54 protein-coding genes (2 of these 54 running past the window's edge) are annotated in these 56,213 nt (G+C 60.3%); 34 read left to right on the top strand and 20 right to left on the bottom strand.

Annotation, left to right across the window (positions count from 1 at the left end; genetic code table 11):
- Positions 1–417: the 3' end of a hypothetical protein gene (locus tag UIA24_RS12760; protein WP_330522999.1), read on the top strand. 2,355 nt of this gene lie to the left of the window's left edge; the window shows 417 of its 2,772 coding nt (coding positions 2,356–2,772); its start codon lies beyond the left edge, outside the window; its stop codon occupies positions 415–417.
- Here UIA24_RS12760 and UIA24_RS12765 read toward each other — a convergent pair.
- Entirely contained in the window at positions 389–1,168 is a 780-nt protein-coding gene (locus UIA24_RS12765; protein ID WP_065758794.1) for an IclR family transcriptional regulator, read from the bottom strand. The genes UIA24_RS12760 and UIA24_RS12765 overlap by 29 nt on opposite strands.
- 172 nt (positions 1,169–1,340) lie before the next feature.
- On the opposite strand from UIA24_RS12765, the gene hmgA reads away from it, so the two are divergent.
- The 3 genes from hmgA to maiA are packed head-to-tail and all read left to right on the top strand — an operon-like array spanning position 1,341 to position 4,580.
- On the top strand, positions 1,341–2,642 hold the full coding sequence (gene hmgA, locus UIA24_RS12770; RefSeq protein WP_102052775.1) for a homogentisate 1,2-dioxygenase: 1,302 nt from the start codon (positions 1,341–1,343) through the stop codon (positions 2,640–2,642).
- Between the two features lie 3 nt (positions 2,643–2,645).
- Positions 2,646–3,938: a fumarylacetoacetase gene (gene fahA, locus UIA24_RS12775; protein WP_330523000.1), complete on the top strand. Its 1,293-nt coding sequence runs from the start codon at positions 2,646–2,648 to the stop codon at positions 3,936–3,938.
- 15 nt (positions 3,939–3,953) lie between these two features.
- Positions 3,954–4,580: a maleylacetoacetate isomerase gene (gene maiA, locus UIA24_RS12780; protein ID WP_065758791.1), complete on the top strand. Its 627-nt coding sequence runs from the start codon at positions 3,954–3,956 to the stop codon at positions 4,578–4,580.
- An 18-nt stretch (positions 4,581–4,598) separates the two neighbouring features.
- Here maiA and UIA24_RS12785 read toward each other — a convergent pair whose 3' ends face one another.
- Entirely contained in the window at positions 4,599–5,405 is an 807-nt protein-coding gene (locus UIA24_RS12785) for a SirB1 family protein (protein ID WP_099775755.1), read from the bottom strand.
- 119 nt (positions 5,406–5,524) lie between these two features.
- On the opposite strand from UIA24_RS12785, the gene UIA24_RS12790 reads away from it, so the two are divergent.
- Positions 5,525–6,544, top strand: a complete 1,020-nt coding sequence (locus UIA24_RS12790; protein ID WP_099775754.1) for a Leu/Phe/Val dehydrogenase — start codon at positions 5,525–5,527, stop codon at positions 6,542–6,544.
- A 6-nt stretch (positions 6,545–6,550) separates the two neighbouring features.
- Here the strand turns inward: UIA24_RS12790 and UIA24_RS12795 are convergent, their stop codons facing one another.
- A complete protein-coding gene (locus tag UIA24_RS12795) occupies positions 6,551–6,817 on the bottom strand; it encodes a YebG family protein (protein ID WP_065758788.1) in 267 nt (88 codons plus the stop codon).
- Between the two features lie 276 nt (positions 6,818–7,093).
- On the opposite strand from UIA24_RS12795, the gene UIA24_RS12800 reads away from it, so the two are divergent.
- Positions 7,094–7,564, top strand: coding sequence for a phosphate-starvation-inducible protein PsiE (locus UIA24_RS12800; RefSeq protein WP_330523001.1), 471 nt, complete (start codon positions 7,094–7,096; stop codon positions 7,562–7,564).
- A gap of 577 nt (positions 7,565–8,141) precedes the next feature.
- On the opposite strand, the gene UIA24_RS12805 is transcribed toward UIA24_RS12800, so the two are convergent.
- Positions 8,142–8,546 (bottom strand): HPF/RaiA family ribosome-associated protein, encoded by a 405-nt coding sequence (locus tag UIA24_RS12805; RefSeq protein WP_099775753.1) that lies wholly within the window; start codon positions 8,544–8,546, stop codon positions 8,142–8,144.
- Between the two features lie 325 nt (positions 8,547–8,871).
- Here UIA24_RS12805 and UIA24_RS12810 point away from each other — a divergent pair, with 325 nt between their 5' ends.
- The gene (locus UIA24_RS12810; protein ID WP_330523002.1) at positions 8,872–10,839 is read left to right on the top strand and encodes a ligand-gated channel protein; all 1,968 of its coding nucleotides are present in this window, start codon (positions 8,872–8,874) and stop codon (positions 10,837–10,839) included.
- A 21-nt stretch (positions 10,840–10,860) separates the two neighbouring features.
- On the opposite strand, the gene UIA24_RS12815 is transcribed toward UIA24_RS12810, so the two are convergent.
- The gene (locus UIA24_RS12815; protein ID WP_065758834.1) at positions 10,861–11,736 is read right to left on the bottom strand and encodes a helix-turn-helix domain-containing protein; all 876 of its coding nucleotides are present in this window, start codon (positions 11,734–11,736) and stop codon (positions 10,861–10,863) included.
- Positions 11,737–11,871: 135 nt separating this feature from the next.
- Here UIA24_RS12815 and UIA24_RS12820 point away from each other — a divergent pair, with 135 nt between their 5' ends.
- Positions 11,872–12,777 (top strand): DMT family transporter, encoded by a 906-nt coding sequence (locus tag UIA24_RS12820; protein WP_330523003.1) that lies wholly within the window; start codon positions 11,872–11,874, stop codon positions 12,775–12,777.
- A 4-nt stretch (positions 12,778–12,781) separates the two neighbouring features.
- Here the strand turns inward: UIA24_RS12820 and UIA24_RS12825 are convergent, their stop codons facing one another.
- On the bottom strand, positions 12,782–13,753 hold the full coding sequence (locus UIA24_RS12825; protein WP_330523004.1) for a 2-hydroxyacid dehydrogenase: 972 nt from the start codon (positions 13,751–13,753) through the stop codon (positions 12,782–12,784).
- Positions 13,754–13,837: 84 nt separating this feature from the next.
- Positions 13,838–14,785 (bottom strand): LysR family transcriptional regulator, encoded by a 948-nt coding sequence (locus UIA24_RS12830; RefSeq protein ID WP_099775749.1) that lies wholly within the window; start codon positions 14,783–14,785, stop codon positions 13,838–13,840.
- Between the two features lie 187 nt (positions 14,786–14,972).
- Here UIA24_RS12830 and UIA24_RS12835 point away from each other — a divergent pair, with 187 nt between their 5' ends.
- Genes UIA24_RS12835 through UIA24_RS12850 form a run of 4 tightly spaced genes read left to right on the top strand, consistent with a single transcriptional unit; the run spans position 14,973 to position 19,752 of the window.
- Positions 14,973–16,499 carry an efflux transporter outer membrane subunit gene (locus UIA24_RS12835; RefSeq protein ID WP_099775748.1) on the top strand — a complete coding sequence of 509 codons (1,527 nt, stop codon included), beginning with the start codon at positions 14,973–14,975 and terminating at the stop codon, positions 16,497–16,499.
- A complete protein-coding gene (locus UIA24_RS12840; RefSeq protein ID WP_102052786.1) occupies positions 16,496–18,682 on the top strand; it encodes an FUSC family protein in 2,187 nt (728 codons plus the stop codon). Before UIA24_RS12835 ends, UIA24_RS12840 begins: the two co-directional genes overlap by 4 nt.
- Complete coding sequence (locus tag UIA24_RS12845) at positions 18,672–18,872, top strand: DUF1656 domain-containing protein (protein WP_065758779.1); 201 nt, start codon at positions 18,672–18,674, stop codon at positions 18,870–18,872. The genes UIA24_RS12840 and UIA24_RS12845 overlap by 11 nt, the downstream gene beginning before the upstream one ends.
- Before the next feature lie 10 nt (positions 18,873–18,882).
- A complete protein-coding gene (locus UIA24_RS12850; RefSeq protein WP_102052787.1) occupies positions 18,883–19,752 on the top strand; it encodes an efflux RND transporter periplasmic adaptor subunit in 870 nt (289 codons plus the stop codon).
- A 35-nt stretch (positions 19,753–19,787) separates the two neighbouring features.
- Here the strand turns inward: UIA24_RS12850 and UIA24_RS12855 are convergent, their stop codons facing one another.
- The 3 genes from UIA24_RS12855 to yaaA all read right to left on the bottom strand — a co-directional run bounded on the left by UIA24_RS12855 (position 19,788) and on the right by yaaA (position 22,015).
- The gene (locus tag UIA24_RS12855) at positions 19,788–20,612 is read right to left on the bottom strand and encodes an SDR family oxidoreductase (RefSeq protein WP_330523005.1); all 825 of its coding nucleotides are present in this window, start codon (positions 20,610–20,612) and stop codon (positions 19,788–19,790) included.
- 71 nt (positions 20,613–20,683) lie between these two features.
- Positions 20,684–21,148 (bottom strand): multidrug transporter, encoded by a 465-nt coding sequence (locus UIA24_RS12860; RefSeq protein WP_330523006.1) that lies wholly within the window; start codon positions 21,146–21,148, stop codon positions 20,684–20,686.
- A gap of 87 nt (positions 21,149–21,235) precedes the next feature.
- Positions 21,236–22,015, bottom strand: coding sequence for a peroxide stress protein YaaA (gene yaaA / locus UIA24_RS12865; protein WP_065758775.1), 780 nt, complete (start codon positions 22,013–22,015; stop codon positions 21,236–21,238).
- Positions 22,016–22,131: 116 nt separating this feature from the next.
- On the opposite strand from yaaA, the gene UIA24_RS12870 reads away from it, so the two are divergent.
- From UIA24_RS12870 to UIA24_RS12895, 6 genes are all read left to right on the top strand, one after another.
- Positions 22,132–23,262, top strand: a complete 1,131-nt coding sequence (locus UIA24_RS12870; RefSeq protein WP_330523007.1) for a polysaccharide deacetylase family protein — start codon at positions 22,132–22,134, stop codon at positions 23,260–23,262.
- A 328-nt stretch (positions 23,263–23,590) separates the two neighbouring features.
- Positions 23,591–24,985: a PhoH family protein gene (locus UIA24_RS12875; RefSeq protein ID WP_065758773.1), complete on the top strand. Its 1,395-nt coding sequence runs from the start codon at positions 23,591–23,593 to the stop codon at positions 24,983–24,985.
- Positions 24,986–25,090: 105 nt separating this feature from the next.
- Entirely contained in the window at positions 25,091–25,564 is a 474-nt protein-coding gene (gene moaC, locus UIA24_RS12880; RefSeq protein WP_099776780.1) for a cyclic pyranopterin monophosphate synthase MoaC, read from the top strand.
- Entirely contained in the window at positions 25,561–25,806 is a 246-nt protein-coding gene (locus tag UIA24_RS12885; protein WP_065758772.1) for a MoaD/ThiS family protein, read from the top strand. The genes moaC and UIA24_RS12885 overlap by 4 nt, the downstream gene beginning before the upstream one ends.
- 2 nt (positions 25,807–25,808) lie before the next feature.
- Complete coding sequence (gene moaE / locus UIA24_RS12890) at positions 25,809–26,267, top strand: molybdopterin synthase catalytic subunit MoaE (protein WP_065758771.1); 459 nt, start codon at positions 25,809–25,811, stop codon at positions 26,265–26,267.
- 184 nt (positions 26,268–26,451) lie between these two features.
- Complete coding sequence (locus UIA24_RS12895) at positions 26,452–27,231, top strand: ABC transporter substrate-binding protein (protein ID WP_099775743.1); 780 nt, start codon at positions 26,452–26,454, stop codon at positions 27,229–27,231.
- Positions 27,232–27,260: 29 nt separating this feature from the next.
- Here UIA24_RS12895 and UIA24_RS12900 read toward each other — a convergent pair whose 3' ends face one another.
- The 5 genes from UIA24_RS12900 to UIA24_RS12920 all read right to left on the bottom strand — a co-directional run bounded on the left by UIA24_RS12900 (position 27,261) and on the right by UIA24_RS12920 (position 32,378).
- Entirely contained in the window at positions 27,261–27,887 is a 627-nt protein-coding gene (locus UIA24_RS12900) for a helix-turn-helix transcriptional regulator (RefSeq protein ID WP_065758769.1), read from the bottom strand.
- A gap of 74 nt (positions 27,888–27,961) precedes the next feature.
- Complete coding sequence (locus tag UIA24_RS12905) at positions 27,962–29,101, bottom strand: NAD(P)/FAD-dependent oxidoreductase (RefSeq protein WP_330523008.1); 1,140 nt, start codon at positions 29,099–29,101, stop codon at positions 27,962–27,964.
- A gap of 18 nt (positions 29,102–29,119) precedes the next feature.
- Positions 29,120–30,070, bottom strand: coding sequence for an ornithine cyclodeaminase family protein (locus tag UIA24_RS12910; RefSeq protein WP_099775741.1), 951 nt, complete (start codon positions 30,068–30,070; stop codon positions 29,120–29,122).
- Positions 30,071–30,191: 121 nt separating this feature from the next.
- Positions 30,192–31,619 carry an ATP-dependent RNA helicase RhlB gene (gene rhlB, locus UIA24_RS12915; RefSeq protein ID WP_102052807.1) on the bottom strand — a complete coding sequence of 476 codons (1,428 nt, stop codon included), beginning with the start codon at positions 31,617–31,619 and terminating at the stop codon, positions 30,192–30,194.
- An 84-nt stretch (positions 31,620–31,703) separates the two neighbouring features.
- A complete protein-coding gene (locus UIA24_RS12920) occupies positions 31,704–32,378 on the bottom strand; it encodes an alpha/beta hydrolase (RefSeq protein ID WP_330523010.1) in 675 nt (224 codons plus the stop codon).
- Between the two features lie 330 nt (positions 32,379–32,708).
- Here UIA24_RS12920 and UIA24_RS12925 point away from each other — a divergent pair, with 330 nt between their 5' ends.
- The 4 genes from UIA24_RS12925 to UIA24_RS12940 all read left to right on the top strand — a co-directional run bounded on the left by UIA24_RS12925 (position 32,709) and on the right by UIA24_RS12940 (position 36,862).
- On the top strand, positions 32,709–33,737 hold the full coding sequence (locus UIA24_RS12925; protein ID WP_099775740.1) for an amino acid ABC transporter substrate-binding protein: 1,029 nt from the start codon (positions 32,709–32,711) through the stop codon (positions 33,735–33,737).
- A gap of 63 nt (positions 33,738–33,800) precedes the next feature.
- On the top strand, positions 33,801–34,979 hold the full coding sequence (locus UIA24_RS12930; protein WP_330523011.1) for an amino acid ABC transporter permease: 1,179 nt from the start codon (positions 33,801–33,803) through the stop codon (positions 34,977–34,979).
- 10 nt (positions 34,980–34,989) lie between these two features.
- Positions 34,990–36,087, top strand: coding sequence for an amino acid ABC transporter permease (locus tag UIA24_RS12935; protein WP_102052792.1), 1,098 nt, complete (start codon positions 34,990–34,992; stop codon positions 36,085–36,087).
- 10 nt (positions 36,088–36,097) lie between these two features.
- Positions 36,098–36,862 carry an amino acid ABC transporter ATP-binding protein gene (locus tag UIA24_RS12940; protein ID WP_065761990.1) on the top strand — a complete coding sequence of 255 codons (765 nt, stop codon included), beginning with the start codon at positions 36,098–36,100 and terminating at the stop codon, positions 36,860–36,862.
- Between the two features lie 48 nt (positions 36,863–36,910).
- Here the strand turns inward: UIA24_RS12940 and algW are convergent, their stop codons facing one another.
- Positions 36,911–38,068 (bottom strand): Do family serine endopeptidase AlgW, encoded by a 1,158-nt coding sequence (gene algW / locus UIA24_RS12945; protein ID WP_099775737.1) that lies wholly within the window; start codon positions 38,066–38,068, stop codon positions 36,911–36,913.
- Between the two features lie 226 nt (positions 38,069–38,294).
- On the opposite strand from algW, the gene UIA24_RS12950 reads away from it, so the two are divergent.
- The 3 genes from UIA24_RS12950 to cysN all read left to right on the top strand — a co-directional run bounded on the left by UIA24_RS12950 (position 38,295) and on the right by cysN (position 42,024).
- On the top strand, positions 38,295–39,053 hold the full coding sequence (locus tag UIA24_RS12950; protein ID WP_330523012.1) for a Nif3-like dinuclear metal center hexameric protein: 759 nt from the start codon (positions 38,295–38,297) through the stop codon (positions 39,051–39,053).
- A gap of 137 nt (positions 39,054–39,190) precedes the next feature.
- Complete coding sequence (gene cysD, locus UIA24_RS12955; RefSeq protein WP_099775736.1) at positions 39,191–40,108, top strand: sulfate adenylyltransferase subunit CysD; 918 nt, start codon at positions 39,191–39,193, stop codon at positions 40,106–40,108.
- 14 nt (positions 40,109–40,122) lie between these two features.
- On the top strand, positions 40,123–42,024 hold the full coding sequence (gene cysN, locus UIA24_RS12960; RefSeq protein ID WP_099775735.1) for a sulfate adenylyltransferase subunit CysN: 1,902 nt from the start codon (positions 40,123–40,125) through the stop codon (positions 42,022–42,024).
- Between the two features lie 464 nt (positions 42,025–42,488).
- On the opposite strand, the gene UIA24_RS12965 is transcribed toward cysN, so the two are convergent.
- Positions 42,489–42,968, bottom strand: coding sequence for an Lrp/AsnC family transcriptional regulator (locus tag UIA24_RS12965; protein ID WP_065761279.1), 480 nt, complete (start codon positions 42,966–42,968; stop codon positions 42,489–42,491).
- 127 nt (positions 42,969–43,095) lie between these two features.
- Between UIA24_RS12965 and UIA24_RS12970 the strand changes: the two genes are divergently transcribed.
- Together UIA24_RS12970 and mdeB are read left to right on the top strand one after the other, a co-directional pair.
- The gene (locus tag UIA24_RS12970) at positions 43,096–44,292 is read left to right on the top strand and encodes a methionine gamma-lyase (protein WP_330523014.1); all 1,197 of its coding nucleotides are present in this window, start codon (positions 43,096–43,098) and stop codon (positions 44,290–44,292) included.
- Positions 44,293–44,352: 60 nt separating this feature from the next.
- Positions 44,353–47,019, top strand: coding sequence for an alpha-ketoglutarate dehydrogenase (mdeB, locus tag UIA24_RS12975; protein WP_330523043.1), 2,667 nt, complete (start codon positions 44,353–44,355; stop codon positions 47,017–47,019).
- 233 nt (positions 47,020–47,252) lie between these two features.
- On the opposite strand, the gene UIA24_RS12980 is transcribed toward mdeB, so the two are convergent.
- Positions 47,253–47,690: a YhcB family protein gene (locus tag UIA24_RS12980; RefSeq protein ID WP_330523015.1), complete on the bottom strand. Its 438-nt coding sequence runs from the start codon at positions 47,688–47,690 to the stop codon at positions 47,253–47,255.
- 138 nt (positions 47,691–47,828) lie between these two features.
- Between UIA24_RS12980 and UIA24_RS12985 the strand changes: the two genes are divergently transcribed.
- From UIA24_RS12985 to zapE, 3 genes are all read left to right on the top strand, one after another.
- Positions 47,829–48,464 carry an alpha/beta hydrolase gene (locus tag UIA24_RS12985; RefSeq protein ID WP_330523016.1) on the top strand — a complete coding sequence of 212 codons (636 nt, stop codon included), beginning with the start codon at positions 47,829–47,831 and terminating at the stop codon, positions 48,462–48,464.
- A 24-nt stretch (positions 48,465–48,488) separates the two neighbouring features.
- Positions 48,489–49,838: a tryptophan--tRNA ligase gene (locus tag UIA24_RS12990; RefSeq protein WP_330523017.1), complete on the top strand. Its 1,350-nt coding sequence runs from the start codon at positions 48,489–48,491 to the stop codon at positions 49,836–49,838.
- Positions 49,839–49,920: 82 nt separating this feature from the next.
- A complete protein-coding gene (zapE, locus tag UIA24_RS12995) occupies positions 49,921–51,015 on the top strand; it encodes a cell division protein ZapE (protein ID WP_099775729.1) in 1,095 nt (364 codons plus the stop codon).
- An 85-nt stretch (positions 51,016–51,100) separates the two neighbouring features.
- Here the strand turns inward: zapE and UIA24_RS13000 are convergent, their stop codons facing one another.
- Positions 51,101–51,997 (bottom strand): GlxA family transcriptional regulator, encoded by an 897-nt coding sequence (locus UIA24_RS13000; protein ID WP_176717467.1) that lies wholly within the window; start codon positions 51,995–51,997, stop codon positions 51,101–51,103.
- Positions 51,998–52,209: 212 nt separating this feature from the next.
- Complete coding sequence (locus UIA24_RS13005; RefSeq protein WP_099775728.1) at positions 52,210–53,250, bottom strand: NADP(H)-dependent aldo-keto reductase; 1,041 nt, start codon at positions 53,248–53,250, stop codon at positions 52,210–52,212.
- Between the two features lie 250 nt (positions 53,251–53,500).
- Here UIA24_RS13005 and rplM point away from each other — a divergent pair, with 250 nt between their 5' ends.
- From rplM to UIA24_RS13025, 4 genes are all read left to right on the top strand, one after another.
- Positions 53,501–53,929: a 50S ribosomal protein L13 gene (gene rplM / locus UIA24_RS13010; protein ID WP_009404632.1), complete on the top strand. Its 429-nt coding sequence runs from the start codon at positions 53,501–53,503 to the stop codon at positions 53,927–53,929.
- 14 nt (positions 53,930–53,943) lie between these two features.
- On the top strand, positions 53,944–54,336 hold the full coding sequence (gene rpsI, locus UIA24_RS13015; RefSeq protein WP_065761287.1) for a 30S ribosomal protein S9: 393 nt from the start codon (positions 53,944–53,946) through the stop codon (positions 54,334–54,336).
- A 263-nt stretch (positions 54,337–54,599) separates the two neighbouring features.
- Positions 54,600–55,193: a ubiquinol-cytochrome c reductase iron-sulfur subunit gene (gene petA / locus UIA24_RS13020; RefSeq protein ID WP_065761951.1), complete on the top strand. Its 594-nt coding sequence runs from the start codon at positions 54,600–54,602 to the stop codon at positions 55,191–55,193.
- Positions 55,193–56,213: the 5' portion of a cytochrome b gene (locus UIA24_RS13025; protein WP_065761950.1), read on the top strand. Its footprint extends 191 nt past the window's final position; only the first 1,021 of its 1,212 coding nucleotides appear in the window; the start codon lies at positions 55,193–55,195; its stop codon lies off the right edge, out of view. The genes petA and UIA24_RS13025 overlap by 1 nt, the downstream gene beginning before the upstream one ends.

Here is a 56,213-nt window from a genome sequence, read left to right on the forward strand (position 1 = left end):
TTGTTGTTTGAGGTGGTGCTCAGTACCGCGTCCATTCTTTCGATGCCGTTTCCACCGGCGTCAATGGCGATATCGGCCTTTACTACGTTGCGAGCATTCACGAAGGGGGCGCTGGCCTACCGTGATGGTGACCGGGCTTCAGCGCTGGTTTCCTTTGCGTTGTCAGGGTTGGGGGTGTTCTCGATGGTAGGGGGATGGGGGCGCTTGCTTGCTGCCCTTTCCAAGTTGTCGAGTGGGCCGAGCTCTGCCCAGGTGGAGTTGCTCAAAAACTTGTGCAAGGAGCTCGTAGCACCCGTCGCCCCCAAGGCCGCGACCCCGACCTACAAGGTGTTCAAGGAAGAGCTGACGCTGTTCCTTGGTGACCTGGAAGCCAGCGCGCAGGCGCTCCCTAAAGGTCATGCCCCATTCGCCAGCTAATGGTTTTTGCAGTGGCCAGCAGCCGTTGAGCGGCTGGCCCCTGTTCATCGGCATGAAAGATCGAGGTCGGGCCGACCACGGTGATAACCGCCGCGATCTTGCCGACCGCATTGAACACGGGGGCTGACAGCGCATCGACGCCCGGCATCAGCAGGCCGTGGATATGGTGCAGGCCACGTTCACGGATTTGTGCAAACAAGGCGTCGTACTCACTGGCGGTCTGCTTCAGGGCCGCCAGTTCCTGATCACGTAGCTCGAGGGTTTCGCGCTCCGGCAGGTAGGCCCCGAACACCAGCCCGGTGGATGAGCTGAGCAGCGGCAGTACCGAGCCGATCTGCGTGACCACGGTTACAGCACGCACGGCCGGCTCAATGCTGACCACGGTTGGGCCCTTATTGCCCCATACGGCCAAAAAGCAGCTTTCATTAAGCTCATCACGTAATTGCGACAGCGGCATTGCGCCGACCTTCAATACATCGATGCCACCCAGTGCGGCCAGGCCGATGCGCAGCGCTTCACGGCCCAGCCCATAGTGGTTGGTCGCCGGGTTCTGTTCGGCAAAACCGCTGGCGATCAACGCCTGCAGGTAGCGGTGAACCTTGCTTGCGGGCATTTGAACGTGTTCGGCCAGGCGTGACAGCGACGTGGCGGGCGACAGTTCAGCCAGGGCCTTGAGGATGTCGGTGCCGACCTCTGCCGAGCGAACCTTCTGTTTGCCGGTGCTATCGGCGGTGGAGCTGGCTTTGGCCATGGGGCATTCGATCCGGGAGAGACAGGAGGGCGTCTTTATAGCTTGACGGACTTTGGCAATCAAATTACGTTATGCGTAATGTGATTACGATAAAAATAATGCAGACGTGCTGTCACCGCCTGGTCGGTTCGCAGCCAACTGCCCGTAACCGGCCTCATGGCCAGGAGTCTCGATGAACCTCGATTCCACGTCCTCACTCAGCTACCAGAGCGGTTTCGGTAACGAATTCGCCAGCGAAGCATTGCCGGGCGCCCTGCCCATCGGGCAAAACTCTCCGCAAAAGGCCCCGTACGGGCTGTACGCCGAACTGTTCTCCGGCACCGCGTTCACCATGACCCGCAGTGAACTGCGCCGCACCTGGATGTACCGTATCCGGCCGTCGGCCCTGCATCCGGCGTTCGAGCGCCTGGAGCGTCAGCTGGCCGGTGGCCCATTGGGCGCGGTGACGCCAAACCGGCTGCGCTGGAACCCGCTGGATATCCCCGCCGAGCCGACCGATTTCATCGACGGCTGGGTCGCCATGGCGGCCAACTCGGCTGCTGACAAGCCAGCGGGTGTGAGCGTCTACAGCTATTGCGCCAATCGCTCGATGGAGCGCGTGTTCTTCAACGCCGACGGCGAACTGTTGCTGGTGCCGGAGCAGGGCCGCCTGCGTATCGCCACCGAGCTGGGTGTGCTGGAGGTCGAACCACTGGAAATCGCCGTGCTGCCGCGTGGCTTGAAGTTCCGTGTCGAACTGCTCGACGGTACCGCGCGCGGCTACATCGCCGAGAACCACGGTGCGCCGCTGCGTATCCCGGACCTTGGCCCGATTGGCAGTAACGGCCTGGCCAACCCGCGTGATTTCCTGGCGCCGGTGGCCCATTACGAAGAGCACCAGGGCCCTGTGCCGTTGGTGCAGAAGTTCCTGGGTGAGCTGTGGGGCTGTGTGTTGCAGCATTCGCCGCTGGATGTGGTGGCGTGGCATGGCAACAACGTGCCGTACAAGTACGACCTGCGCCGTTTCAACACCATTGGCACCGTCAGCTTCGACCACCCGGACCCATCGATTTTCACCGTACTGACCTCGCCGACCAGCGTGCCGGGCATGGCCAACATCGATTTCGTGATTTTTCCACCACGCTGGATGGTGGCCGAGAACACCTTCCGTCCACCATGGTTCCACCGCAACCTGATGAACGAGTTCATGGGCCTGATCCAGGGGGCTTACGACGCCAAGGCCGAAGGTTTCCTGCCTGGCGGTGCGTCGCTGCACAGCTGCATGAGCGCCCATGGCCCGGATGCTGAAACCTGTGCCAAGGCGATTGCCGCTGACCTGGCACCGAACAAGATCGATAACACCATGGCCTTCATGTTCGAGACCAGCCAGATGCTGAGACCGACGCGCCATGCACTGGAATGCCCGCAATTGCAGGCCGACTACGATAGTTGCTGGGCATCGTTGCCGAGCACCTTCACCCCGAATCGGAGATAACCCATGAATCAGTCCGCCATTGCCCGTAGTTGGGTCGATCACGCCAACGGGCATAGCGATTTCCCGCTGCAGAACCTGCCCCTGGGTATCTTCAGCCGTAACGACCAGGCGCCACGCTGTGGTGTTGCCATTGGCGATGCCATCCTCGACCTGGAAGGCGCTCTGGCCGCTGGCCTGTTCGAGGGCCAAGCCCGTGTTGCTGTCGAGGCTACCCGTGGCGGTGCGCTGAATGCGTTCTTCGCATTGGGCCGTGGTGCCCGGGTTGCCCTGCGCGAGCGTCTGCTGGCGCTGTTGGGTGAACACAGCGAGCACCAGGCCGCACTGCGACCACTGCTGTATCCGGCTGCTGAGTGCCAGTTGCACCTGCCTGCCCGGATTGGCGATTACACCGACTTCTACGTAGGCATCGAACACGCCAAGAACGTTGGCAAACTGTTCCGTCCGGACAACCCTTTGTTGCCGAACTACAAGTATGTGCCGATTGGTTATCACGGCCGTGCTTCGACCATTCGTCCGTCGGGTACGGATGTCCGTCGGCCGAAGGGCCAAACCCTGCCTGCCGGGCAGAGCGAGCCGACCTTCGGCCCTTGCGCACGGCTTGATTACGAGCTGGAGCTGGGCATCTGGATCGGCCAGGGCAACGCGTTGGGCGAGGCCATTCCGGTGGCCGAAGCGGCTGAGCATATCGCCGGCTTCTGCCTGCTCAACGACTGGTCGGCGCGTGACATCCAGGCGTGGGAATACCAGCCACTGGGCCCGTTCCTGTCCAAGAGCTTCATCTCTACGGTTTCGCCGTGGGTGGTGACGGCCGAAGCGCTGGAGCCGTTCCGTTGCGCCCAACCGGCACGCCCGGAAGGCGACCCGCAGCCACTGCCTTACCTGCTCGACAAGCGCGATCAGGCGCTGGGCGCCTTCGACATCGAGCTGGAAGTGCTGCTGGTGACCGAGCGCATGCGTGAGCAGAACCTGCCGGCCCATCGCCTGACCCTGAGCAACACCTTGAGCATGTACTGGACCGTGGCGCAGATGGTCGCGCACCACAGTGTCAACGGTTGCCAGCTGCAATCGGGCGACCTGTTCGGTTCTGGCACCCTGTCGGGCGCTAAACCCGGCCAGTTCGGCAGCCTGCTGGAGATCACCCAGGGCGGCAAGGAGCCGATCGAGCTGGCATCCGGCGAAGTGCGCCGCTTCCTTGAAGACGGTGACGAGATCATCCTGCGCGCCCGTTGCATCCGCGACGGTGTTGCCAGCATCGGTTTTGGTGAGTGCCGCGGCAAGATCCTGCCAGCACACTAAAAAAGAGGGCAGGGCATGGAACTCTATACCTACTTTCGTTCGACGTCGTCGTACCGGGTACGGATTGCCCTGGCGCTCAAGGGGCTGGATTTCCAGTCCCTGCCGGTCAACCTGCTCAAAGGCGAGCAGCGTGAGCCTGCGTTTCTGGCGCTCAATCCTCAGGGCCGTGTACCGGCCCTGAGGGTCGACTCGGGGGCGTTGCTGGTACAGTCGCCGGCGATCATCGAGTATCTGGAAGAACGTTATCCACAGCCGGCACTGCTGCCTGCTGCACTTGAGCAACGCGCTCAAGTGCGTGGGGTGGCGGCGCTGATTGGTTGTGACATCCACCCGTTGCACAATGTCAGTGTGCTCAACCAACTGCGTCAGCTAGGGCATGACGAAACGCAGGTCAACCAGTGGATCGCCCACTGGATCAGCCAAGGGCTGGCGGCGGTTGAGCAGTTGATCGGTGACAGTGGCTACTGCTTCGGCGCACAACCGGGCTTGGCGGATGTCTACTTGATTCCCCAGTTGTATGCCGCGCAGCGGTTCAGCATCGATCTCGGCGCTTATCCTCGCATCAATCGGGTAGCGGCGCTGGCCGCGCAACACCCGGCGTTCATTCAGGCACACCCGTCTAACCAACCGGATACCCCATGACGCGGCAGGTGATTAGGTTCAATGAATCGATGTCGCTTTGGGGGGCAGGTGGCTCAGGCGCTCGGTCAGGCGTAAACGCTGGATCGGGTCTTCGCTGAGCAACAAGGCATGCTCCAGGTCGAAACGTTCGGCCTGTGGGCAATCCAGTCGCTGGTAGAGCGTGGCCCTTGCCAGATAGTCACTGGCATTGGCTGACCCTAGTTCGACGACCCGTTCAGCATCTTTCAGTGCTGCCAGGTCGTCGTCATGGGTGGTGTGCAATTGCCGCAGGTTGCGTGAAAGGCGTTGCAGCATCTGGCGTGGGCTGGCGGTCAGCAGGTGTTCTGCGCTCAAGGTCATTTGCGGGCCGAACTGCCGGCCGAGCAGTTCGCGACAGTCGGCAGGGTACAGGCGACGTCCACCACACGGGTCGAGCAGGTGGTCGGCGCCCGGTACTCGCAGCAGGAAGTATCCCGGAAAGTTCACCCCCTCCAGTGGAATGGACAAGCTGCGGGCCAGTTCGAGGCTCAACAGTGCCAAGGCCAGCGGCTGGCCGCGACGGCGCAGCAGCACCTTGTCCAGCAAGGCTGCCTGAGGGCGCAAGGGGTAATACTCATCCTGCTGAAACCCCAACGCGCAGAGCTGCCGCAGCAGAGGCTGGGCCAGTTCGTTCACAGACAACATGGGCAGGCCAACACTGACCTCGCGTTGCAGCGTTTGCACCTGCGCCAGGCAGTCGGCAGGTTGCACGCCGGGGTCATGCTCGGCGGCGATCCACAACCCCGCTTCAAACAGCGCGACAGGGTCACGTTCGAGGCAGGCCAGACAGGCTTTGCGTGGGTTCATGAAAGTCTCCGCTTACGCTTATTTTTTAGCCCCCTGCGTGGCTTTCGTCCAGTAGCGCTATCAGTTGCCCGGAGCGTGCCTATACTTGCATCAGCACCCAGCAATTCGGGAGCTTGTCGATGTTTTCGCTGATGCAAAGCACGCGCACCCACTCGCTGCACCTGTGTATCGATCCTCCGACCGGGCTCAAGGCCGTGATTGCTATCCACAGTGAGCAGCGTGGCCCCGCCATGGGCGGGTGTCGCTACCTGGCCTACCCCGACGATGACAGTGCGATGATCGACGCCATTCGTCTGGCTCAGGGCATGAGTTACAAGGCTGCATTGGCCGGCTTGCCGCTGGGTGGGGGCAAAGCGGTGATCATTCGAAACCCGCATGTAGAAAACCGAGCCGCGCTGTTTGAGGCTTTCGGGCGTTTTGTCGATTCTCTCGAGGGGCGGTACATCACGGCTATCGACAGCGGTACGTCGACGTTGGACATGGACTGCATTGCGCAAACAACACAGCATGTCACGAGCACCACGGCGTCAGGTGATCCCTCGCCGTATTCGGCCATGGGCGTGTTTGCCGGTATCCGTGCGACTTCAATGGCGCGCTTGGGCAGCGACAACCTGGAAGGTTTGCGCGTGGCGGTGCAAGGGTTGGGTAATGTGGGCTTCGCCTTGGCGGAGCAGTTGCATGCGGCGGGCGCAGAACTGCTGGTCAGCGATCATGATCCTGGGCGGGTGCAATTGGCGATGGAGCAGTTCAATGCCCATCCGATTGCGTCTGAGGCGCTGATCAGTACCCCATGCGATATCTTTGCGCCTTGCGGTTTGGGTTCGATTCTTACAGGGCAGAGTGTAATGCAGCTTCGTTGCGCTGCCGTTGCAGGGTCGGCGAACAACCAACTGACCACCCTGCAGGTGGCCGATCAGTTGGAAAACCGCGGCATCCTGTACGCACCGGATTACATCATCAACTCAGGCGGCCTGATTTATGTAGCGCTCAAGCACCAAGGTGAAGAGTTGCCGACCATTACCGAACACCTGGCGCGCATTCCGTCGCGGCTGACAGAGGTCTTTGCCCATGCCCAGGCAGAGAAGCGCTCGCCAGCGCGCGTTGCGCAAACCCTGGCCGAGCGGCTGCTATACCCTTGAGTTGGGTTACTCGGCAGGGCTTTCGTCACCCAGCAGTTCGCTGAGCGCGTCGGGTTGGCTCTTGAAGGCTTTGGCGAAGACGTCGCGGTTTTTCGCCATGTAGATACCGGCGTCCTCAACCTGCTGTTCACTCAGTGACGGCACGGCTTTCTTCAGCACTTCGGCCAGCAGTTCAGCCAGCTCGAGCATCTTGTCGTGACGGTCTGCTTCGGCTTTATCCATGAACAAGCGCTCCAGGTCTCGGCTGCTGCGGTACACCACTTCGACGGCCATTCATCACCTCACATGCCTTTCGATAATTGAACAATACGAATACTGTATTTTTGTACAGTAGAGAGGATAAGGCAATCCCTCGGCTTTGAATAGTGGCATTTTTGCAGCCCCTGCCTCGGTCTTTAGCCCCCGGTCGCATTGAACGGGTGCACGCGCACGTGCCTTGCGGCAATCTGCCGCCTTCTCAAACCCAGTGCCTGGCCTTTTTACTGCATGCAGATAAAGCGTCATGTACTTGCCGCATTCTCCTTCAAGCCGTATCAAGGAATCTGTACCGTGAATAACAATTGGGCTGACAAACTGCGAAAAAGCCTGCATGGCTCTGCCGACTCACTGGGTAACTTGTGCGTTGAGGCCTTCCATTACCTGGCGTTGTTCGGTATCGGTGCGATCACTGCGTACGCCGCTGTAGTGACCTTCCTGGAGATGCTGGGCAAGGGCGGTGTCAGTGTCGATGACATCCTGCTGTTGTTCATCTACCTGGAATTGGGGGCGATGGTCGGTATCTATTTCAAGACCAACCACATGCCAATCCGCTTCCTGTTGTATGTGGCGATCACCGCCTTGACCCGTCTGCTGATCGGCGATGTATCACACCACAAGGCACCCGACGTAGGCCTGTTGTATGTGTGCGGCGGTATCCTGCTGCTGTCGTTCTCGATCCTGGTGGTGCGCTTCGCCTCGTCCCGCTACCCCTCGAGCAGGGCAATTAACGCCAGCGGTAAGGACATCGAAGAGGCCAAATAGGGCCGCTCGGTTTATGTTGGAGCTGGCTTGCCTGCGATGGCGCCGGTGGGGTGTCCGTGAGTACGCGACGTTTGCATCGCGGGCAAGCCCGGCTCCTACAGGTTGCATTTTCTGTTGGAGCAGGCTTGCCTGCGATGGCGTCGACGGGGTGTCCGTGAGTGCGCGGCGTTTGCATCGCGGGCAAGCCCGGCTCCTACAGGTTGCATTCTCTGTTGGAGCTGGCTTGCCTGCGATGGCGTCGGCGTTGTGCCAGTGAGTGCGCGGCGACTGCATCGCGGGCAAGCCCGGCGCCTACAGGTTGCATTTTCTGTTGGAGCTGGCTTGTCTGCGATGGCCTCGGCGCGGTGACCGTGAGTGCGCGGCGTCTGCATCGCGGGCAAGCCCGGCTCCTACAGGTTGCATTCGCTGTTGGAGCAGGCTTGCCTGCGATGGCCTCGGCGCGGTGTCCGTGAGTGCGCGGCGTTTGCATCGCGGGCAAGACCCGCTCCCACAGGGATCAGCGCCAGAATTTCGTTGGCTAAAAAAAGAACCCCCGCTAAAAAGCGGGGGTTCGTCAGCAACCTGGGGTTAGCCGTCTTCAGCTATTGAGGGCTTGCTGATTTTCCTCGAAGTCTTCCTGTAGCAACTGATCGGTGTGTTCGCTTTCGGCGCTTTGCTGAGACACTGCACGTTTACTGCGCAGTTTTCCGTAGAAGTGTTCCAGCGCGTGGTTGAGCTTCTCGGCTGCACCGTCCACCGCCTGCTCAAGCGAAGCGGCCTTGTGGGTTACGGAGATCGGTTGGTGGCCTTTGGGGCGAGCCTCCATCTGGCAACGTTTGTCGTGTGGGCCGGGCTTGGTACCGTTTTCGTCCCCCAGATGAACTTCGATGCGTGTGAGGTCCTCTTCGAAGCGGTCGAGCTGTTGTTCGACGGTGCTGCGGACCCACTGTTCCAGCCGGATGCTGCTTTGAATATGGTTGTCGCTATTGACATGGACTTGCATAGATCAATCCTTATTCAGCTAGCTCGCAAGAGAATCGATGATGCCGGTATGGACCGTGGCAGTCATCGCCTCTTGACTACAAGGTCAGGCAGTTGGCGAAACAATTCAAGCCCTTTTGAAAGAAAAATATCTTGTCGCAAAAAGCAGCCGTTGGAAGGGCTGCGGGCTTGCTCTGGATCAAGAGGCCTCATCGCTGGCGTGCTGGGTGGATTGTTACTGAAAGTGTAAAAAAGCGTAAAGGCGCTTTACTCGGTGGTGAGAATAAATATCATTCGCCCCCAGTTTCTATTTACGTAGAATTTACATTTCCAGGGAGAGGTTCACCATGTCCCCCAGCTTCACCAAGTCCTGCCTTGCACTCGCCTTGTGTTCGCTTTATACCGCCCAGGCTTCGGCCCAGAGCCAGCCTCTGGAGTTGGACAACATGGTGGTGACCGCCTCCGGTTTTTCCCAGCAGATCAAGGATGCCCCGGCGTCGATTTCGGTCATTTCCCGTGAGCAGATCGAGAACAAGTCCTACCGTGATGTCACCGATGCGCTGCGTGATGTGCCAGGTGTGGTGGTAACTGGTGGTGGCAGTTCCAGTGACATCAGTATTCGTGGCATGGCCTCGAAATACACCTTGATGTTGGTAGATGGCAAACGCCAGGACTCGCGCGCTACGCGTCCCAACAGTGATGGTGCCGGGATCGAGCAGGGCTGGATGCCACCGCTGGAAGCTATCGAGCGAATCGAGGTGGTGCGTGGGCCAATGTCGTCGCTGTACGGTTCCGACGCCATGGGCGGTGTGATCAACATCATCACGCGCAAGGTCACGCCACAGTGGTATGGCGGCGTTCGCACCGAGACGACGTTCCAGGACCGCTCCGATTCCGGGGACTACTCCAGCACCAGCGCGTTCATTTCCGGGCCTTTGGTGGAGAACCTGGTGGGCCTGCAGTTGTACGGGCAGCGCTCACGCCGTGACGAGGACCACATCGTCAACGGCTTCAATGAGCAGAGTACCGACAGTGCCACGGCCAAACTGTCGTTCACCCCGGACACGAACAACGACATCACCGTTGAAGCCGGAAAATCCGAACAGGAACGCAATGCCACCCTGGGCCGCTCGGCGCGCTCTTCTTCCTCACAGAACGATTACGACCGTACGCATTTCTCTGTGAGCCACTCGGGCCGCTGGGAAAGCGTCACCACCGACAGCTACCTGCAGCGGGAGAAAATCGAGAACCCCGGCCGCAAGATGGAGCTGGAGAACACGGTGCTCAACTCCCAGGCGTCGTTCTACAGCGACTCGCACACCACGACCTTCGGCGGTCAGTACAAGTACGAAGACCTGAGCGATCAAGGCAACCAGCTTGCCTCGGCGGCTACCCTCAACCAGCTTACCCGCTGGTCCTGGGCGTTGTTCGCCGAAGACGAGTGGCGTCTGACCGATCAGTTCGCCCTGACCGGCGGCTTGCGCATGGACCGTGACGAGAACTACGGCACGCATTGGTCGCCACGCCTGTATGGGGTGTATCACCCGACCGAGCAGTGGACGATCAAGGGTGGTGTGTCCACTGGCTACCGTTCGCCGGACATCCGTGCAGCTGTTGACGATTGGGGCCAGATCACCGGCGGTGGTGGCGATCCGGCGATTATCGTCGGTAATTCGGCACTGAAGCCGGAGGAAAGCGTCAGCCAGGAGATCGGTTTCATCTGGGACAACCTGGAGGGCTTCTCGACCGGCTTGACCGTGTTCAACACCGACTTCAAGGACAAGATCACCGAGCAGCGTCGTTGCACCGACAGCACGGGCAATGCGTCTGGGCAGTGCCAGATCGCTGGTACTTCGTACAAGTTCATCAGTGATCGGGTGAACGTCGATGAGGCGCAGATGCGTGGCGTCGAGGCCACCCTGGACTGGGCCATTACCCAGCGCCTGACATTGGCGACCAACTACACCTTCACCGATTCCGAGCAGAAGAGCGGGGCGCTCAAGGGCAAGGCGTTGAACCAGATGCCCCGGCACATGTTCAACGCCACTCTGGACTGGCAGAACACCGATCAGTTGGGCACTTGGACGCGCCTGAACTACCGAGGCAAGACCTCCGACTATCTGGGGCGTACCACGATGTCTGACGGCACGCCGTCCTACACCTTTGTCGATGTTGGCGGCACCTACAAGGTGACCAAGAACCTCAAGCTGCTGGCGGGTGTGTACAACATTTTCAACAAGGAAGTGGATTACGCCGAGTATCAAACGGTTCTGGACGGGCGTCGCTACACCGTCGGTATGGACCTGTCGTTCTGACCGAAGGGCAACGAAACGGGGTTAGCTGCGCAGTGCTTGACGGTACTCGCCCGGTGTTGCGCCGAGGGCCTGACGGAAGCGGTTACTGAAGTGGCTGGCGCTGGCAAAGCCGCAGAGGAGGGCCACCTGGAGCATGGGCAGGTCACTGAAACGTAGCAGTTGGCGTGCCTTGGCCAGGCGCCGGGCCAGCAGGTACTGGTGCGGTGGCAGCCCAAAGCTGGTGCGGAACATGCGTGCGAAGTGGTACTCGGACAGGTTGCACAGGGTGGCCAGCTCACCCAGGCTGATCGGCTGGTCGAGGTGCTGCTCGATAAAGTCGGCCAACTGCCGGCGTTGGTGCGGCGCCAGGCCACCTTTGAGCCTTACCCCCTGGCGCAAGCCGACCTGGTTGAGCAGGGCATGGCTGACCAGTTCATGGGCCAGGCTGCTGGTCAGCAGGCGCTCGGCAGGTTCGTCCCAGTCCAGGGCGATCAGTTGGCGAAAGCGTCGGGCCTGCTCGGGATCATCCAGAAAGGTGTTCTCTTGCAGTTGCAGCTCTCGCGGCTCACGGTCCAACAGGCGCACGCACTCCAGGGCGAATTGTTCCTGGGTGATGTACAGGTGTACCAGGCGGATCTTGCCGTTGATCACCCAGTTCGAGTCATGCCCGGCTGGAAGAATGCACAGCTTGTCCGGGCCTCCCTTGGCAGAGGGCCGTTCGCGGCGAAACGTGCCCGTGCCGCCGTCTATATAGCACGACAGGGTGTGATGGCTGGGCGCCTGATAATCGCGGGCGTCGTCTTGATTGTTCCACAAGGCCGCTACCATGCCGTCACCCAGTTGCGCGCTGTGTTCCAGGCGGGTGTTGGGTGAATCATGCAGGGCGTTGAAGACTTGCAGGGTGTCCAGCGGTGTCATGGTGGTTACCTCTGTGGCCATCCTACCGCTGTCCACCACAGCACACAGCAGGTGGCGATGGAAAAGCGCAAGTTTGTGCAAGCCCGGCCCAGTGCTCTGGGCAGACACTGCACCTCAGTTCAGAGGAGCTTTGTCATGAACCTGTTCTTGTACCTGTTGACCGTTGTGATCTGGGGCACCACCTGGATTGCCCTGAAACTGCAACTGGGCGTGGTCGCGATCCCGGTATCGATTGTCTACCGCTTTGCCTTGGCCGCCTTGCTGCTGTTCGCCATTCTGCTGCTCAGCCGCCGTTTGCAACCGATGAACCGGCGGGCTCATGGCCTTTGTCTGGCGCAGGGGCTGTGCCTGTTCTGCGTGAACTTCATGTGCTTCCTGACGGCCAGCCAGTGGATTCCCAGCGGCCTGATTGCCGTGGTGTTCTCCACGGCGACCTTGTGGAACGCGCTCAATGCCCGGGTGTTCTTCGGGCAGCGGATCGCGGCCAATGTCATGGGCGGTGGTGCGCTGGGGTTGTTAGGGTTGGCGCTGTTGTTCTGGCCAGAGCTGTCGGGGCATGCCGCCAGCCGTGAAACCCTGATCGGCCTGGCGCTCGCCTTGCTCGGCACCTTGTGCTTCTCGGCGGGCAACATGCTCTCCAGCCTGCAGCAGAAAGCCGGCCTGAAACCGATGACCACCAACGCGTGGGGCATGTTCTACGGGGCCACGATGCTGGCAGTGTATTGCCTGATCAGCGGCATTCCCTTCGCGATGGAATGGAACACGCGTTACATCGGCTCGCTGCTGTACCTGGTGATTCCGGGCTCGGTGATTGGCTTTACCGCTTACCTGACCCTGGTCGGGCGCATGGGACCGGAGCGTGCTGCGTACTGCACGGTACTGTTCCCGCTGGTGGCGCTGAACGTTTCGGCGTTCGTCGAAGGCTATCAATGGACGCCGCCGGCGTTGTTCGGCCTGTTGCTGGTGATGCTCGGCAACGTGCTGGTATTCCGCAAGCCCAAGCCTCGGGTGCCCTTGGGCACCCTGGCTCAGCGCCTGTAGTTGCTTACTTCCAGACCTGCGGATTGACCAGGTCACGTGGGCGTTCGCCGTTCAAGGCGCTGCACAGGTTGTCGATGGCGCGGTTGGCCATGGCTTCGCGGGTTTCGGCAGTAGCCGAGCCGACATGGGGCAGGGTAACGGCATTCTTGAGCTGGAACAGCGGCGACTCGCTCAGCGGTTCCTTCTCATAAACGTCCAGGCCGGCGCCGCGAATGGTGCCGTTCTGCAGGGCTTGAACCAGTGCCGCTTCGTCTACCACGGGGCCACGGGAGACGTTGATCAGGAAGGCACTGGGCTTCATCAGTTGCAGCTCACGCTGGCCGATCAGGTGCTGTGTCTGGGTTGTGAGCGGTACGACCAGGCAGACGAAGTCGGCTTCGGCCAGCAGGTGTTCCAGGCTGCAGTATTGTGCGCCGAGTTCCTGCTCCAGTGCCGGTTTGCGGCTGTTGCCGCTGTACAGCACGGGCATGTTGAAGCCCAGGCGACCACGGCGGGCGATGGCGGCACCAATGTTGCCCATGCCGACGATACCGAGGGTTTTGCCGAAGACATCGCTGCCAAAGTGTGCCGGGCCCACGGTGGCCTGCCATTGCCCGGCCTTGGTCCAGGCGTCCAGTTCGGCCACCCGGCGGGCAGCCCCCATGATCAGGGCAAAGCCCAGGTCAGCGGTGCTCTCGGTCAGCACATCGGGGGTGTTGGTCAGGGCGATGCCGCGTTGGTTGAAGTAGGCCAGGTCATAGTTGTCATAACCTACCGAAACACTGGAGACCACCTCAAGCTTGGCTGCGGTTGCCAGTTGTGCCTCGCCCAGCTTGCGCCCGGCGCCGATCAGACCGTGGGCCTCGGGCAGTGCTTCGTTGAACTGTGCGCTGATATCGCCGAGCTTGGGGTTCGGCACAATCACGTTGAACGTCTGCTGCAGGCGCTCGACCATCGGCGGGGTGATGCGGCTGAAGGCAAGGACAGTCTTTTTCATCGGTGAAATCTCTGCTGGCGGTCAAGAATGAAGCGGCTATTGGGTAGCACGCTATCATTCTCGACCCCGATCGTGCAGCAGGTTTTACGTCGCGATGCGCAGCTGGTGGGTCTTCAGGTCGGCTTCGTGGGCCGCGAGGATTTCCGGCAGCGAGCTGCGCAGGTACTCGACCCAGGTCTTGATCTTGGCATCCAGGTACTGGCGCGACGGGTAGATCGCGTACAGGTTCAGTTCCTGCAGACGGTAGTCAGGCATCACCCGTACCAGCGAGCCATCACGAAGGCCGTCGATTGCCGAGTAAATCGGCAGCACACCAATGCCCATGCCGCTGCGGATGGCGGTTTTCATGGCGTCGGCCGAGTTTACCTGGAATGGCGCCTGGGTGATGTTGACCACTTCCTGGCCTTCAGGGCCGTCGAACAGCCACTTTTCCAGTGGAATCACCGGGCTGACCATGCGCAGGCAAGAGTGACCGAGCAGGTCGGAGGGCTTTTGCGCGCCACCTTTGCGTTTCACGTAGTCCGGCGAGGCACAGCAAATGCTGTAGGTAATCCCCAGGCGCTGCGAGACAAAGCCTGAGTCCGGCAGCTCGCTGGCCAGTACGATGGACACGTCATAGCCTTCATCCAGCAGGTCCGGCACGCGGTTGGCCATCGTCAGGTCAAAGGTGACGTCCGGGTGGGTCTCGCGGTAGCGGGAGATGGCATCAATGACGAAGTGCTGCCCTACGCCTGTCATCGAGTGCACTTTCAACTGGCCAGCCGGTCGAGAGTGGGCATCGCTGGCCTCGGCTTCGGCTTCCTCGACATAAGTGAGGATCTGCTCGCAGCGCATCAGGTAGCGCTTGCCGGCTTCGGTCAGGGCGATTCGCCGGGTGGTGCGGTTGAGAAGACGTGTTTGCAGGTGCGCTTCTAGGTTGGAAACCGCCCGCGAGACGTTCGCGGTGGTCGTATCCAGTTGAACGGCAGCGGCAGTAAAACTGCCAACCTGGGCCACACAACTGAATGCACGCATATTTTGCAGGGTGTCCATGGGTCGCTCTCAAAGTAGACGACAAATTGTGACACGAAGTTACAGTGTTGGTCTTCAGACTAAAGCCGGATTATCACCGTTTTCGTAACAAAGATTCGCAGTAATACACGCTTATCGCCAGTGCTGTCGCCCCCTAGAATTGCGTTCTCCAAGCGTCATCCACCTTCTATGTCGGGAATTCGCAGCTGTGCCGCGTCGCATCATCAGAGCGTTGAATGCGCTCAGTGTCTGTGCCTTTAGCTTGACCTTGAGCGGCTGTATCGGAACCTGGGGCATTGCCCCGGAAAGCAAGACGCTGCAAGCCAATACCCTGACCACCGACGAGGCGATCCGCGAGGCCGCTCGCGATGCCCATTGGCCCGACCAGCAATGGTGGCATGCCTATGGTGACCCGCAGCTCGACCGCTGGATCGCCCTGGCCGTCAAGGACAGCCCTACCATGGCCATGGCGGCTGCACGTGTCCGTGAAGCCAAGTCCATGGCGGGTATCATCGAGTCGGCCGAGAAACTGCAGGTCAACGGGGTCTCGACGATCAAGCGTCATAACTGGCCGGAAGACCAGTTCTATGGACCTGGCGCCTTGTCGGGCAGCAACACCTGGGACAACAACGCGGCGTTGGGCTTCAGCTACGCGCTGGACCTCTGGGGCCGCGAGCGCAATGCCAGCGAGCAGGCCGTGGACATGGCCCACATGAGTGCTGCGCAGGCCCGCCAGGCCCAGCTTGAGCTGCAGAACAACATTGTGCGGGTGTACATCCAGTTGTCGCTGTACTTCGCCCAGTACGACATCGTCAAGGCCACCCTGGAACAGCAGGAGCAGATCCTGGCCCTGGCCGAACGACGTTTGGCCGGTGGCATCGGCACTCACTTCGAAGTCAGCCAGGCGCAGACGCCACTGCCGGAAACCCACCGTCAGCTGGACGCGCTGCATGAAGAAATTGCCCTGGCGCGTAACCAGTTGGCCGCGCTGGCAGGCAAAGGGCCGGGCGAGGGCGCACAACTGCAGCGTCCTACCTTGTCGCTCAATGCTGCACTCAAGCTGCCATCGGCCTTGCCGGCGGAGCTGGTTGGTCAGCGTCCGGACGTGGTTGCCAGCCGCTGGCAGGTCGCCGCACAGGCCCGTGGCATTGATGTCGCCCATGCCGGTTTCTTCCCTAACGTCGACCTGGTCGGCAGCCTGGGTTACATGGCTACCGGTGGCGGGGCCATGGAGTTCCTCACCGGGAAGAAATTCAACTACAACATCGGGCCGGCCATCAGCCTGCCGGTGTTTGATGGTGGCCGTCTGCGTTCGCAACTGGGTGTGGCTTCGGCGGGTTACGACATCGCGGTGGCCCGTTACAACCAGACCGTGGTCGAAGCGCTCAAGGGGATCTCTGATCAGTTGATTCGCCGCGAGTCGATGAACGAGCAGCAGCATTTTGCCGCAGAGTCGGTGGCCTCGGCGCAGAAGACCTATGACATCGCCATGGTGGCGTTCCAGCGTGGCCTGACCGACTACCTCAATGTGCTGAACGCGCAAACCCTGCTGTTCCGCCAGCAGCAGATCCAGCAGCAGGTCCAGGCGGCGCGCCTGATGGCCCATGCCGAGCTGGTGACGGCACTGGGTGGTGGTCTGGGAGCGGGTAACGACGTACCGGACGAAGACCGCCAGGCCGCACCGAAGACCCCTAAAACCTTGGCGATCTTCGACAAACCGAGCCACGCCGAATGAATGCCGTGACCTTTCCGTTTCGCTGGCTGGCGTCGCTGGAGTGGCGCCGTGGGTTCTTTGAATGGGCGCGTAGCGACGGGGTAACCTGGGTCTACATCTTCAAGGTCCTGTGCGCTGCGTTCCTCACCCTGTGGCTGGCCATGCGCCTGGAGCTGCCGCAGCCGCGTACGGCGATGATCACGGTGTTCATCGTCATGCAGCCGCAGAGCGGCCATGTGTTTGCCAAGAGTTTTTATCGCTTCCTGGGCACGTTGGCCGGATCGTCGATGATGGTGGCGTTGATTGCCATCTTCCCGCAGAACACCGAGCTGTTTCTGCCGAGCCTGGCCGTGTGGGTGGGTATCTGCTCGGCGGGTGCCATGCGTTATCGGACCTTCCGTTCTTATGGTTTTGTGCTGGCCGGTTACACCGCTGCGATGGTTGGCCTGCCGGCACTGGCCAACCCCGACGGCGCTTTCATGGCGGCGGTGTGGCGGGTGCTGGAAATTTCCTTGGGTATTCTGGTGTCGACCCTGGTCAGTGCGGCGATCCTGCCGCAATCGGCCAGTGCCTCGATGCGCAACGCCCTGTACCAGCGTTTTGGGGTGTTTGCCGGGTTCGTTGCCGAAGGTTTGCGTGGCGAAAGCCAGCGCGAGCGTTTCGAGAGCAGCAACGTGCGTTTCATCGCCGAAGCGGTGGGCCTGGAAAGCCTGCGTAGCGTCACCGCCTTTGAAGACCCGCACATGCGCCGGCGCAGTGGTCGCCTGGGCCGCTTGAACAGTGAGTTCATGGCCATCACCACGCGTTTCAACGCCCTGCACCAGTTGCTTGAGCGCTTGCGTCTGCGCGGGCCATTGCAGATCGTCACGGCCATCGAACCCGGCCTGAACGCGCTCGCCGAACTGCTCGACGGTTACGCCGGGCGCGGCCTGACCGACGCCGACGCGGCGCGCCTGGCCCAGCAACTGGCGATCTACAAGGAGGGTTTGCCGGAGCGGGTGCGCAGTTTGCGCGCGGCCTTTGTCGAGAGCTCGCCAAGCGACGCCGACCTGCTCGACTTCCATACCGCCTACGAACTGCTCTACCGTTTTGTCGACGATATGCACAGCTATGCCCTGACCCACGCGTCCTTGGCTGATCACAGCCATGCACGTGAGCAGTGGGATGAGCCGTATGTGGCCCAGACCAACTGGCTGGTCTCGCTTGCTGCAGGCGTACGTGCTTCGTTCATCCTGCTGGTGCTGGGCAGCTACTGGATCATCACGGCCTGGCCCAGCGGGGCGATGATGACCCTGATCGCGGCAGCTACCGTGGGCCTGTCGGCGGCCACGCCGAACCCCAAGCGAATGTCGTTCCAGATGGCATGCGGCACCTTGCTGGGAGCCTTGATCGGCTTCTTCGAAATGTTCTTCGTGTACCCCTGGATTGATGGTTTCCCGTTGCTCTGCATGGTACTGGCACCGGTGTACATCCTCGGTGCGTTCCTCTCGTCTCGCCCCGCCTATTTCGGGGTCGGGGTGGGCCTGTTGATCTTCTTTTCCACCGGTTCAGTACCGGACAACATGACGGTCTACAACCCCTACAACTTCATCAACGACTACATCGCCATGGTGATCGGCATGTTGGTCTGCGCTGCGGCCGGGGCGATCATCCTGCCGCCGAACAGCCGCTGGTTGTGGAGCCGACTGGAGCAGGACCTGCGTGGCCAGGTGCTGTTTGCGATTACCGGGCGCCTGCGCGGCCTGGGCTCGGCGTTCGAGAGCCGTACCCGTGACCTGCTGCACCAGGCCTACGGTCTGGCGGCCGGCAAGCCACTGGTGCAGAGCTCGCTGCTGCGCTGGATGTTCGTGGTGCTGGAGGTGGGTCATTCGATCATCGAGTTGCGCAAGGAGCAGGCCGTTCTGCCGGTGCATCCGTGTTATGCCGAGTCGCAACCCTGGCGCCAGGCGATCAGGGTGATGGGCCGAGCGCTGGCGCGATTGTTCCTGCAGCCTTCGGCGAGCAACCATGAACGCGCACTGGTGGCGGTGGACCATGCCATCAGCCGTGTCCAGGCAACCGATGAGCCGTTTGCCCGGCACTTCGACACGTCGGCCTTGCGCCGGGTGCAGAGTTACCTGCATTTCATCCGTACTTCCCTGCTTGACCCGCAATCGCCGCTGGCCGAACTGGCTCCGGTGAAAGGACTGCCCGATGCCCCGTGAAATTGCCTTCCATGGCATTTACATGCCCACCATGACCTTGATGTTCCTGATCGCTGCCCTGCTGGCGTGGGGCCTGGATCGCTTTATCGCCGGCTACGACGGCTACCGCTTTTTCTGGCACCCGGCGTTGCTGCGCTTGTGCCTGTTCATCTGCCTTTTTGGCGCCATGGCGCTGACTGTCTACCGTTGAGACCTTGTTGATGAAAAAGTTTTTCAGCCTGATCGCCACCCTGCTTGTACTGGCCGCCGCCGTGGTGATCGGCCGGCAGCTCTGGGTCCAGTACATGAACACGCCCTGGACCCGCGATGGGCGGGTGCGTGCCGACATCATCAACGTTGCCGCCGACGTACCCGGTTATGTGGTCGATGTGCCGGTGCGTGACAACCAACTGGTAAAGAAGGGCGATCTGTTGATGCAGATCGACCCTGAGCACTACGAGTTGGCAGTCAAGCAGGCCCAAGCGCTCGTCGCTTCGCGCAAGGCCACCTGGGAGATGCGCAAGGTCAATGCCAGCCGCCGGGCCGACATGGACAACCTGGTGATCTCCAAGGAAAACCGTGATGACGCCAGCAACATCGCCAACTCGGCCATGGCTGATTACCAGCATGCCCAGGCGCAACTGGCGGCCGCCGAGCTGAACCTCAAGCGCACGCGGATCCTGGCCACTGTCGACGGTTACGTCACCAACCTCAACGTTCATCGCGGTGACTATGCGCGTACCGGTGAGGCGAAAATGGCCGTGGTCGACAAGAACTCCTTCTGGGTCTACGGCTTCTTCGAGGAAACCAAGTTGCCGCATGTGCGTGTCGGTGACCAGGCTGACTTGCAGATGATGAGTGGTGAAGTGCTCAAGGGGCATGTGGAGAGTATTTCGCGGGGTATCTACGACCGTGACAACCCGGAAAGCCGCGAGTTGATCGCCGACGTCAACCCGACGTTCAACTGGGTTCGCCTGGCTCAACGGGTACCGGTACGTATCCACATCGACGAAGTACCGGAAGGCTTCCTGCTGGCGGCTGGTACCACCTGCACTGTGGTGGTCAAACAGGGTAAATCCGAGGCGCAATGACTTGCGTTGGCCGCGCGCCGAATGCCCTGACGGGTTCAGAGGCTGCGGTTGAGACCAAAGCGTTTTTTCAGCACCCACTGCTGCAGCCCATGGGGTAGCAATGCCTGTAGCAGGGGGAGTGCGCGGCTGCCATTGCCCAGGCGCACCAAGGGTGCGGGCTTTGCTTGCTGCACTGCCTTCAGCAGGCCTTGGGCAAACTCACTGGTGGGGGTCGGTTTGTCCTGCGAGGCACGGGCGCGGGCGCGAATGCCTTCGCGCAGCGGCCACCACGGCGATTCTTCGTGCAACAACTGTTCGGCTTCGCGCTCGGCATTGCTGGCAAAGCTGGAAGCAATTGCACCAGGCTGCACTTCCATCACCCGTATACCGAAGGGCGCCAGCTCCAGGCGCAGGGCGTCGCTCAAGGCATGCACGGCCGCTTTGGAGGCGCAGTAGGCGCCGGCGAACGGCGTAACCAGCACACCCGAGACGCTGCCAATGTTCACCACCAGGCCACGTGCTCGTCGCAGTGCCGGAAACAAGTCGCGGGTTACGCCGACCAAGGCGAATACGTTGGTTTCAAACTGGCGACGTATCGCCTCGACGCCGCCGTCGAGCAGCGGCCCCATGGCACCGTATCCGGCGTTGTTGATCAACACGTCGAGGCCGTTGCCGCGCTGCTCCAGCTCTGCCGCCAGTGTTGCAAGGCTGGCTTCATCATTGACATCCAGTTGCCGTGCCGTAAGCCCGATGGCCTGCAAGCGGGCGACATCCTCGGGTTTGCGCGCACTGGCCCAGACCTCGAAGCCTGCTGACTGGAACGCTTCGGCCAAGGCGAGACCAATGCCGCTGGAGCATCCGGTGATCAGAACGGTGGGCATAGGACGATCCTTGGCGGTAGATGAGCCTCGGATCATACGTCATCAAGCAGGGGGCAGGCGTACCCCAGGGCTCAATCCGCGAAGCGGCCCTGCAGGTGTTCGGCGCGAAACTCCAGCGTTTGCGGGCGATAGCCAGAGCGCAGCGGCGGTAATGGCAAGCAGGCTTCCCAACTGGCGCCGGCCTGCAGGTCACCCGGGCCGCGATAACGCGGCGCCGAGTAGGTGTTTTCCGCCAGATTGACCTGATCGCCCGGGGCATACGCGGCAATCCGCCAGCGCAGCTCCACCAGGGGTTGCGGGTTGGTGTTGGTCAGTTTGACCTGCAACGGCCGGTCGGCCGGGCAATGCTCGGGCGCGTAGTTCAGGCGCATGTCCAGGTGTGCCAGTTGAGCCGCCTCACGGTTGTCCTGCCAGAGCACCCACAGGCCGACCAGGCCGAGGCCGAACACCGCGGCCATGGAGATGGGCAGGGCCTTGGCTGGGTAGCGTAGCAGCAGGATCAGCCAGGACAGGATCAGGACGACGCCGATAAGCATAGGGGGCTGCCTTGAGTGCGTGATATCACCATCGTAGCGATAAAACGGCACTCGACCAAGCGGCGGGCGGCTTACCGGCGATTGCCTTCAGTCGACCGGATGATCGCGCAGGAACACCAGGTTGTCCGGCTTGGACTGCTCGGCACTATAGTAGTAGCCCTGCACATCGAACTGCTTCAGCCGGTCAGGATTGTCGATGCGTTCCTGGATGACGAAGCGGCTCATCAGGCCTCGGGCTTTCTTGGCATAGAAACTGATGATCTTGTACTGGCCGTTTTTCTGGTCGCGAAATTCGGTGTTGATCACACGGGCATTCAGCGCGCTGCGCTTGACCGCGCTGAAGTACTCGTTGCTGGCCAGGTTGAGCAACAGGTCATCGCCTTGATCGGCCAGCGCCTGGTTCAGCCATTCGCTGATGCGCGTGCCCCAGAAGGCATACAAGTCCTTGCCGCGGGCGTTGGCCAGCTTGGTGCCCATCTCCAGCCGGTACGGCTGCATCAGGTCGAGCGGGCGCAGCAGGCCATACAGGCCCGAGAGCATGCGCAGGTGGTCCTGGGCGTAGCTGAAGTCGTCTTCGCCAAGGCTTTCGGCGTCGAGGCCGGTGTAGACATCGCCCTTGAAGGCCAGCAGTGCCTGCTTGGCATTGGCCGGCGTGAAATCGGGCGTCCAGCTGCCGAAGCGTGCGGCGTTGAGCCCCGCCAGTTTGTCGGACAGGTGCATCAACGCTGCGATCTGAGCCGGGGTGAAGTCCCGCAACTGAGCAATCAGCACCTGTGAGTCGTCCAGGTACTGCGGCAGGGTGAAACGCTGGGTCACCGGCGGGGTTTCGTAGTCGAGGGTCTTGGCGGGGGAAATCACCGTCAGCATGTCATAGGCTCCTTCAATCGTGCTGCGGATTCTACGGGGCAGGGCGGTCGATCTCCAGCTATGGGCACGATAGTCCCTGCGTTATAGTGCCGGCGATCAAAACGGAGAGTGTTGTCTTGCGCATTGCCCTTTTATTGCTGGCGGGATGGTTGAGCCTGTCGACGGCCATGGCCGGTGCTGCCGAGGTTGCTACCTACGATCGCAGCAGTTGGCCTGAACAGCTCAATTCTCCGGCACTGTTCGATGTCGCCTCGCGTGCCGAGATTCTGGGGTTCGCCAAAGCCCTGCATGACAGTGAGGCGCTGGATCAGGCCGAGCTGACGGCGCGTCTTGGCCTGCGGCAGATCAACCTGTTGTCAGTCAATGCCCTGCGTGAGCGGCTGTGGCAGCGGTTGTGGCGCAACTATGACCTGGCCCAACAGAGCTGCGAGCAGGACGCCTCGTTCTGTTATGCCCTTGAGAGCCTGGCGGATTTGCGTGCTCAGGCCGGGCAGATCAAGGTCGCCGCCGACTCGTTCTATGCCCCGTGGGTTGAGCCAAGCCGGATGTTCCATGAGCGCTACCTGGATGAACTGCTGCGCAAGGCTGCGTTGTTTCCGCAGACCAGCAGCGAGATCGAGCGTTTCTCCAGCCTGGAGCGTAACGGTGACGAGCTGAACGACCGGATGTTCCTGCTGACCTTCGAGGGTGGCCCTACGCTGGCCGGTGGTGCCAGTGATGCGCTGACAGATTATTTGCGTCGGCAGAAGCTGTCAGCGACGTTCTTTGTGCTCGGCGACAGTGTGCAGAAACGCCGTGACAAGACCTCCGTCGCCGCGTTGCAGGCGCTTTACCGCGGGCAGTGCGTGGGCATTCAAGGCTGGCAGTACCGTTCTCACAGCCATTGGCTGGACTGGCAGGATTCTATTCTGCGCAGTCAGGCACGGGTCAGTAGCGATCTGCCCGAGCAGTATGTTGCGCTGTTTCGCCCCCCCTATGGCCAGCGTCGTGCCGACGCGCAGGCGTTTTTCAGCAGCCAGCACATGCAGGTGGTGTTGTGGGATATCGATGCTCAGGACCAGAGCGCACTGGATGCCGAACAGTCGGCACAGCGGGTGCTGAGCCTGATGTTGCTGTGGCGCAAGGGCTTGATCCGGTTCCATGACACCCAGCCCAAGGCGCAGGCGTCACTGACCTGGCTGCTGCAACATACGGCGCAGAGCGGAATCGGTTGGGAGGGGTGCAAGGACTTCGCGGCAGGCCGTTGAGGGGCGTGCGTGGGCGCACATTGCAGGCAGCCGTTGAGCCGACTGGATTTTTGACTTTAACGGTGCATGGGGGCTACGCCAAGCGGTTTTTGCCCTCTTGAAAAATAAACTTCAAGAATGCGTAAAAACGCTTTTTACCGTCATGGGTTTTGCGGTATTACAAAGACAGACCGCCGAACCCTGCAACACAGGTGGCGTCTTACTCGCCATCCTTTGTTTGTAGCTGCCCACCCGTAACGACGCGGGCCCCGGGGAGCATCAGCGGTCACATCGCGGCGCAGCACCGTCTGGGTATTGCGTCGTCAGGCTCCCACAAAGGTGACCGAGTATGGATGATCAAGGACGTACCACTTCTTCCAACCTGCCAATCCTTTACGTGCTCGATACCAATGTTCTGATTCACGATCCGAATGCGTTACTGAACTTCGAGGAGCACCACGTCACCATCCCGATGACCGTGCTTGAGGAGCTCGACAAGCTCAAGGACGGCAAGCACTCCGTAGCCGCAGAATGTCGTCAGGCCATCCGCTTGATCGATCAGACCCTGGGCGACGCCTCGCCTGCCGATGTTGAGCAGGGCGTACCCATCCAGCGGGGCAAGAGTGGCCCGAAAGGCTTCCTGTCCATCTTGATGACGCCGCGCACTGAGCCGCACCGTCTACTGCCTGAGCATTTGAACGACAACATCATCATCAACCAATTGCTTGAGCTGCGGAGCCGGCGCAAGGAACTGAGTGTGGTGCTGGTGACCAAAGACATCAACATGCGCCTCAAGGCCCGTGCCTGTGGAATCGCGGCCGAGGACTACAGTACCGATCAGTTGGTCGACGACGTTTCCCTGTTGTCCAAGGGCTATCACTCGGTGACGGGGTCGTTCTGGGACCGGGTCAGCAAGGTCGAGACCCGTCAGGAGCGCGGGCGCACCTGGCACCGTGTGCAATTGATCGACAACCTGCCGGCTGTTCACATCAACGAGTTCATCATTGACGAACAGGGCTTTGTCGGTTGGATCAAAGGCATCAAGGACAGCGAACTGCTGCTGCTCGACCTGCACCAGGAGCCGCTGCTGCATCAGGAAGCCTGGGGTTTGAAGCCGCGTGACATTCATCAGGGCCTGGCGCTGTTCGCCTTGCTTGACCCGGATATCCACCTGGTCAACCTGACGGGCGCTGCCGGCTCCGGCAAGACCATTCTGGCCTTGGCGGCAGCCATTGAGCAGACCATGGTCAGCAAGCGTTACCGGCGTATCATCGCTACCCGCAGTGTGCAGGGGCTCGACCAGGAGATCGGCTTCCTGCCAGGCACCGAAGCGGAAAAAATGGAGCCTTGGCTGGGCGCCATCACTGACAACCTCGAAGCGCTGCACATGGACGATGAGAGCACCCATGGCAGTGTCGAATACATCCTTGAGCGGGTTCCGCTGCAGTTCAAATCGCTTAACTACATTCGCGGTCGCAGCTTCCAGCAAAGCCTGATCCTGATCGACGAATGCCAGAACCTGACCCCGCACCAGATGAAAACCATCATCACCCGTGCCGGTTCCGGTTCCAAGGTGATCTGCCTGGGCAACCTGGCGCAGATCGATACCCCTTACCTGTCCGCGACCAGCTCGGGCCTGACTTACCTGACCGAGCGCTTCAAGGACTTCCCCAACGGTGTGCATATCACCCTGCAAGGGGTGCCTCGTTCGATTCTGGCCGAATACGCCGAATCGCATCTGTGACGTCTCGTTCGGGCGGCCATGTGCCGCCCGAACTTTGTCGCATGGCCCGTGCGAAAAGTTGACCTGCAGGTTTACAATCAAGGTCCGCTGATCAGGAGTATGGCTGTGCTGACACATCTCGATTCTCAAGGTCGGGCCAATATGGTCGACGTTACCGAAAAGGCCGTGACCTCGCGTGAAGCTGTTGCTGAGGCGCGCGTACGCATGCTCCCGCAAACCCTGCAGATGATTGTCGACGGTGATCATCCCAAAGGGGATGTGTTTGCCGTGGCCCGCATTGCCGGGATCCAGGCTGCGAAAAAAACCAGTGACCTGATCCCGCTGTGCCACCCGTTGATGCTCACCAGCGTCAAGGTCGAACTCAGTGCCGAAGGCCTCGACACGGTGCATATCCTGGCCCGCTGCAAGTTGGCCGGGCAAACCGGCGTCGAGATGGAAGCCCTGACGGCGGCCAGTGTGGCCGCGTTGACGATCTATGACATGTGCAAGGCCGTCGACCGTGGCATGACCATCGACAGTGTGCGCCTGTTAGAGAAGCGCGGCGGCAAGAGTGGTGATTACCAGGCAGGTGACGCATGAGCTTGAACGTGCAGTATTTCGCCCGTTACCGGGAAGCCTTGGGGCTGGAGAGCGAAACGCTCGAGGGCGTGTTTGCCACGGTCGATGCCCTGCGCCAGCACCTGCTGCAGCGCGGCGGAGCCTGGGAGGTACTGGCCGAGCAGAACATCATGTGCGCACGTAATCAGGACCTCTGTTCACTCAGCGAGCCCTTGGCTGATGGCGATGAGGTAGCGTTTTTTCCAACCGTGACCGGAGGTTGAGCATGGCGATTCGGGTGCAGGCGGGCGCTTTTGACCCGGGGGCCGAGCTCAATGCCCTGCATGCGGCCAATGTGGGGATCGGCGCCGTGGTCGGTTTCGTCGGGTACGTGCGCGACTTCAATGAGGGGCGTGAAGTCGCGGGCATGTTCCTGGAGCACTATCCAGGCATGACCGAAAAGGCGCTCGGCAAGATCATCGCCGAGGCGGAGTCACGCTGGCCCTTGTTGCGCCTTGAAGTACTGCATCGCATCGGGGCGTTGGAGCCCGGTGAGCCGATTGTCTTCGTCGGGGTGGCCAGCGCTCATCGTCAGGCGGCATTCGATGCCTGCAACTTCGTGATGGACTACCTCAAGACCCGGGCACCGTTCTGGAAAAAGGAAAACACTGCCGAAGGGCCGCGTTGGGTCGAAGGACGGGTCAGTGACCAGTCGGCGGCGCAGCGCTGGGAGGACGGTCGCTAAACGACACAAACGCTGTGGTCGCCAGTGTGGCTGGCGAGGTTGCGCCTCGGTCTCTCGCGCGCATCCAGGTGTTGAAATTGTGTACGTAAAAGTCCAGTATGGATTTATAAGTACAAAATAATTTCAGGCTTGTCACTTTCCTCTGTCTTGCAACACACCTCCAATAATGAGCGAGAGAGCCCTCATGAAGACCACTACCCTGATTGCCGGTCTGGCCCTGAGCCTGTTGGCCAGCAGCAACCTGTTCGCCGCCGAGAAAACCTTGCGTATCGGTATCGAAGCCGCCTACCCGCCGTTTGCCTTCAAGACCCCTGACGGCAAGATCAGCGGTTTCGACTACGACATCGGTAATGCCCTGTGCGCGCAGATGCAGGTCAAATGCCAATGGACCGAGCAAGAGTACGACGGGCTGATTCCCTCGCTGAAGGTCAACAAGATCGACGCCGCGCTGTCGTCTATCACCATCACCGAAGAGCGCAAGCGCTCCGTTGACTTCACCCACAAGTACTACTTCACCTCGGCGCGCCTGGCGATGAAGGCCGGTACTCAGGTCGATGACCAGTACCAGAGCCTCAAGGGCAAACGTATCGGCGTACAGCGTGCTACCACTACCGACCGTTATGTCTCTGAAGTGCTGGCGCCAAAAGGTGTAGAAATTGTTCGCTACACCAGTAACGAAGAGATTTTCATGGACCTGGTTTCCGGGCGTCTGGACGGTGTGTTCGCGGACACCATCCCGCTGGAGCAAGGCTTTCTGTTGACGCCCAAGGGCGAGGGCTATGCCTTTGTCGGGCCTGAGCTGAAAGATCCGAAGTACGTTGGCGAAGGTGCCGGTATTGCCGTGCGCAAGGGCAATACGCAGCTGGTCAGCGAGCTCAACAAAGCCATCGATGAAATCCGCAGCAATGGCGAGTACCAGAAGATCCAGGCCAAGTACTTCAAGTCGGATATCTACGGCGACTGATCTGCGCCTGACTCAGGGCCTGATGCTGTTCAGGCCTTGAGTTCCTTCAGGTGTTTGTACACCGTCGCCCGCCCCATGTTCAGTACATTGGCCACATAGTTGGCCGCACTCTTGCCACGAAACGCGCCTTCGGCGTGCAGGGCAAACACCAGTTCGCGCTTATGCTCACGGGTCAGCAGGTTCAGGCTGAGCTGGCGCTGGCGCAGCCAGCCGTTCAGGAAGGTATTGATGCGCTCCTGCCAGTCATCGCGGAACAATGCGTCGGGTTGCGGGATCAACTTGCTGGGCGAGAGAAACAGGTCCAGGGCGGCCTTGACGCTCTCGAACAGGGAAATGTTCAAGTTGATGCACAGCACGGCCAAGGGGCTGCCGTTGGCGTCGCGCAGCACCGTGCTCAGCGAGCGAATCTTCTGCCCGTCCCAGTTGAGTTTCTCGTAAGGGCCGATATTGGTTTCGTCGGTGCCTTCTTCGAACATGTCTTCCAGCGCCGCATCGTCACCGATCTCGCGCTTGGAGAGGTTGTTGGCGATGTAGTCGATCTTCTGGCTGCGCAGGTCGTGCAGGACCACTTCGGCATGCGGGAAGAACAGCGTGGCGATGGCATCGGCGATCGCCCGGAAGTTGTCCAGGGCCGGGTCGGGGCGAGGTGTCGACATTGAGGCGGGCTCCAGCGGTTGTCAGCGCCCTTGGCTAAAGGGCGCTGGGAGTGTGCCGCAAACGCAGTGGCGCGTCACCCTTGGGCTGCAACCAAGCGCGCAGGCGAGAGCATGGCGGCTGTCAGGCCAAAGCCCTTGAGTGGCTCGGGCAATGCTTCGCCGCGCACCAGTGCGGCACTGGCCTGGCCCATCGCGGGCGAGGTCTGTATGCCATAGCCGCCTTGTGCTGCGACCCAGAACAGGCCGGGTACTTGAGGGTCGAAGCCGGCGATCAGGTCGCCGTCGGCCACGAAGCTGCGCAGCCCGGCCCAGGTGCGGGTAGGGCGGCGAATGCTCAGGGTGGTGGCTTCTTCGATCTGGTAAATGCCCATGGCGATGTCCAGCTCTTCCGGCTGCACATCGTGTGGTGCCACCGGGTCGGCATTGGCGGGCGAGCCCAGCAGCATGCCGGCGTCGGGTTTCATGTAGAAGGATTCGTCGAGGCTGACCAGCATCGGCCAGTCATGGCTGTCCACGCCTTCCGGGGCGGCGAAGATGAAGGCGGCGCGGCGTTTGGGTTGCAAGCCCAGCGGCCGTGCGCCCGCCAGTTCGCCGATCTGGTCCGCCCAGGCGCCTGCCGCGTTGATCAACACCGGGGCGCTGAAACTGCCACGACTGGTGTGGACCTGCCACAGGCCATCGGCGCTGCGTTCTATGCGCTGAACTTCACAGTCGCTATGCACTTCGCCCTGTTGGCGGCGAATGCCACGCAGGTAGCCCTGATGCAGGGCGTCGGTGTCGATATCGCTGGCGCTTGGGTCGTAGAGCGCGCCGTGCACCTTGTCGCGGCGCAGTACCGGGAGTCGCTCGCAGGCCTGCTCGGCACTGAGCAACTGCACCTCGGGCACGCAGGCTTTGGCGCTGTCGTACTGGCGTTGCAGTTCTTCGGCATCACCGGTGAAGTCGACGGTCATTTCCCCGCGCGGGGTCAATAGCGGATGTTCGGCAAAACCCGCTGGCGGGGCATCGAAAAATGCCCGGCTGGCGAGTGTCAAGGCGCGTACTTGTGGCGTGCCATAGGCGGCCGTGTAGAGCGCCGCCGAGCGGCCGGTGGAGTGATAGCCCGGCTGCGACTCGCGTTCGAGCAGCACGACCTTGCCATGGCCGGCGAGCCAGTAGCCGGTGGAGGCGCCGGCAATGCCGGCGCCAATAATGATGAAATCTGCTGGTTGCATGGACGTCTCCGGTCGCCGTCAGTCGGCGCGCTGCAGTCGATAGAGCGCATTGGCCAAGGCAATGTCTTCAAGGCCCAGGCCGATGGAGCGGAAGAACGCATGGCGCTGGTAGTCAGGGCGCGGCGCCTGATCGCTCAGCAGTTGTGCCAGGTCGCCGATGATCGCGTCGGCGTGCCAGCCATGCTGTTCGCTGGCGATGCGCATTTCCCCGGCCGACCCTGGCGTGGTCAGGCGGTAGTCGCAGTAGACGTCCATGTTCGCGAGGGTTTCTGGCGGCACTTCATGAGCGCGCACGGCGTTGGTGCTGATCGAGGTGATCAGGGCAGGCTTGCTCAATTGACGCGGGTCGATGACCGGGCTGGCCGAAGACGTACAGAGCATGATGACATCGGCGTCTTGTACCGCTTGTTCAAGGGTATCGGCAAAGGTCAGGCGTGGATCGAGGTCACTCAGTGCACGACGTTGTTCGGCGCTCTGCTGATGCAGGCGCGGCGAGTAGAGGCGGATGTCCTGCCAGTCGCGCAGGTCGCGGGTGTAGCGCAGGTGCGCCCGGGCGATGGGGCCGCTGCCGATCAGGGTCAGGCGGCGGGCACCGCTTGCGGCTAGTGCATCGACGGCCACGGCGGTGGTCGCGGCGGTGCGCGCGGTGGTCAGTTCGCCAGCGTCGCAAAGCAGCAGTGGCTGGCCGCTTTCCATGGACATCAGCAGTGTCCAGGCGGTAACCAGCGGGCCCGTGTCACGGACAATGTAGGGCGATGTCTTGACCCCATAGACACCGTCTTCAGCCAGTACGCCGCCGTAGTTGATGAAATCGCCGGCACCACCTGGGAACTCGACGAGCTGCTGCGGCGGCTGCACAGCTTGCCCGGCGGCCAGATCGCGAAACAGTTTGCGCAGGATCTGCGGGACATCCAGCTGGCTGAGCAGTTGGCGTGCGTGCTGTTGATCAATGACGAGGGGCGCGGACATGCAGTGCTCCAAATAAACTATTTTGTCTATTATGGACTTTTTGTTCTTGCGGGCAATATCGCCGGCATAAAAAAACGCCGCCTGGCAGCAGGCAGCGTTTTCGGTGTTGCAGTACAGCCGATCAGTGAGGCTTGCGGGGCACGGCGTCGAGCAACTCGGCCGGCGGCATCTCGCAGCTGATCTTGCGACCCAGCAGTGTTTCGATGGCGGGTAGCTGGTAAGAGTCATCTTCGCCGGCGAAGCTGATCGATACGCCGCTGGTGCCGGCACGACCGGTACGACCGATACGGTGAACGTAATCGTCCGGGTCTTCTGGCAGGGTGAAGTTGATCACATGGCTGATGCCGTCGATGTGAATACCGCGACCGGCCACGTCGGTGGCCACCAGTACGGTGATACGGCCTTCACGGAAGTTTTCCAGCGTGCGGATACGCTTGTGCTGCGGCACATCGCCGGACAGCTGGGCGGCGTTGACACCGTCGCGTACCAGGCGCTCTTCGATACGGCGCACTTCGTCCTTGCGGTTGGCGAAGACGATGACCCGTTCCCATTTGTTGCGGGTGATCAGGTTGTACAGCAACTTGTATTTGTCGCTGCCGGCCACGGCATAAACGTGCTGCTCGACGGTCTCGCTGGCGACGTTTTCCGGCTCGATCTCGACGATGGCCGGGGTCGTGGTCCACTGCTTGGCCAGGTTCATCACGTCTTCGGTGAAGGTGGCCGAGAACAGCAGGGTCTGGCGTTCGCTTTTCGGTGGCGTCTGGCGAATGATCTGCCGTACCTGGGGGATAAAGCCCATGTCGAGCATGCGGTCGGCTTCGTCCAGCACCATCACCTCGACCATGTCCAGGTGCACTTCGCCGCGCTGGTTGAAGTCCAGCAAGCGGCCCGGTGTGGCAACCAGGATGTCGCAGTGGCGGGCTTCAAGCTGTTTGAGCTGTTTGTCGAAGTCCATGCCGCCAACGAAGGTCATTACGTTCAGGCCGGTGTACTTGGTGAGTGCGGCGGCGTCCTTGGCGATCTGGACGACCAGTTCACGGGTCGGGGCGATGATCAGTGCCCGGGGCTCACCCATGTAGCGCTCTTTGGGGGCCGGGGTCTGCTGCAGTTGAGTAATGATCGAAATCAGGAACGCGGCGGTCTTGCCTGTGCCGGTCTGAGCGCGGCCGATAGCGTCCTGGCCACGCAGGGTGTAACCCAGTACCTGAGCCTGAATCGGCGTGCAGTAGGGGAAGCCCAGGTCATGGATGGCGTGCATCAGCTCAGGCGACAGCTTGAAGTCGTGGAAACGGGTCTTGCCTTCCTGTGGCTCAACCATGAAGTCTTCCAGTTTCCAACTGGATGCCGCGGGTTTTGGCTTGCGCTCACGGCGCGGCTTGGGTTCTGCCGGTTTCTCAGCCTTTGCCGCGACGGGCGCTTGAGCCTGTGGCTGGGCTGCTGGTGCAGAGGGCTTGGGTTGTGCAGGTGGCTGCACCACGGGGGCAGCGGTTTCGGCAGCGAGTTGCTCAGCCTCGCCTTTGCCGAACATCTTCTTGAGTGCTTTGAGCACGGTCATCTCGTCAATTGGTTAAGGAATGTACGCCGGCCAGTGTAATGCAAGATTCGGGCGCGGCGTAGTGGATTGCGCTGACGGCTACACGGAAGTCGTGCTTCCGCTCAAACGCTGGGTCAGCCAGGTACCGATATCGCGGATTTCCTCGGGCAGCACTTCGTGCTCCATCGGGTATTCCTGCCAGCCGGCATTAACCCCCCAATGTTTGAGGTGTTCGTAGGCGGTACGGCCCATGGCGTTCTGTACCACAGTGTCGTACTGGCCATGCAGGCACAAGGCCGGGGTGCGTTGCTGGCTGGCGCTTAGCTCGCGTTCGGCGCTGAAGGTCGGTGCGTAGGTTGACAGGGCCAGGACACCGCCCAGGGTGCCTTGCCACTTTACATACGCCGTGTGCAGCACGACCGCACCACCTTGTGAAAAGCCGGCAAGAAAAATCCGCGTTGGATCGATCCCTTTGGCGCGCTCGGCCTCGATCAATGCAATGACCTGGTCGGCTGAGTCTTCCAACTGCTTGCGATCAATCGAACGGGCCGGGCTCATGGCCGTGATGTCGTACCAACTGGGCATTTCATAGCCGCCGTTGATGGTCACCGGGCGGGTGGGTGCCTGGGGCATTACGAAGCGGGTACTCAACAACTGTTCCTGCAAGGCTTCGGCGACCGGCAGGAAGTCGTAACGATCTGCCCCCAAACCGTGCAACCAGATCACACAGGCATCGGGGGTCTTTTGCGGCTCAAGTATCAACGGGGTGGTCATGACTGCTCCGAAAATGTGCGCACGCTCTTATTAAGTGCATGAAAAGAAGGCGTGTCGGTTCGGTCCGGGAAAAACTTGTCGAAAGGCGACAAGTTTACCTGTTGGCGCACACTGAATCGCTTAAGCGGCTCAGTGTGGTACGCGCTTTGCTACGAACCTTGCGACGTGACGCGTGGCGTTTCGACGGTAACACCATTTCGCTATTAAAGGCTGTCACAGAACAGCGTTATTGCGCCATTGACCCAAAAGCAAGCCAGCGCGGGTCGGATGCGCCTCATAAGGGTGCGGTGCAATCGGCTCGAACACAACAAGAGCAATCTGGAGGTTTTAATGAAGATGTTGAAATCCACTCTGGCAGTCGTTACCGCTGCCGCCGCACTGGGTATCAGTGCTTTCGCGCAGGCCGGTGCAACCCTCGAAGCGGTTCAGAAAAAGGGTTTCGTCCAGTGTGGCGTGAGTGACGGCTTGCCGGGCTTCTCGGTGCCGGATGCCAAGGGCAAGATCGTGGGTATCGATGCTGACGTCTGCCGCGCCGTGGCTGCCGCCGTCTTCGGTGATGCAAACAAGGTCAAGTTCAGCCAACTGAACGCCAAGGAGCGTTTCACGGCGTTGCAGTCCGGTGAAGTGGATGTGCTATCGCGTAACACTACCTGGACCAGTTCGCGCGATGCCGGCATGGGCCTGGTGTTCGCGGGCGTCACGTACTACGACGGCGTAGGTTTCCTGGTGAACAAGAAGCTTGGCGTTTCCAGTGCCAAGGAGCTGGATGGCGCAACCATCTGCATCCAGGCCGGTACCACCACTGAACTCAACGTCTCCGACTACTTCCGCGCCAATGGCCTGAAGTACACCCCGATCACCTTCGACACCTCCGATGAAAGCGCCAAATCGCTGGAGTCCGGTCGTTGCGATGTACTGACCTCCGACAAGTCGCAGCTCTACGCACAACGCTCCAAACTGGGGTCGCCAAACGATTATGTCGTGTTGCCGGAAACCATCTCCAAGGAGCCACTGGGCCCTGTCGTGCGTAAGGGCGATGAAGAGTGGTTCAGCATCGTCAAGTGGACCCTGTTCGCGATGATCAATGCCGAAGAGGCAGGTATCACCTCGAAGAATGTCGAGGCTGAAGCGAAATCGACCAAGAACCCGGACGTCGCCCGCCTGCTCGGTGCTGATGGCGAATATGGCAAAGACCTCAAGCTGCCCAAGGACTGGGTCGTACAGATCGTCAAGCAAGTCGGTAACTACGGCGAAGTGTTCGAGAAGAACCTTGGCGCAAGCACCGATCTGAAGATCGACCGTGGTCTGAATGCCCTCTGGAACAACGGCGGCATCCAGTACGCGCCACCAGTGCGCTGATGGGTACGGCCTGCGGCAGCGAGCTGCTGCAGGCCGTTTCGTTCCTTCTCTTCGGGGCATTTCATGCAAAATAAAATCGGCGCACCCAAAGGGGTTTCCCTTAGCGATCCACGTGTGCGTGCGTGGCTGTTCCAGATCATCACCGTGGTCGCGGTGGTAGGGCTGGGCTGGTACCTGTTTCACAATACCCAAACCAATCTGCAGCACCGAGGCATTACCTCGGGTTTTGATTTCCTTGAGCGCAGTGCCGGTTTCGGGATCGCTCAGCATTTGATTCCTTACACCGAGTCCGACAGTTATGCCCGGGTATTTGTCATCGGTTTGCTCAACACGCTGCTGGTGACCTTCATCGGCATTATCCTGGCGACCGTGCTGGGTTTCATCGTCGGTGTGGCCCGGTTATCGCCGAACTGGATGATCAGCAAGCTGGCCACGGTGTATGTCGAGACTTTTCGTAACATTCCGCCGCTGCTGCAGATCCTGTTCTGGTACTTCGCAGTATTTTTGACCCTGCCGGGGCCGCGCGGCAGCATCAATTTTGGCGATACGTTCTTTATCAGCAACCGTGGCTTGAACATGCCGGGTGCTTCGCTGGCGGAGGGCTTCTGGCCGTTCGTCGGCAGTCTCGTGGTGGCCGTGATTGCCATCGTGCTCATGGTCCGTGTGGCCAACAAGCGCTTTGAGGAAACCGGCGAGCCGTTCCATAAGTTCTGGGTAGGCCTGGCGCTGTTTCTGGCCATTCCCGGGCTGTGTGCGTTGCTCATAGGCACCCCACTGCACTGGGAAGTGCCGCAGCTCAAGGGCTTCAACTTTGTGGGCGGCTGGGTACTGATTCCCGAACTGCTGGCGCTGACCCTGGCATTGACGATCTATACGGCAGCGTTCATTGCCGAGATCGTTCGTTCCGGGATTCGCTCGGTCAGCCATGGCCAGACCGAGGCGGCGCGTTCGTTGGGCCTGCGTGAAGGGCCAACCCTGCGCAAGGTCATCATTCCCCAGGCGCTGCGAGTGATCATTCCACCCTTGACCAGCCAATACCTGAACCTGGCGAAGAACTCCTCGCTGGCGGCGGGTATCGGCTATCCGGAAATGGTTTCGCTGTTCGCCGGAACCGTGCTCAACCAGACCGGCCAGGCTATCGAAGTGATCGCCATCACCATGAGTGTCTACCTGGCCATCAGCATCAGCATTTCCCTGCTGATGAACTGGTACAACAAGCGCATTGCGCTGATCGAGCGGTGAGGATACGCGCATGAGTACCCATGTTTTCAAACCTGATATGCCGCCGCCGGTGAAAGCCGTCGGTGCCCTCGCATGGATGCGCAACAACCTGTTCTCCAGCTGGCTCAACACCCTGTTGACGTTGTTTGCGGTGTATTTGGTCTGGCTGATCGTACCGCCCCTGTTGCAGTGGGCATTCATCGATGCCAACTGGGTGGGAACCACTCAGGCCGACTGCACCAAGGAGGGCGCTTGTTGGGTGTTTATCCAGCAGCGCTTCGGGCAGTTCATGTACGGCTACTACCCCAGTGAACTGCGCTGGCGGGTCGACCTGACGGTGTGGCTGGCCGTGATCGGCGCAGCGCCCCTGTTCATCGCCCGCGTCCCGCACAAGGTTGTCTACGGCTTGGCGTTCCTGGTGCTGTACCCCGTCCTGGCCTACACCCTGCTGCACGGTGGGTACCTGGGGCTGGTTGCGGTGGCCACCAGCCAATGGGGTGGCTTGATGCTGACCCTGGTGATTGCCACGGTCGGTATCGTCGGTGCGTTGCCGCTGGGCATTCTGCTGGCACTGGGACGGCGCTCGAGAATGCCTGCAGTGCGCGTGGTGTGCGTCACGTTCATCGAGTTCTGGCGTGGCGTGCCGTTGATCACGGTGCTGTTCATGTCGTCGGTAATGCTGCCGCTGTTCCTGCCTGAAGGCATGAGCTTCGACAAGCTGCTGCGAGCGATGATCGGGGTGATCCTGTTCCAGTCGGCCTACATCGCCGAGGTGGTGCGCGGTGGCTTGCAGGCCATTCCCAAAGGCCAATACGAGGCGGCTGCCGCGATGGGCCTGGGTTACTGGCGGGCGATGGGCCTGGTGATTCTGCCGCAAGCCCTGAAGCTGGTGATTCCCGGCATCGTCAACACCTTCATTGCCCTGTTCAAGGACACCAGCCTGGTCATCATCATTGGCCTGTTCGACCTGCTCAACAGTGTCAAGCAGGCAGCAGCCGACCCCAAATGGCTGGGTATGGCGACTGAAGGCTACGTCTTCGCCGCCCTGGTGTTCTGGATTTTCTGTTTCGGTATGTCCCGCTACTCCATGCATCTGGAGCGTAAGCTGGACACAGGCCACAAGCGTTAGGAGTGTTCCCATGAGTGAAGCGATCAAACAGCCTGTGAGCCCTGAAGGCATTATTCAGATGCAGGGCGTGAACAAGTGGTACGGCCAGTTCCACGTGCTCAAGGACATCAACCTCAATGTGCGTCAGGGGGAGCGTATCGTCCTGTGCGGGCCTTCGGGCTCGGGCAAGTCGACGACCATCCGCTGCCTCAACCGTCTTGAAGAGCACCAGCAAGGCCGCATCGTGGTCGATGGCGTCGAGTTGACCAACGACCTCAAGCAGATCGAGGCGATTCGCCGTGAAGTGGGCATGGTGTTCCAGCACTTCAACCTGTTTCCGCACCTGACCATTTTGCAGAACTGCACCCTGGCACCGATGTGGGTACGCAAGATGCCCAAGCGCAAGGCCGAGGAAATCGCCATGCACTATCTGGAGCGGGTGCGGATTCCCGAGCAAGCCAACAAGTATCCGGGGCAGTTGTCCGGTGGTCAGCAGCAGCGGGTAGCGATTGCCCGGGCGTTGTGCATGAAGCCAAAGATCATGTTGTTCGATGAGCCAACCTCGGCGCTCGACCCGGAGATGGTCAAGGAAGTGCTCGACACCATGATCGGCCTGGCCGAAGACGGCATGACCATGCTCTGTGTAACCCATGAAATGGGCTTTGCCCGGACCGTGGCGAACCGGGTGATCTTCATGGACAAAGGTGAGATCGTTGAGCAGGCGCCGCCGAACGACTTCTTCGACCGGCCTCAGAACGAGCGAACCAAGCTGTTCTTGAGTCAGATCCTGCACTAAGGGCTGAAATGCAATCGCCGGCTTTGCCGGCGATTGCATTTACGGGGGTCAGTTGTTTTCTGTCTGCACCGGCGCGGGTGGCGGACGCAGGCCGACTTCAGCGACCAGCTTGAGCGCCTTGCCGTTGCGGATCACCTCGATCGTCACTTTATCGTTGGGCTTGGTCCGCGCCACCTGATTCATCGAACGACGGCCATCACCCGCTTCCTCACCATTGATGCTCAAGATCACATCGCCCAATTGCAGGCCGGCCTTTTGCGCTGGGCCATCGCGGAAGATCCCGGCGACGACGATGCCTGGTCGGCCCTGCAGGCCGAACGAATCCGCGAGTTCCTGAGTCAGGGGTTGTACTTCGATGCCCAGCCAGCCCCGGATTACCTGGCCATGCTCGATGATCGACTTCATGACTTCCAGGGCCAGCTTGGTCGGGATGGCGAAGCCAATGCCTTGCGAGCCGCCGGACTTGGAGAAAATCGCCGTGTTGATACCGGTCAGGTTGCCGTTGGCATCGACCAGCGCGCCGCCCGAGTTGCCCGGGTTGATCGCGGCGTCCGTCTGGATGAAATCTTCATAGGTGTTCAAGCCGAGTTGGTTGCGCCCGGTGGCACTGATGATACCCATGGTGACGGTTTGGCCGACGCCGAACGGGTTGCCAATCGCCAGGGCGACATCGCCGATATGAATACCGTCGGAGCGACCAATGGTGATTGAGGGCAGGTTTTTCAGGTCGATCTTCAAGACCGCGAGGTCGGTCTCAGGGTCGCTGCCAATGACGCGGGCGAGGGTTTCGCGGCCGTCCTTGAGCGCCACCACAATCTGGTCCGCCCCGGCGGTCACGTGGTTATTGGTCAGCAGGTAGCCTTCCGGGCTCATGATCACGGCTGAACCCAGGCTGGACTCCCAGCGTTTTTGCTTGGGCAGGTTATCGCCGAAGAAGCGGCGGAACTGCGGGTCCTCGAACAGCGGGTGAGCGCTCTTGTTCACCATTTTGGTGGTGTACAGGTTGACCACGGCAGGAGCGGCAATGTTCACCGCATCGGCGTAGGACACCGGCCCCTGCATGATGCGTGTGGTTTGCGGCGCCTGCTGCAAATTGACATCCTGGCTGGGCAAGCCAACCCACTGTGGGAAGCGCAGGATGACCAGCAGGGCGACCAGTACACCGGTCAGCAGTGGCCAGCCAAAGTAACGCAAAGCCTTGAGCATTGAACGAGTCTCGGGAGTTGGCAGAGGGCCGCGAAGTAGTAAGGCGCGCGATCATACTGTGTCAGGCGTTGCGCCGGAACAGCACAACGTGATGACGGATAGCGGTAATTGATCTGGCGCCCCAGGCGTATGCCGTCGGTTTCCCCAAACCGGTCGACGGCCCATAATGACGTTCATTATACGAGGCCTTGTGCCGCGCTGAACTGCTGAATTAAGGAGTCTTTTCATGGCTGTCGCCCTGAGCACCCTGGTCGAGGAAGCCGACCGTTACCTTGGCAGTGCAAAAATTCAGGATTACTGCCCCAATGGCCTGCAAGTCGAGGGTAACCCACAGGTAACGCGCATTGTCAGTGGTGTCACTGCCAGCCAGGCGTTGCTCGATGCTGCTGTCGAGGCCGGCGCTGACCTGGTGCTGGTTCATCATGGTTATTTCTGGAAGGGTGAGAGCCCTTGTATCACCGGCATGAAACAGCGCCGCCTGAAGACCTTGCTCAAGCATGACCTGAGCCTGCTGGCCTATCACCTGCCGCTGGACCTGCACCCGGAAGTCGGCAACAACGTGCAACTGGCGCGGCAACTGGAGATCACCGTTGAAGGCCCTCTGGATCCTGAAAACCCACGGGTAGTGGGATTGGTCGGCTCGCTGGCCGAACCGCTTTCTGCGCGTGATTTTGCCCGCAAGGTGCAGGATGTGATGGGGCGTGAACCCCTGCTGATCGAAGGCGACGGGGTTATACGCAGGGTCGGCTGGTGTACGGGCGGTGGCCAGGGCTATATCGATCAGGCGATTGCAGCCGGTGTCGACCTGTACCTCAGTGGCGAAGCGTCCGAGCAGACCTTCCACAGTGCGCGGGAAAACGGCATCAGCTTTATCGCCGCAGGCCATCACGCGACCGAGCGTTATGGCGTGCAGGCACTGGGTGATTACCTGGCGCGGCGATTCGCACTGGAACATCTGTTCATCGATTGCCCGAACCCCATCTGAAACTCAAAACCCCTAGGCATATTCTTATACCGTTTCGTTCTAGTTTGCTTCCTCAATAGAATTGGACGCTGTGCTAGAGTGCCGAACGCGAACACGGCCCGCTGGCCGTCCATAAGATCGATTTTCCGTGAGTAGCCATGGTCGACAAACTGACGCATTTGAAACAGTTGGAGGCGGAGAGCATCCACATCATTCGTGAGGTGGCCGCCGAGTTCGATAACCCGGTGATGCTGTACTCGATTGGCAAGGATTCGGCAGTGATGCTGCATCTGGCGCGCAAGGCTTTCTTCCCGGGCAAGCTGCCGTTTCCAGTGATGCATGTCGACACACAGTGGAAATTCCAGGAGATGTACAGCTTCCGCGACAAGATGGTCGAGGAAATGGGCCTGGAGCTCATCACCCACGTCAACCCTGAAGGCGTCGCCCAAGGTATCAACCCGTTCACCCACGGCAGTGCCAAGCACACCGACATCATGAAGACCGAGGGCCTGAAGCAGGCGCTGGACAAGTATGGTTTCGATGCCGCGTTCGGTGGTGCTCGTCGCGATGAAGAGAAATCCCGCGCCAAGGAGCGTGTGTACTCGTTCCGCGACAGCAAGCACCGCTGGGACCCGAAGAACCAGCGTCCTGAGCTGTGGAACGTCTACAACGGCAAGGTGAACAAGGGCGAGTCGATTCGTGTGTTCCCGCTGTCGAACTGGACCGAGCTGGACATCTGGCAGTACATCTACCTGGAAGGTATCCCGATCGTGCCGCTGTACTTCGCTGCCGAGCGCGAAGTGATCGAGAAGAACGGCACGCTGATCATGATCGACGACGAACGCATCCTCGAGCACCTCTCCGACGAGGAGAAGGCTCGCATCGTCAAGAAGAAAGTGCGTTTCCGTACCCTTGGCTGCTACCCGTTGACGGGCGCGGTGGAGTCCGAAGCCGAAACCCTTACGGACATCATTCAGGAAATGCTCCTGACGCGAACGTCCGAACGCCAGGGCCGTGTCATCGACCACGATGGCGCCGGTTCGATGGAAGACAAGAAACGTCAAGGCTACTTCTAAGTTAGGGTCAGAGCATGTCGCACCAATCCGAATTGATCAGCGAGGACATCCTCGCTTACCTGGCCCAGCACGAACGTAAAGAGCTGCTGCGCTTTTTGACCTGCGGTAACGTCGATGACGGCAAGAGCACCCTGATCGGGCGCCTGCTGCACGACTCCAAGATGATCTACGAAGACCATCTGGAAGCGATCACCCGCGACTCGAAGAAAGTCGGCACCACTGGCGAAGACATCGATCTGGCGCTGCTGGTCGACGGCCTGCAGGCCGAGCGTGAGCAAGGCATCACCATTGATGTGGCCTACCGCTATTTCTCCACCGCCAAGCGCAAGTTCATCATTGCCGACACCCCGGGCCACGAGCAGTACACCCGCAACATGGCGACCGGTGCTTCTACCTGCGACCTGGCGATCATTCTGGTCGATGCCCGCTATGGCGTGCAGACCCAGACCCGCCGTCACAGCTACATTGCGTCGCTGCTGGGTATCAAGCACATCGTTGTCGCCATCAACAAGATGGACCTCAAGGGCTTCGACGAGCAGGTCTTCGAGTCGATCAAGGCCGACTACCTGAAGTTTGCCGATGCCATCAAGCTGAACCCGAGCAGCCTGCACTTTGTACCGATGTCGGCCCTCAAGGGCGACAACGTGGTCAACCGCAGCGAGCGTTCGCCGTGGTACACCGGCCCTGCGCTGATGGAAATTCTGGAAACCGTGGAAGTTTCCGCCGACCGCAACTTCACCGACCTGCGCTTCCCGGTGCAGTACGTGAACCGGCCGAACCTGAACTTCCGCGGCTTTGCCGGTACGTTGGCCAGCGGTGTCGTACACAAGGGCGACGAGATCGTCGTTCTGCCGTCGGGCAAGAGCAGCCGGGTCAAATCCATCGTCACCTTTGAAGGTGAGCTGGAACAGGCAGGCCCAGGCCAGGCCGTAACCCTGACCATGGAAGACGAGATCGACATCTCCCGTGGTGACTTGCTGGTGCATGCCGACAACGTTCCACCGGTGACCGACCAGTTTGATGCCATGCTCGTGTGGATGGCTGAAGAGCCCATGCTGCCGGGCAAAAAGTACGACATCAAGCGTGCTACCAGCTACGTGCCGGGCTCGATTGCCAGCATCACCCACAAGGTTGATGTGAACACCTTGGAGCAGGGCGCCGCCAGTGCGTTGCAGCTCAACGAAATCGGTCGGGTCAAGGTCAGCCTGGATGCGCCGATTGCCCTCGACGGCTATGACAGCAACCGCACCACTGGTGCTTTCATTGTCATCGACCGTCTGACCAACGGCACCGTGGGTGCCGGCATGATCATCGCGCCTCCGGTTGTACCGCATGGTTCGGTGGGGCATCACGGCAAGATGGCTCACGTAGCCACGGAAGAACGTGCACTGCGTTTCGGTCAGCAACCGGCCACCGTGCTGTTCAGCGGCCTGTCGGGCGCGGGCAAGAGCACCCTGGCGTATGCCGTTGAGCGCAAGCTTTTTGACATGGGCCGTGCGGTCTACGTGCTCGATGGCCAGAACCTGCGTCATGACCTGAACAAGGGCCTGCCACAGGACCGCGCCGGGCGTACCGAGAACTGGCGCCGTGCCGCGCACGTTGCGCGTCAGTTCAACGAAGCCGGCCTGCTGACCCTGGCGGCCTTCGTCGCGCCGGATGCCGAAGGCCGTGAACAGGCCAAGGCGCTGATCGGCAAGGAGCGTCTGGTCACGGTCTACGTCCAGGCGTCGCCAATGGTTTGCCGCGAGCGTGACCCGCAAGGGCTCTACGCTGCCGGTGGCGACAACATCCCGGGTGAGTCCTTCCCGTACGATGTACCACTGGATGCCGATCTGGTGATCGACACCCAGAGTGTCAGCCTGGAAGACGGCGTGAAGCAGGTGCTGGATGTGCTGCGTAAGCGCGGCGCGATCTAAGCGTCTGGCTTGACCGAAAACCCCGCGCTTGTCGCGGGGTTTTTTATTTTAGCCATGCCCCTTTTTTCACGGTTTAAGATCTGCATATGAGCCGTATAGGGAATTGTTCAATTTTCCTATTGAGTGGCGTTTTTAAACATCAGTTGATGGAGCATTCCGGCCTGTTAGCGTCCATTTTGCAGCGATGGGCTCGCTCTGGGTCATGCTTTTGTAGAATGAAATGCCCATTGGTGCATGCGGCGGTGAGTGCGGCTATCAAAAGCGCCAATACGTGCTTCATGGTGTCCTCTCGGCTGGTGTGGGGCGATGAAGACTAGCAATGTCGTCATGCCTCGATACCTCATTGAGGGGTGCTTTTTGTGGCTTGCATCGCAGGCTAATGAGTGAGTATTCATTAGCCTGCTGCCAAGGTTTCTGATTGTCTTGTGGGAAATTTCGGTTAAATGATTGAGTCCGGCGATGGACTAAATATGCTTTTCCGACACCGGTATCACCCGTCGCTCCTTCACCGCCTTGAAGGAAAAGCTCGAGTAGATCTCCTTTACACCCGGTAGTGACTGCAACACCTCGCGGGTGAATTCGCCGAACGATTCCAGATCGCGTGCGAGGATTTCCAGCAGAAAGTCATAGCGGCCGGAGATGTTGTGGCAGGCGACGATCTCTGGAATTTCCATGAGCCGTTGCTCAAAGGCGCGCGCCATTTCCTTGGTGTGCGAGTCCATCATGATGCTCACGAACGCGGTCACGCCAAACCCCAGGGCCTTGGGCGAGAGGATGGCCTGGTAGCCGGTGATGTAGCCGGTCTCTTCCAGCAGTTTGACTCGCCGCCAACAGGGGGAGGTGGTCAGTGAGACGCTGTCGGCCAGCTCGGCGACGGTGAGCCGGGCATTGTCTTGCAAGGCCCCCAGCAGGGCACGGTCGGTACGGTCGATGGCGTTAGGCATGATTTGCCCTCCACGGTCTTTTATTGTTGTTTTTATGCCAATAATTACCGAGAAAGCTGGGTTTATTTGGAAAAATATCAGCACTTGAGTGGCATAAGCTTATAGCAAACCATAAGAGGCTGTTGCCATGCGCGACTCCAACAATAAATCCGGTTTTTCTACGCGTGCCATTCACCATGGTTACGATCCGTTGGCGCACAACGGCGCACTGGTGCCGCCGATCTACCAGACCGCCACGTTCGCATTTCCGACGGTTGAGTACGGTGCAGCGTGCTTTGCGGGGGAGGAGGCGGGGTACTTCTACAGCCGTATTTCCAACCCTACCCTGGCCTTGCTGGAGGCGCGCATGGCTTCGCTGGAAGGCGGCGAGGCCGGGCTGGCGCTGGCGTCGGGCATGGGTGCGATTACCTCCACGTTATGGACCTTGCTGCGTCCTGGCGACGAAATCCTGTTGGGGCGTACCCTCTACGGCTGCACTTTCGCGTTCTTGCACCACGGCATTGGCGAGTTCGGTGTCACCTCGCGGCATGTCGATATGAGTGACCTGCAAGCGCTCGAAAACGCGATCACTCCGGCCACGCGGGTGATCTACTTCGAGTCACCGGCCAACCCGAACATGCAACTGACTGACATCGCCGCCGTGGCGAAAATCGCCCATCAGCACGGCATCATCGTCGTGGTCGACAACACCTACTGCACGCCGTACCTGCAGCGTCCACTGGAACTGGGCGCGGATCTGGTGGTGCATTCGGCAACCAAATACCTCAGTGGTCACGGTGATATTACCGCCGGCCTGGTCATCGGCAGCAAGGCGCTGGTTGACCGTATCCGACTGGAAGGCCTCAAGGACATGACCGGCGCTGTCCTTTCGCCGCATGATGCCTCGCTGCTGATGCGCGGCCTGAAGACGCTCACGCTGCGTATGGAGCGCCACTGCAGTAATGCGCAGGCCATCGCCGAATTCCTCGCCGAACAAGCGCAGGTGGAGTTGATCAACTACCCCGGCTTGCCAGGTTTTTCCCAATACGAACTGGCGCAGCAGCAAATGCGCTTGCCGGGCGGGATGATTGCCTTTGAACTCAAGGGTGGCATTGCCGCCGGTCGGCGTTTCATGAATGCCCTGCAGTTGTTCAGCCGTGCCGTCAGTCTGGGCGATGCCGAATCGCTGGCCCAACATCCGGCGAGCATGACCCATTCCAGCTATACCCCGCAGGAGAGGGCCCAGTACGGTATCTCCGAGGGGTTGGTGCGGTTGTCGGTGGGGCTGGAAGACATCGATGACTTGCTGGCAGACATCGCGCAGGCATTGAAGGCCTGTGCCTGAACTGACATGGATGAGGTCAATGCGATGGTGGCAATGATGAACCGTGTGCCTGGCGACAGTATGGCAGGGCAGCCTGGACATGACCCGCAGGTCGATCCCGATCCCGGCGAAACGGCCGAGTGGCTGGATGCGCTGGACTCGACCTTGCGGCATTGTGGCCCGGCGCGTGCGCGATTTTTGCTGGAGCAACTGGAGGCGCACGCCCGTGAGTTGGGCCTTGAGCGCGGTGCTCAGGCGTATTCGGCGTACCGCAATACGTTGTCGGTAGAGCAGCAGGGCGCCTATCCCGGTGACCTGGAAATTGAAGAGCGGATTACCCGTTTGCTGCGCTGGAACGCGTTGGCAATGGTGGTTCGAGCCAACCATGCCTACGGTGATCTGGGTGGGCATATCGCCAGCTACGCTTCGGCCGCCGAAATTTTCGAGGTGGGTTTTCAGCATTTCTTCAAGGGCGGTGAGCCTCAGCACGCCGATCTGGTGTTTTTTCAGCCGCATTCAGCCCCTGGTGTTTACGCCCGGGCGTTCCTTGAAGGGCGACTGAGTGAGGCGCAACTGTCGCGCTATCGGCAGGAGGTCGAGGGTGGCGGCCTGTGTTCTTATCCGCATCCCTGGTTGATGCCTGACTTCTGGCAGTTCCCCACCGGTTCGATGGGAATCGGCCCGATCAGTGCGATTTACCAGGCGCGTTTCATGCGTTACCTGCAGCACCGTGGGCTGGCGGATACTGCCGCTCGGCATGTCTGGGGCGTGTTCGGTGACGGTGAAATGGACGAGCCGGAGTCGATTGCCGGGCTGACCCTGGCGGCCCGTGAGCAACTGGATAACTTGACGTTCGTGGTCAACTGCAACTTGCAGCGCCTGGACGGGCCGGTACGGGGCAATGGACAGATTGTCCAGGAGCTGGAAGCCCTGTTCAGCGGTGCTGGCTGGCAGGTGATCAAGGTGCTGTGGGGCTCGGAGTGGGACGCCCTGTTTGCCCGCGACAGCGAGCATGTGTTGTTGCGTCAGCTTGCGGCGACCCCCGACGGGCAATTCCAGACCTTGGGGGCCAATGACGGCGCCTATAATCTTGAGCATTTCTTCAATCAGAGCCCGGCGTTGCAGCAGTTGGTCGCGCACATGAGCTCGGCCGAGATCAATGCCCTGAAGCGCGGTGGCCACGATTTTCGCAAGCTGTATGCCGCCTTCGCTGCGGCCAAGGCCTGTAAGGGGCGGCCAACCGTGATCCTGGCCAAGACCAAGAAGGGCTATGGCATGAGTGCTGCCGGTGAGTCGCGGATGACCGCGCACCAGGCGAAAAAACTCGATGTGCAGGCCCTCCTGGCCTATCGCGACCGTTTCCATCTGCCGCTCTCGGATGCCGATGTCGAACAGCTGCGTTTCTACCGTCCACCGGAAGACAGCCCGGAAATGCGCTATCTGCAAGCGCGTCGTGCGGCACTGGGGGGCTTTTTGCCGGCGCGTCGCAGCGAGGTTCGGTCGATACCGGTGCCATCGCTGGATGCCAGTGCAGGGTTTGCGCTGCAGGCGGATGGCAAGGAAATGTCTACCACCATGGCGGCGGTTCGCGTACTCAGCGCCTGGTTGAAAGCGCCGGAGCTGGGGCCGCGCATTGTGCCGATCGTGGCGGATGAGGCGCGCACATTCGGCATGGCCAGCCTGTTCCGGCAGATCGGTATCTACTCGCCGCAGGGGCAGCGCTACGAGCCGGAAGATGCCGGTTCACTGTTGTTCTACAAGGAAGCGCAAGACGGTCAGTTGTTGGAAGAGGGCATAACCGAAGCTGGGGCGCTGTCCTCCTGGGTTGCGGCTGCCACGTCGTATGCGGTGCACGGCGAACCGATGCTGCCTGTGTATATCTATTACTCGATGTTCGGTTTCCAGCGGGTGGGCGACCTGATCTGGGCCGCCGCCGACCAGCGTGCCCGGGGCATCCTGCTGGGGGCTACTGCCGGGCGTACCACGCTCGGTGGTGAAGGCCTGCAGCATCAGGATGGTTCCAGCGTGGTGATGGCGTCGATGGTGCCCAATTGCCGGGCCTGGGAGCCATGCTTCGCGGGTGAGTTGGCGGTCATTCTGGAGCATGCTGCGCGGCGGATGCTCGGGGAACAGTGCGACGAGTTCCACTACATCGCCGTGATGAACGAAAACTATCCACAGCCCTCGCTGCCCGAGGCCGCTCATGCAGGGGTGCTGCGAGGTATGTACCGGTTCACTGAGCACTCGCTGGAGCACGCCGTGGGGCGCGTACGTCTGCTGGGCTCCGGGGCAATTCTGCGAGAGGTGATTGCCGCCAGTGAGCTGCTGGCGAACGAGTGGCAGGTTGAAAGTGAAGTGTTCAGTGTCACCAGTTTCAGTGAGCTGGCTCGCGATGCGCGCGATGCACAACGTGCAGGCCGTTGCGCGAAGGCAGGGGTAGCAGCCAGTTACGTCCAGCAGTGCCTGGGTGGGAGCGCGCCGATCGTCGCTGCCAGTGATTATGTGCGGGCCTGGCCGCAGTTGATTGCCGAGTACCTGGCGGCGCCTTATGCCACCTTGGGCACTGACGGTTTCGGTCGCAGTGATACGCGGCAGCAGTTACGTCGGTTCTTTGAGGTCGACCGCTTCAGCATTGTCCTGGCCAGCCTGCATAGCCTGGTGCAGAACGGGTCGTTGGCACCGAGTGTGCTGGAGCAGGCCGTAGCGCGGTATCCCGTCTGCAGCGAGACGGCGCCATGGTATAGCTGATATGGGATGCAGGTTTGCCTGCGATGGCGCCGGTGGAGTGCCAGTGCGTTCGCGGCGTTTGTATCGCGGGCAGGCCCGGCTCCCACAGGCTGGCACGGGCTCTGTTGGAGCAGGCTTGCCTGCGATAGCTTTGGCGGGGTGCCAGTGGGGGCGCGGTGCTTGCATCGTTGGCAAGCCAACTCCCACAGGTTGCTCGGTCTGTGTTGGAGCAGGCTTGCCTGCGATGGCTTCGGTCAGTTGCGCTTGAGCCCGTAATGCTCGTCGAGCATGCCTGGGGCGTTTGGCGTCTTCGGTGCGTAGTCTTTCGGTGCTTCCTGATCGCGAGGAGGCGTCAGGCGCTCGCGAGGTGCCTGTGGTGTCTCGGCGTGCAGTGAGGCCAGCAGGCGTTGACGGGTGAGTTCGTCCAGGGCCAGGCGGTTGGCGCCTTCGGCCAGGTGGTCCTGAACATCCTGATAGCTTTGCGTGAGCTTTTTAACCAGCGCTGCAGTGCTGTTGAAGTGGGTGACCACTTCGTTCTGATAACTGTCGAAGCGTTCCTGGATGTCGTCCAGTTGCCGCTGGGTGCTGCTCGGCGCGGCATTGGGCAGCAGGCGGGCGACCAGGAAACCAACGACGACACCTACTGCCAGGGCCAGGGTCGGCAACAACCAAACTAAGAGCGAGAGTTCCACGAGTCCTTCCTCTATAAACGGCTTTGCTTTACGTTAACGGCTCGGACCTGCGCTGTATACCGCGAACTATCGCAAATATCTCAGACAGAATCATTCAGCTAGACGAGTCGACCCTTTCCGAGGTCACGGAGTTCTTCCTTGCTTATCCGCGAAACCCCCGTATTCATCGATGGCCCGGTTGGCCAGCTCGAAGCCTTGTACCTCGATGTGGCCGACGCCCGTGGCGTGGCCTTGCTCTGCCACCCTAACCCCGTTCAGGGCGGTACCATGCTCAACAAGGTGGTTTCCACCTTGCAGCGTACGGCGCGTGATGCGGGCTACATCACTTTACGCTTCAATTATCGCGGCGTCGGTGCCAGCGCTGGCAGCCATGACATGGGCAGTGGTGAAGTCGATGACGCTCAGGCGGTGGCCGCCTGGGTGCGTGAAAAACATCCTGAATTGCCATTGACGTTGTTTGGCTTCTCGTTCGGTGGCTTTGTTGCGGCCAGCCTTGGCGGTCGTCTGGAGGCTGCTGGCGTGCCGCTGGCCCGGCTGTTCATGGTGGCCCCGGCGGTCATGCGCCTGAGCGCCAATGACGTGTTGCCGCAGGGCTGCCCGCTGATCGTGATTCAGCCAGATACCGATGAAGTGGTTGCGCCGCAGTTGGTCTATGACTGGTCTGCTGCACTGTCGCGCCCCCATGAGCTGCTGAAAGTGGCAGAATGCGGACACTTTTTTCATGGCAAGCTGACCGACCTCAAGGATCTGGTGCTGCCGCGCCTTTCGAACTGATACAAGCCTGATAAGCGATTACCCATGACCACTCGTATCCTTACCGGTATCACCACCACGGGCACGCCCCACCTGGGCAACTACGCCGGTGCCATCCGCCCGGCGATCCTGGCCAGCCGCCAGGACAATGTCGACTCGTTCTACTTTCTGGCCGACTACCACGCCCTGATCAAGTGCGATGACCCGCAGCGTATCCAGCGCTCGCGCCTCGAAATCGCGGCGACCTGGCTGGCCGGTGGTCTGGATCCTGAGCGGGTCACGTTCTACCGTCAGTCCGATATCCCTGAAATTCCAGAGCTGACCTGGCTGCTGACCTGTGTCGCTGCCAAGGGCCTGCTCAACCGCGCCCATGCCTACAAAGCGTCCGTGGACAAGAACCTGGAAAACGGTGAAGACCCGGATGCGGGAATCAGCATGGGCCTGTACAGCTACCCGGTGCTGATGGCTGCCGACATCCTGATGTTCAACGCGCACAAGGTGCCGGTGGGCCGTGACCAGATTCAACACGTGGAAATGGCGCGTGATATCGGTCAGCGTTTCAACCACCTGTTCGGTCAGGGCAAGGAGTTCTTTGTCATGCCCGAAGCCCTGATCGAGGAGAGCGTGGCGACTCTGCCAGGCCTCGACGGGCGCAAGATGTCCAAGAGCTACGACAACACCATTCCGCTTTTCAGCAGTGCCAAGGAGATGAAAGACGCGATCTCGCGCATCGTCACCGACTCGCGTGCACCAGGGGAAGCGAAGGATCCGGACAACGCCCACCTGTTCACCCTGTTCCAGGCATTCGCTACGCCGGACCAGGCGGCAGAGTTCCGCACTGAACTGCTGCAGGGCTTGGGCTGGGGCGAGGCCAAGCAGCGCCTGTTCCAGTTGCTCGATGGCCAGTTGAGCGAGGCGCGTGAGCGCTACCATCAGTTGATCGCGCGACCTGCTGACCTGGAAGATATCCTCCTGGCCGGCGCACAGAAGGCACGTAAGGTTGCTACGCCGTTCCTTGAGCAACTGCGTGAAGCGGTTGGCTTGCGCTCGTTCCGCAACATCGTGCAGGGGCCTGTCGAGGTCAAGAAAAAGGCTGCCAAGGCAGCGCGCTTCGTCAGTTTCCGTGAAGATGGCGGCAGCTTCCGTTTCCGTCTGCTGGCCGCTGATGGTGAGCAACTGCTGCTGTCGCGTCACTTTGCCGACGGCAAGACTGCCGGTGCCGTGACCAAGCAACTGCAGCAGGGGCAAGCACTGGATGTACGCAGTGAAGGCCTGGGCTTCAGCCTCTGGCTGGAAGGCGAATGTGTCGCCGATGGCCCGCAGTTCAGCGACGCGGCGGCTCGCGATGCGGCCATTGAGAGCTTGCGCGTGGCCTTGCAGCCACAACAGGACTAAACAGGCTATCGGAAGTCTGATTGCCAATAACCGGGGCCGTCGCTACAGTGACGGCCCGCTTTTGTTGCCTTGCTAACGAATTATGACGCCCCTAGAACGATATCAAGCAGATCTGAAACGTCCCGAATTCTTCCATGACGCGGCGCAGGAAACAGCGGTGCGTCACCTCCAGCGCCTGTACGACGATTTGATCGCGGCGCAGAACAGCAAGCCAGGCGTGTTTGGCAAACTGTTTGGCAAGAAAGAGCAGGTACCTGTCAAAGGCCTGTATTTCTGGGGTGGGGTAGGGCGGGGCAAGACCTACCTGGTCGATACCTTCTTCGAGGCGCTACCGTTCAAGCAGAAGGTGCGTACGCACTTCCACCGCTTCATGAAGCGGGTCCACGAGGAAATGAAAACCCTCAAGGGCGAGAAAAACCCGCTGACGATCATTGCCAAGCGTTTCTCTGAAGAGGCGCGGGTGATCTGCTTCGACGAGTTCTTCGTTTCCGACATTACCGACGCGATGATCCTCGGTACCCTGATGGAAGAACTGTTCAAGAACGGCGTTACGCTGGTGGCAACGTCCAACATCGTCCCCGATGGCCTGTACAAGGACGGTCTGCAGCGTGCGCGTTTCCTCCCGGCCATTGCCCTGATCAAGCAGAACACCGAGATCGTCAACGTCGACAGTGGCGTCGACTACCGTCTGCGTCACCTGGAGCAGGCCGAGCTGTTCCATTACCCACTCGATGAGGCCGCTCACGAGAGCCTGCGCAAGAGTTTCCGCGCCCTGACGCCGGAATGCACCCAGGCTGTTGAGAATGACGTGCTGGTCATCGAGAACCGGGAAATTCGTGCGTTGCGTACCTGTGACGACGTGGCCTGGTTCGACTTCCGCGAGCTGTGTGATGGGCCGCGTAGCCAGAACGATTACATCGAGTTGGGCAAGATCTTCCATGCCGTGCTGCTCAGTGGTGTCGAGCAGATGGGCGTGGCGACCGACGACATCGCTCGCCGCTTCATCAACATGGTCGATGAGTTCTACGATCGGAACGTGAAGCTGATCATCTCTGCCGAGGTCGAACTGAAGGACCTGTATACCGGCGGGCGCTTGAGTTTCGAGTTCCAGCGTACCCTGAGCCGCTTGCTTGAGATGCAGTCCCACGAGTTCCTGGCGCGGGCGCATCGTCCTTAAGCCGCGTTATGCCCGTCTGGCAAAGCCTGCCCTCGCGCTGAGCACCCTGTGCTGCGCGAGGCAGGCCTGCCTGTGATGCGGTCGCTCAAGCTTCTTGCATGAACTGCTGGCGGTACTGGTTTGGTGACAGTGCCGTGTGCTGGCGGAACAGTCGTGCGAAGAAGCTCGCATCGTCATACCCCACCTCATAGCTGATCGTCTTGATGCTCTTGCGCGTACCGGACAGCAAGCCCTTGGCTGTTTCGATCCGCAAACGCTGCAGATAGTGCAGCGGCTTGTCACCCGTGGCGCCCTGGAAGCGACGCATGAAATTGCGAATGCTCATGCCGTGGTTGCGGGCCACGTCCTCAAAGCGAAACTTGTCAGCGAAGTGTTCTTCGAGCCATTGCTGGATTTGCAGGATGATCAGGTCCTGATGCAGTTTCTGCCCGCCAAAACCCATGCGTCCCGGCGTGTAGCTGCGCTGTACTTCGTAAAGGATGTCGCGGGACACTGCCTGGGCCACGTTGGCGCCGCAGAAGCGTTCGATCAGGTAGATGTAGAGATCGCAGGCTGAGGTAGGGCCGCCTGCGCAGTACAGGTTGTCGGCATCGGTCAGGTGCTTGTCCTGGTTAAGGCTGACCTTGGGGAAGCGTTCGGCGAAGGTGTTGAAAAAGCGCCAGTAGGTGGTGGCCTCCTTGCCGTCGAGCAGCCCGGCCTCGGCCAGCCAGAACACCCCGCTGGCTTCACCGCAGAGGACGGCGCCAGCAGCATGTTGCTCGCGTAGCCAGGGCAGGATCTGCGGGTAGCGCTGACACAGGGCATCGAAGTCATCCCAGAACGCCGGCAGGATGATGATATCGGCCTGTTCCAGGCCGCCGTCTACCGGTATCAGCACATCGCTAAAGCTGTTCACCGGGTTGCCGTCGGGGCTGACCAGGCGTGTTTCAAACATGGGTTTGAGGCCCAGTCCCAGTTGCTTGCTATACCGCAGGCTGGCCAGATGGAAGAAGTCCTTGGCCTGCATCAGGGTTGAAGCGAACACCTTATCGATGGCCAGAATGCTGACGCGCCGCAGCGACGCGGAGGGTTGGGTAAAGATCATTTCGTTATTCTTATAGGGGAAAGTGGTCAATCACCGGCTGGATCGTCTTATTTTTTGCCGGTGATGTCTACCCTGCGTACCCGCGTTTGCCGCGGGTACGCTACTGCCCTTCAAGGTGCAGGGTTGGGTTGGTCCTGATGGATGGCTTCGATGCTGGCCAGCAGCTCATCACTCAGCTTGAGTTCAAGGCTGCCCAGGTTGCTCTCCAGTTGTTCCAGTGACGTGGCGCCAATGATGTTGCTGGTGACAAAGGGCTGCTGGGTGACGAACGCCAAGGCCATTTGTGCCGGGTCCAGGCCATGCTCGCGGGCCAGCGTCACATAACGGCTGCAGGCCGCTACGGTCTGTGGGTTGGAGTAGCGAGAGAAGCGGCTGAACAGCGTCAGGCGACCCTTGGCAGGGCGAGCACCGTTCTCGTATTTGCCCGAGAGCATGCCAAAGGCCAGTGGCGAATAGGCTAGCAAGCCGCACTGTTCGCGGATGGCAATTTCCGCCAGGCCGACTTCAAAGCTGCGGTTGAGCAGGTTGTAGGGGTTCTGTATCGATACAGCCCTCGACCAGCCGCGGCTTTCTGCCAGTTGCAGGAACTTCATGGTGCCCCACGGAGTTTCGTTGGACAGGCCGATGTGGCGGATCTTGCCGGCCTTGACCTGTTCGTCGAGGACTTCCAGGGTTTCTTCCAGCGGCGTGAAGTGGTCATGAGGCAGGTGCTGGTAGCCCAGCTTGCCGAAAAAGTTGGTGCTGCGCTCTGGCCAGTGCAGTTGGTAAAGGTCGATCCAGTCGGTCTGCAGGCGCTTGAGGCTGTCGTCGAGTGCAGCAACGATGTGTTGGCGGTTGTGTTTCAGCTGGCCGTCGCGAATGTGGCTGATGCCATTGCCCGGGCCGGCCACCTTGCTGGCGAGAACCCAGTCGGCGCGGTCACCGTGCTGCTTGAACCAATTACCGATGATTTGCTCGGTGGCGGCATAGGTTTCCGGGCGTGGGGGCACGGGGTACATTTCTGCCGTGTCGATGAAGTTGATGCCGGCTGCCTTGGCTCGCTCGATCTGGGCGAAGGCTTCGGCCTGGCTGTTCTGCTCGCCCCAGGTCATGGTGCCCAGGCACAGAGCGCTTACGTTCAGGTCACTGCGGCCCAGTTGACGGTAGTCCATTTGCATCTCCCAAGGCAAAAGAAGCATAAAAGCAGGTTGAATTTTTTTTCGCAATCTGGATAATTCAGCCCCTCTCTGTGCTGCGGAAGTGATGCCCCGCGTACCGAAGAACCCTGCCGAATATTGGACGCGCTGACCCGAGCCCCCGATAGCGTCCGTGTGCGGCTGTGTCCTTGACTTGTCAAGGTGCGCACTATCCAGTAAGATCTGCCGTCTTATTTTCGCTGGGCGGCCTCTGAGGCTATAAAGAATGAAAACTTTTACTGCTAAACCGGAAACAGTAAAGCGCGACTGGTTCGTAGTTGACGCCGCTGGTCAGACCCTGGGTCGTCTGGCTACCGAAATCGCTAGCCGTCTGCGTGGCAAGCACAAACCAGAATACACCCCTCACGTTGACACCGGCGACTACATCGTCGTTATCAATGCCGAGCAGGTGCGTGTGACTGGCGCCAAAACTTCGGACAAAATGTACTACTCCCACTCCGGCTTCCCGGGCGGTATCAAGGAAATCAACTTCGAGAAGTTGATCGCCAAGGCCCCAGAGCGCGTGATCGAGACCGCGGTTAAAGGCATGCTGCCTAAGAACCCACTGGGTCGCGACATGTACCGTAAGCTGAAAGTCTATGCGGGCGCTACTCACCCTCATACTGCTCAGCAGCCCCAAGAACTGAAGATTTAACGGAATAGTTCATTATGTCGGCGACTCAAAATTACGGCACTGGCCGTCGCAAGACCGCAACCGCTCGCGTTTTCCTGCGTCCGGGCACTGGCAACATCTCCATCAACAACCGTTCTCTCGAGACGTTCTTCGGTCGTGAAACCGCGCGCATGGTCGTTCGCCAGCCGCTGGAACTGACTGAAACCACCGAGAAGTTCGACATCTACGTCACCGTTATCGGTGGTGGTGTCAGCGGTCAAGCCGGTGCTATCCGTCACGGTATCACTCGCGCTCTGATGGACTACGACGAAACCCTGCGTAGCGCTCTGCGTCGCGCTGGCTACGTCACCCGCGATGCTCGTGAAGTCGAGCGTAAGAAAGTGGGTCTGCGTAAAGCACGTAAGCGTCCGCAATACTCGAAGCGTTAATTCGCTACAGTATTCAAAAAAAGCCCAGTTCCAGGTGGAACTGGGCTTTTTTTATGTCTTGAATACATGAGTCGGACTTTGGTGTGACAACTTGCCGCATAGATGCAAGTCAAGCACTGCAAGGGGTCCAAGGTTTTGGCCGGGCTAATCACCTTGTCAGAGCAGGGTCTTTTAATTACCATTCGGCAAATTTTTACGCAGTTCAGAAATTATTTAGTAGATGCCTGTTGCAACAGGCCACAAAGCTGATGGGAGAGGACTGAATGAGCAATGACGGCGTCAATGCAGGCCGGCGTCGCTTCCTAGTAGCAGCCACGTCTGTGGTAGGTGCTGCTGGAGCGGTGGGGGCTGCGGTCCCGTTCGTGGGGTCATGGTTCCCCAGTGCCAAGGCGAAAGCCGCAGGTGCACCGGTGAAAGTCAATATCGCCAAGATCGAGCCAGGTCAGCAGCTAATCGCTGAGTGGCGCGGCCAGCCCGTGTTCGTCGTTCGCCGTACAGAAGAAATTCTGGGCAACCTGAAAAAGATTGCCGGCGACCTCTCTGACCCTGAATCCAAGGCATCGGTTCAGCCGGCTTACGTCGATCCGTCGAATCGTTCGATCAAGCCTGAAATTCTTGTGCTGGTTGGCCTTTGCACGCATTTGGGTTGCTCCCCGACGTTCCGCCCAGAAGTGGCGCCGGTCGATCTGGGGCCGAAGTGGGTGGGTGGCTATTTCTGCCCTTGCCACGGCTCCCACTACGATTTGGCGGGTCGGGTCTACAAGTCTCAGCCAGCGCCGCTCAATCTGCCGGTGCCGCCGTACTCTTATGAGTCGGACGACATCATTGTCGTCGGTGTCGATCAGGAGAAAGCGTGATGAGTAAGTTCATGGATTGGGTTGATGCGCGCTTCCCCGCGACCAAGATGTGGGAAGACCATCTCAGCAAGTACTACGCACCGAAGAATTTCAACTTCTTCTATTTCTTTGGCTCCCTGGCGCTGCTGGTGCTGGTTAACCAGATCGTCACGGGCGTCTGGCTGACCATGAGCTTCACGCCGTCGGCGGAAGAGGCCTTCGCCTCCGTCGAATACATCATGCGTGACGTTGAATACGGCTGGGTGCTGCGTTACCTGCACTCTACCGGTGCATCGGCGTTTTTCGTCGTTGTCTATCTGCACATGTTCCGCGGTTTGCTCTACGGCTCTTACCAGAAGCCGCGTGAGCTGGTGTGGATCTTCGGTATGCTGATCTACCTGGCGCTGATGGCCGAGGCCTTCATGGGTTACCTGCTGCCGTGGGGCCAGATGTCCTACTGGGGTGCCCAGGTGATCATCTCGCTGTTCGGTGCGATCCCGGTCATCGGTGATGACCTCACCCAATGGATTCGTGGTGACTACCTGATCTCCGGTATTACCCTGAACCGCTTCTTCGCCTTGCACGTGATTGCCCTGCCAATCGTGATTCTGGGTCTGGTAGTGCTGCACATTCTGGCGCTGCACGAAGTAGGTTCGAACAACCCGGATGGTGTCGACATCAAGAAGCTGAAAGATGAGAACGGTGTTCCGCTCGACGGCATTCCTTTCCATCCGTACTACACCGTCAAGGATATCGTCGGTGTCGTGGTCTTCCTGTTCGTCTTCTGTCTGATCGTGTTCTTCTTCCCGGAAATGGGCGGTTACTTCCTCGAGAAGCCGAACTTCGAGCAGGCGAACGCCTTCAAGACACCTGCGCACATTGCGCCTGTATGGTACTTCACGCCGTTCTACGCGATTCTGCGTGCCGTCCCTGACAAGCTGCTTGGTGTCGTAGCCATGGGTGCCGCCATTGCCGTGCTGTTCGTGCTGCCTTGGCTTGACCGTAGCCCGGTCAAATCGATGCGCTACAAAGGCTGGCTGA

Origin of the sequence: Pseudomonas sp. AL 58 (genome assembly GCF_036348395.1) — a bacterium.
Taxonomy (GTDB): domain Bacteria; phylum Pseudomonadota; class Gammaproteobacteria; order Pseudomonadales; family Pseudomonadaceae; genus Aquipseudomonas; species Aquipseudomonas defluvii.

Bases quoted from the DNA above. Each gene is read 5' to 3' on its own strand.
- UIA24_RS12765 (WP_065758794.1), bottom strand. From the start codon at position 1,168: ATGGCCAAAGCCAGCTCCACCGCCGATAGCACCGGCAAACAGAAGGTT.
- hmgA (WP_102052775.1), top strand. From the start codon at position 1,341: ATGAACCTCGATTCCACGTCCTCACTCAGCTACCAGAGCGGTTTCGGT.
- fahA (WP_330523000.1), top strand. From the start codon at position 2,646: ATGAATCAGTCCGCCATTGCCCGTAGTTGGGTCGATCACGCCAACGGG.
- maiA (WP_065758791.1), top strand. From the start codon at position 3,954: ATGGAACTCTATACCTACTTTCGTTCGACGTCGTCGTACCGGGTACGG.
- UIA24_RS12785 (WP_099775755.1), bottom strand. From the start codon at position 5,405: ATGAACCCACGCAAAGCCTGTCTGGCCTGCCTCGAACGTGACCCTGTC.
- UIA24_RS12790 (WP_099775754.1), top strand. From the start codon at position 5,525: ATGTTTTCGCTGATGCAAAGCACGCGCACCCACTCGCTGCACCTGTGT.
- UIA24_RS12795 (WP_065758788.1), bottom strand. From the start codon at position 6,817: ATGGCCGTCGAAGTGGTGTACCGCAGCAGCCGAGACCTGGAGCGCTTG.
- UIA24_RS12805 (WP_099775753.1), bottom strand. From the start codon at position 8,546: ATGCAAGTCCATGTCAATAGCGACAACCATATTCAAAGCAGCATCCGG.
- UIA24_RS12810 (WP_330523002.1), top strand. From the start codon at position 8,872: ATGTCCCCCAGCTTCACCAAGTCCTGCCTTGCACTCGCCTTGTGTTCG.
- UIA24_RS12815 (WP_065758834.1), bottom strand. From the start codon at position 11,736: ATGACACCGCTGGACACCCTGCAAGTCTTCAACGCCCTGCATGATTCA.
- UIA24_RS12820 (WP_330523003.1), top strand. From the start codon at position 11,872: ATGAACCTGTTCTTGTACCTGTTGACCGTTGTGATCTGGGGCACCACC.
- UIA24_RS12825 (WP_330523004.1), bottom strand. From the start codon at position 13,753: ATGAAAAAGACTGTCCTTGCCTTCAGCCGCATCACCCCGCCGATGGTC.
- UIA24_RS12830 (WP_099775749.1), bottom strand. From the start codon at position 14,785: ATGGACACCCTGCAAAATATGCGTGCATTCAGTTGTGTGGCCCAGGTT.
- UIA24_RS12840 (WP_102052786.1), top strand. From the start codon at position 16,496: ATGAATGCCGTGACCTTTCCGTTTCGCTGGCTGGCGTCGCTGGAGTGG.
- UIA24_RS12845 (WP_065758779.1), top strand. From the start codon at position 18,672: ATGCCCCGTGAAATTGCCTTCCATGGCATTTACATGCCCACCATGACC.
- UIA24_RS12850 (WP_102052787.1), top strand. From the start codon at position 18,883: ATGAAAAAGTTTTTCAGCCTGATCGCCACCCTGCTTGTACTGGCCGCC.
- UIA24_RS12855 (WP_330523005.1), bottom strand. From the start codon at position 20,612: ATGCCCACCGTTCTGATCACCGGATGCTCCAGCGGCATTGGTCTCGCC.
- UIA24_RS12860 (WP_330523006.1), bottom strand. From the start codon at position 21,148: ATGCTTATCGGCGTCGTCCTGATCCTGTCCTGGCTGATCCTGCTGCTA.
- yaaA (WP_065758775.1), bottom strand. From the start codon at position 22,015: ATGCTGACGGTGATTTCCCCCGCCAAGACCCTCGACTACGAAACCCCG.
- UIA24_RS12875 (WP_065758773.1), top strand. From the start codon at position 23,591: ATGGATGATCAAGGACGTACCACTTCTTCCAACCTGCCAATCCTTTAC.
- UIA24_RS12885 (WP_065758772.1), top strand. From the start codon at position 25,561: ATGAGCTTGAACGTGCAGTATTTCGCCCGTTACCGGGAAGCCTTGGGG.
- moaE (WP_065758771.1), top strand. From the start codon at position 25,809: ATGGCGATTCGGGTGCAGGCGGGCGCTTTTGACCCGGGGGCCGAGCTC.
- UIA24_RS12895 (WP_099775743.1), top strand. From the start codon at position 26,452: ATGAAGACCACTACCCTGATTGCCGGTCTGGCCCTGAGCCTGTTGGCC.
- UIA24_RS12900 (WP_065758769.1), bottom strand. From the start codon at position 27,887: ATGTCGACACCTCGCCCCGACCCGGCCCTGGACAACTTCCGGGCGATC.
- UIA24_RS12905 (WP_330523008.1), bottom strand. From the start codon at position 29,101: ATGCAACCAGCAGATTTCATCATTATTGGCGCCGGCATTGCCGGCGCC.
- UIA24_RS12910 (WP_099775741.1), bottom strand. From the start codon at position 30,070: ATGTCCGCGCCCCTCGTCATTGATCAACAGCACGCACGCCAACTGCTC.
- UIA24_RS12920 (WP_330523010.1), bottom strand. From the start codon at position 32,378: ATGACCACCCCGTTGATACTTGAGCCGCAAAAGACCCCCGATGCCTGT.
- UIA24_RS12925 (WP_099775740.1), top strand. From the start codon at position 32,709: ATGAAGATGTTGAAATCCACTCTGGCAGTCGTTACCGCTGCCGCCGCA.
- UIA24_RS12930 (WP_330523011.1), top strand. From the start codon at position 33,801: ATGCAAAATAAAATCGGCGCACCCAAAGGGGTTTCCCTTAGCGATCCA.
- UIA24_RS12935 (WP_102052792.1), top strand. From the start codon at position 34,990: ATGAGTACCCATGTTTTCAAACCTGATATGCCGCCGCCGGTGAAAGCC.
- UIA24_RS12940 (WP_065761990.1), top strand. From the start codon at position 36,098: ATGAGTGAAGCGATCAAACAGCCTGTGAGCCCTGAAGGCATTATTCAG.
- algW (WP_099775737.1), bottom strand. From the start codon at position 38,068: ATGCTCAAGGCTTTGCGTTACTTTGGCTGGCCACTGCTGACCGGTGTA.
- UIA24_RS12950 (WP_330523012.1), top strand. From the start codon at position 38,295: ATGGCTGTCGCCCTGAGCACCCTGGTCGAGGAAGCCGACCGTTACCTT.
- cysD (WP_099775736.1), top strand. From the start codon at position 39,191: ATGGTCGACAAACTGACGCATTTGAAACAGTTGGAGGCGGAGAGCATC.
- cysN (WP_099775735.1), top strand. From the start codon at position 40,123: ATGTCGCACCAATCCGAATTGATCAGCGAGGACATCCTCGCTTACCTG.
- UIA24_RS12965 (WP_065761279.1), bottom strand. From the start codon at position 42,968: ATGCCTAACGCCATCGACCGTACCGACCGTGCCCTGCTGGGGGCCTTG.
- UIA24_RS12970 (WP_330523014.1), top strand. From the start codon at position 43,096: ATGCGCGACTCCAACAATAAATCCGGTTTTTCTACGCGTGCCATTCAC.
- mdeB (WP_330523043.1), top strand. From the start codon at position 44,353: ATGGCAGGGCAGCCTGGACATGACCCGCAGGTCGATCCCGATCCCGGC.
- UIA24_RS12990 (WP_330523017.1), top strand. From the start codon at position 48,489: ATGACCACTCGTATCCTTACCGGTATCACCACCACGGGCACGCCCCAC.
- zapE (WP_099775729.1), top strand. From the start codon at position 49,921: ATGACGCCCCTAGAACGATATCAAGCAGATCTGAAACGTCCCGAATTC.
- UIA24_RS13005 (WP_099775728.1), bottom strand. From the start codon at position 53,250: ATGGACTACCGTCAACTGGGCCGCAGTGACCTGAACGTAAGCGCTCTG.
- rplM (WP_009404632.1), top strand. From the start codon at position 53,501: ATGAAAACTTTTACTGCTAAACCGGAAACAGTAAAGCGCGACTGGTTC.
- rpsI (WP_065761287.1), top strand. From the start codon at position 53,944: ATGTCGGCGACTCAAAATTACGGCACTGGCCGTCGCAAGACCGCAACC.
- petA (WP_065761951.1), top strand. From the start codon at position 54,600: ATGAGCAATGACGGCGTCAATGCAGGCCGGCGTCGCTTCCTAGTAGCA.